The 57,671-nt window shown below is 61.3% G+C and carries 44 protein-coding genes (1 of these 44 cut by a window edge); 20 read left to right on the top strand and 24 right to left on the bottom strand.

Annotated features, from left to right (window positions below):
• Nucleotides 1–603: 603 nt before the first annotated feature.
• Nucleotides 604–1,464 (bottom strand): ankyrin repeat domain-containing protein, encoded by an 861-nt coding sequence (locus NO357_RS20430; RefSeq protein WP_306737610.1) that lies wholly within the window; start codon nucleotides 1,462–1,464, stop codon nucleotides 604–606.
• Between the two features lie 261 nt (nucleotides 1,465–1,725).
• Between NO357_RS20430 and NO357_RS20425 the strand changes: the two genes are divergently transcribed.
• Nucleotides 1,726–3,150 (top strand): M20 family metallopeptidase, encoded by a 1,425-nt coding sequence (locus tag NO357_RS20425; RefSeq protein WP_306737609.1) that lies wholly within the window; start codon nucleotides 1,726–1,728, stop codon nucleotides 3,148–3,150.
• Nucleotides 3,151–3,360: 210 nt separating this feature from the next.
• Here NO357_RS20425 and NO357_RS20420 read toward each other — a convergent pair whose 3' ends face one another.
• The 6 genes from NO357_RS20420 to NO357_RS20395 all read right to left on the bottom strand — a co-directional run bounded on the left by NO357_RS20420 (nucleotide 3,361) and on the right by NO357_RS20395 (nucleotide 9,535).
• Nucleotides 3,361–4,278, bottom strand: a complete 918-nt coding sequence (locus NO357_RS20420; protein ID WP_306737608.1) for an SMP-30/gluconolactonase/LRE family protein — start codon at nucleotides 4,276–4,278, stop codon at nucleotides 3,361–3,363.
• A gap of 15 nt (nucleotides 4,279–4,293) precedes the next feature.
• A complete protein-coding gene (locus NO357_RS20415) occupies nucleotides 4,294–5,235 on the bottom strand; it encodes an ABC transporter permease (protein ID WP_306737607.1) in 942 nt (313 codons plus the stop codon).
• 3 nt (nucleotides 5,236–5,238) lie between these two features.
• Nucleotides 5,239–6,174, bottom strand: a complete 936-nt coding sequence (locus tag NO357_RS20410; RefSeq protein ID WP_306737606.1) for an ABC transporter permease — start codon at nucleotides 6,172–6,174, stop codon at nucleotides 5,239–5,241.
• A gap of 1 nt (nucleotide 6,175) precedes the next feature.
• A complete protein-coding gene (locus tag NO357_RS20405; protein ID WP_306737605.1) occupies nucleotides 6,176–7,651 on the bottom strand; it encodes a sugar ABC transporter ATP-binding protein in 1,476 nt (491 codons plus the stop codon).
• Between the two features lie 34 nt (nucleotides 7,652–7,685).
• The gene (locus NO357_RS20400; protein WP_306737604.1) at nucleotides 7,686–8,693 is read right to left on the bottom strand and encodes an ABC transporter substrate-binding protein; all 1,008 of its coding nucleotides are present in this window, start codon (nucleotides 8,691–8,693) and stop codon (nucleotides 7,686–7,688) included.
• Between the two features lie 86 nt (nucleotides 8,694–8,779).
• Nucleotides 8,780–9,535 carry a FadR/GntR family transcriptional regulator gene (locus tag NO357_RS20395; protein WP_306737603.1) on the bottom strand — a complete coding sequence of 252 codons (756 nt, stop codon included), beginning with the start codon at nucleotides 9,533–9,535 and terminating at the stop codon, nucleotides 8,780–8,782.
• Between the two features lie 166 nt (nucleotides 9,536–9,701).
• Between NO357_RS20395 and NO357_RS20390 the strand changes: the two genes are divergently transcribed.
• From NO357_RS20390 to NO357_RS20380, 3 genes are read left to right on the top strand one after another with little or no spacing between them, the layout of a single operon-like run.
• Complete coding sequence (locus NO357_RS20390; RefSeq protein WP_306737602.1) at nucleotides 9,702–11,216, top strand: aldehyde dehydrogenase (NADP(+)); 1,515 nt, start codon at nucleotides 9,702–9,704, stop codon at nucleotides 11,214–11,216.
• Between the two features lie 10 nt (nucleotides 11,217–11,226).
• Nucleotides 11,227–12,135 (top strand): 2-dehydro-3-deoxygalactonokinase, encoded by a 909-nt coding sequence (locus NO357_RS20385; RefSeq protein WP_306737601.1) that lies wholly within the window; start codon nucleotides 11,227–11,229, stop codon nucleotides 12,133–12,135.
• Nucleotides 12,132–12,743, top strand: a complete 612-nt coding sequence (locus NO357_RS20380) for a 2-dehydro-3-deoxy-6-phosphogalactonate aldolase (RefSeq protein WP_306737600.1) — start codon at nucleotides 12,132–12,134, stop codon at nucleotides 12,741–12,743. Before NO357_RS20385 ends, NO357_RS20380 begins: the two co-directional genes overlap by 4 nt.
• A 618-nt stretch (nucleotides 12,744–13,361) precedes the next feature.
• Here NO357_RS20380 and NO357_RS20375 read toward each other — a convergent pair.
• The 4 genes from NO357_RS20375 to NO357_RS20360 form a co-directional block, all read right to left on the bottom strand.
• Nucleotides 13,362–14,399 carry a 2-dehydropantoate 2-reductase gene (locus NO357_RS20375; protein WP_306737599.1) on the bottom strand — a complete coding sequence of 346 codons (1,038 nt, stop codon included), beginning with the start codon at nucleotides 14,397–14,399 and terminating at the stop codon, nucleotides 13,362–13,364.
• A gap of 3 nt (nucleotides 14,400–14,402) precedes the next feature.
• On the bottom strand, nucleotides 14,403–15,935 hold the full coding sequence (locus NO357_RS20370; protein ID WP_306737598.1) for an acyl--CoA ligase: 1,533 nt from the start codon (nucleotides 15,933–15,935) through the stop codon (nucleotides 14,403–14,405).
• A gap of 12 nt (nucleotides 15,936–15,947) precedes the next feature.
• Nucleotides 15,948–16,667 carry a FadR/GntR family transcriptional regulator gene (locus NO357_RS20365; protein ID WP_306737597.1) on the bottom strand — a complete coding sequence of 240 codons (720 nt, stop codon included), beginning with the start codon at nucleotides 16,665–16,667 and terminating at the stop codon, nucleotides 15,948–15,950.
• 145 nt (nucleotides 16,668–16,812) lie between these two features.
• On the bottom strand, nucleotides 16,813–18,219 hold the full coding sequence (locus NO357_RS20360; RefSeq protein ID WP_306737596.1) for a helix-turn-helix domain-containing protein: 1,407 nt from the start codon (nucleotides 18,217–18,219) through the stop codon (nucleotides 16,813–16,815).
• Nucleotides 18,220–18,385: 166 nt separating this feature from the next.
• On the opposite strand from NO357_RS20360, the gene NO357_RS20355 reads away from it, so the two are divergent.
• The 3 genes from NO357_RS20355 to NO357_RS20345 all read left to right on the top strand — a co-directional run bounded on the left by NO357_RS20355 (nucleotide 18,386) and on the right by NO357_RS20345 (nucleotide 21,492).
• The gene (locus NO357_RS20355) at nucleotides 18,386–19,369 is read left to right on the top strand and encodes a Bug family tripartite tricarboxylate transporter substrate binding protein (protein WP_306737595.1); all 984 of its coding nucleotides are present in this window, start codon (nucleotides 18,386–18,388) and stop codon (nucleotides 19,367–19,369) included.
• A 77-nt stretch (nucleotides 19,370–19,446) separates the two neighbouring features.
• Nucleotides 19,447–19,935, top strand: a complete 489-nt coding sequence (locus tag NO357_RS20350; RefSeq protein WP_306737594.1) for a tripartite tricarboxylate transporter TctB family protein — start codon at nucleotides 19,447–19,449, stop codon at nucleotides 19,933–19,935.
• A gap of 12 nt (nucleotides 19,936–19,947) precedes the next feature.
• On the top strand, nucleotides 19,948–21,492 hold the full coding sequence (locus tag NO357_RS20345) for a tripartite tricarboxylate transporter permease (RefSeq protein WP_306737593.1): 1,545 nt from the start codon (nucleotides 19,948–19,950) through the stop codon (nucleotides 21,490–21,492).
• A gap of 182 nt (nucleotides 21,493–21,674) precedes the next feature.
• On the opposite strand, the gene NO357_RS20340 is transcribed toward NO357_RS20345, so the two are convergent.
• Complete coding sequence (locus NO357_RS20340; protein WP_306737592.1) at nucleotides 21,675–23,807, bottom strand: glycoside hydrolase family 5 protein; 2,133 nt, start codon at nucleotides 23,805–23,807, stop codon at nucleotides 21,675–21,677.
• A 195-nt stretch (nucleotides 23,808–24,002) separates the two neighbouring features.
• Between NO357_RS20340 and NO357_RS20335 the strand changes: the two genes are divergently transcribed.
• Nucleotides 24,003–24,767, top strand: a complete 765-nt coding sequence (locus NO357_RS20335) for a hypothetical protein (RefSeq protein WP_306737591.1) — start codon at nucleotides 24,003–24,005, stop codon at nucleotides 24,765–24,767.
• Nucleotides 24,768–24,793: 26 nt separating this feature from the next.
• Here NO357_RS20335 and NO357_RS20330 read toward each other — a convergent pair whose 3' ends face one another.
• Genes NO357_RS20330 through NO357_RS20320 form a run of 3 tightly spaced genes read right to left on the bottom strand, consistent with a single transcriptional unit; the run spans nucleotide 24,794 to nucleotide 28,592 of the window.
• Nucleotides 24,794–25,777 carry an SUMF1/EgtB/PvdO family nonheme iron enzyme gene (locus NO357_RS20330; protein WP_306737590.1) on the bottom strand — a complete coding sequence of 328 codons (984 nt, stop codon included), beginning with the start codon at nucleotides 25,775–25,777 and terminating at the stop codon, nucleotides 24,794–24,796.
• Nucleotides 25,774–27,525 carry a hypothetical protein gene (locus tag NO357_RS20325; protein ID WP_306737589.1) on the bottom strand — a complete coding sequence of 584 codons (1,752 nt, stop codon included), beginning with the start codon at nucleotides 27,523–27,525 and terminating at the stop codon, nucleotides 25,774–25,776. The genes NO357_RS20330 and NO357_RS20325 overlap by 4 nt, the downstream gene beginning before the upstream one ends.
• A 23-nt stretch (nucleotides 27,526–27,548) precedes the next feature.
• A complete protein-coding gene (locus tag NO357_RS20320; RefSeq protein ID WP_306737588.1) occupies nucleotides 27,549–28,592 on the bottom strand; it encodes an NAD-dependent epimerase/dehydratase family protein in 1,044 nt (347 codons plus the stop codon).
• 209 nt (nucleotides 28,593–28,801) lie between these two features.
• On the opposite strand from NO357_RS20320, the gene NO357_RS20315 reads away from it, so the two are divergent.
• Nucleotides 28,802–30,247, top strand: coding sequence for a UbiA family prenyltransferase (locus NO357_RS20315; RefSeq protein WP_306737587.1), 1,446 nt, complete (start codon nucleotides 28,802–28,804; stop codon nucleotides 30,245–30,247).
• Here NO357_RS20315 and NO357_RS20310 read toward each other — a convergent pair.
• On the bottom strand, nucleotides 30,215–30,664 hold the full coding sequence (locus tag NO357_RS20310) for a GtrA family protein (protein WP_306737586.1): 450 nt from the start codon (nucleotides 30,662–30,664) through the stop codon (nucleotides 30,215–30,217). The genes NO357_RS20315 and NO357_RS20310 overlap by 33 nt on opposite strands.
• 320 nt (nucleotides 30,665–30,984) lie before the next feature.
• Nucleotides 30,985–32,718, bottom strand: coding sequence for an L-arabinonate dehydratase (gene araD, locus NO357_RS20305; protein ID WP_306737585.1), 1,734 nt, complete (start codon nucleotides 32,716–32,718; stop codon nucleotides 30,985–30,987).
• A 374-nt stretch (nucleotides 32,719–33,092) separates the two neighbouring features.
• Here araD and NO357_RS20300 point away from each other — a divergent pair, with 374 nt between their 5' ends.
• The 6 genes from NO357_RS20300 to NO357_RS20275 all read left to right on the top strand — a co-directional run bounded on the left by NO357_RS20300 (nucleotide 33,093) and on the right by NO357_RS20275 (nucleotide 43,453).
• Nucleotides 33,093–34,121: a sulfotransferase family protein gene (locus NO357_RS20300; RefSeq protein WP_306737584.1), complete on the top strand. Its 1,029-nt coding sequence runs from the start codon at nucleotides 33,093–33,095 to the stop codon at nucleotides 34,119–34,121.
• Nucleotides 34,122–34,202: 81 nt separating this feature from the next.
• Nucleotides 34,203–35,231 carry a hypothetical protein gene (locus tag NO357_RS20295; protein ID WP_306737583.1) on the top strand — a complete coding sequence of 343 codons (1,029 nt, stop codon included), beginning with the start codon at nucleotides 34,203–34,205 and terminating at the stop codon, nucleotides 35,229–35,231.
• 99 nt (nucleotides 35,232–35,330) lie between these two features.
• The gene (locus tag NO357_RS20290) at nucleotides 35,331–36,359 is read left to right on the top strand and encodes a hypothetical protein (RefSeq protein WP_306737582.1); all 1,029 of its coding nucleotides are present in this window, start codon (nucleotides 35,331–35,333) and stop codon (nucleotides 36,357–36,359) included.
• A 170-nt stretch (nucleotides 36,360–36,529) separates the two neighbouring features.
• A complete protein-coding gene (locus NO357_RS20285; RefSeq protein ID WP_306737581.1) occupies nucleotides 36,530–40,588 on the top strand; it encodes a rhamnan synthesis F family protein in 4,059 nt (1,352 codons plus the stop codon).
• Nucleotides 40,581–41,795, top strand: coding sequence for a rhamnosyltransferase WsaF family glycosyltransferase (locus NO357_RS20280; RefSeq protein WP_306737580.1), 1,215 nt, complete (start codon nucleotides 40,581–40,583; stop codon nucleotides 41,793–41,795). Before NO357_RS20285 ends, NO357_RS20280 begins: the two co-directional genes overlap by 8 nt.
• A complete protein-coding gene (locus NO357_RS20275) occupies nucleotides 41,792–43,453 on the top strand; it encodes a sulfotransferase family protein (RefSeq protein WP_306737579.1) in 1,662 nt (553 codons plus the stop codon). Before NO357_RS20280 ends, NO357_RS20275 begins: the two co-directional genes overlap by 4 nt.
• Nucleotides 43,454–43,489: 36 nt before the next feature.
• On the opposite strand, the gene NO357_RS20270 is transcribed toward NO357_RS20275, so the two are convergent.
• Together NO357_RS20270 and bhcR are read right to left on the bottom strand one after the other, a co-directional pair.
• Nucleotides 43,490–43,924, bottom strand: coding sequence for a CBS domain-containing protein (locus NO357_RS20270; RefSeq protein ID WP_306737578.1), 435 nt, complete (start codon nucleotides 43,922–43,924; stop codon nucleotides 43,490–43,492).
• A gap of 75 nt (nucleotides 43,925–43,999) precedes the next feature.
• Nucleotides 44,000–44,827 carry an HTH-type transcriptional regulator BhcR gene (gene bhcR, locus NO357_RS20265; protein ID WP_306737577.1) on the bottom strand — a complete coding sequence of 276 codons (828 nt, stop codon included), beginning with the start codon at nucleotides 44,825–44,827 and terminating at the stop codon, nucleotides 44,000–44,002.
• A 170-nt stretch (nucleotides 44,828–44,997) separates the two neighbouring features.
• Here bhcR and bhcA point away from each other — a divergent pair, with 170 nt between their 5' ends.
• The 4 genes from bhcA to bhcD all read left to right on the top strand — a co-directional run bounded on the left by bhcA (nucleotide 44,998) and on the right by bhcD (nucleotide 49,328).
• Nucleotides 44,998–46,158, top strand: coding sequence for an L-aspartate--glyoxylate aminotransferase BhcA (gene bhcA, locus NO357_RS20260; RefSeq protein ID WP_306737576.1), 1,161 nt, complete (start codon nucleotides 44,998–45,000; stop codon nucleotides 46,156–46,158).
• A 5-nt stretch (nucleotides 46,159–46,163) separates the two neighbouring features.
• On the top strand, nucleotides 46,164–47,117 hold the full coding sequence (gene bhcB / locus NO357_RS20255; protein ID WP_306737575.1) for a beta-hydroxyaspartate dehydratase BhcB: 954 nt from the start codon (nucleotides 46,164–46,166) through the stop codon (nucleotides 47,115–47,117).
• Between the two features lie 11 nt (nucleotides 47,118–47,128).
• Nucleotides 47,129–48,283 (top strand): 3-hydroxy-D-aspartate aldolase BhcC, encoded by a 1,155-nt coding sequence (gene bhcC, locus NO357_RS20250; RefSeq protein WP_306737574.1) that lies wholly within the window; start codon nucleotides 47,129–47,131, stop codon nucleotides 48,281–48,283.
• 85 nt (nucleotides 48,284–48,368) lie between these two features.
• Complete coding sequence (gene bhcD, locus NO357_RS20245; RefSeq protein WP_306737573.1) at nucleotides 48,369–49,328, top strand: iminosuccinate reductase BhcD; 960 nt, start codon at nucleotides 48,369–48,371, stop codon at nucleotides 49,326–49,328.
• Between the two features lie 18 nt (nucleotides 49,329–49,346).
• On the opposite strand, the gene NO357_RS20240 is transcribed toward bhcD, so the two are convergent.
• From NO357_RS20240 to NO357_RS20220, 5 genes are all read right to left on the bottom strand, one after another.
• Nucleotides 49,347–50,417, bottom strand: a complete 1,071-nt coding sequence (locus tag NO357_RS20240) for a diguanylate cyclase domain-containing protein (RefSeq protein WP_306737572.1) — start codon at nucleotides 50,415–50,417, stop codon at nucleotides 49,347–49,349.
• Nucleotides 50,418–50,420: 3 nt separating this feature from the next.
• Nucleotides 50,421–51,065, bottom strand: coding sequence for a heme NO-binding domain-containing protein (locus NO357_RS20235; RefSeq protein WP_306737571.1), 645 nt, complete (start codon nucleotides 51,063–51,065; stop codon nucleotides 50,421–50,423).
• Between the two features lie 75 nt (nucleotides 51,066–51,140).
• Nucleotides 51,141–52,934 carry a DUF4153 domain-containing protein gene (locus NO357_RS20230; protein ID WP_306737570.1) on the bottom strand — a complete coding sequence of 598 codons (1,794 nt, stop codon included), beginning with the start codon at nucleotides 52,932–52,934 and terminating at the stop codon, nucleotides 51,141–51,143.
• 198 nt (nucleotides 52,935–53,132) lie between these two features.
• Entirely contained in the window at nucleotides 53,133–54,773 is a 1,641-nt protein-coding gene (locus NO357_RS20225; RefSeq protein WP_306737569.1) for a Na/Pi cotransporter family protein, read from the bottom strand.
• Between the two features lie 253 nt (nucleotides 54,774–55,026).
• Nucleotides 55,027–56,583, bottom strand: a complete 1,557-nt coding sequence (locus NO357_RS20220; protein ID WP_306737568.1) for a trimethylamine methyltransferase family protein — start codon at nucleotides 56,581–56,583, stop codon at nucleotides 55,027–55,029.
• Between the two features lie 563 nt (nucleotides 56,584–57,146).
• On the opposite strand from NO357_RS20220, the gene NO357_RS20215 reads away from it, so the two are divergent.
• Nucleotides 57,147–57,671: the start of a hypothetical protein gene (locus NO357_RS20215; RefSeq protein ID WP_306737567.1), read on the top strand. 705 nt of this gene lie beyond the right edge of the window; the window shows 525 of its 1,230 coding nt (coding positions 1–525); its start codon is at nucleotides 57,147–57,149; the stop codon falls past the right edge of the window.

Raw genomic sequence — 57,671 nt, 5'->3', positions numbered from 1 at the left:
AGGAACAGGGCACTCTTCGCCCCAAGTGTCAATTAGTGGACCCTATGCCACCACTAGAACGCGCGCCGGGCATGGAACGAAATCCAGCGGAAGCCTTGTCTATCCAGGATGGTCAGCAGAGACCGAATTGATGGGTCAATGGATCGGCGTTAGTTATGGAAGTCCGATTGTCCGTCATTTTCGCAAAAGACTTTAGCTTTGGCCTTCACACCAGCTGTCGACGTCCGCCCAACTCTTGTGTTTCCGTAAGTGTTTGCCGACACTGTGTTTAACACCACGTTTCAGGTTACTGTGTTCAACACAGCGTTTTACACAAAATCCGCTTACACTTCGTGCGCACTTTCATACACACCTCCTATTCGTTAACGCAAGCCATTGTATTTAAATGAATATTTGACACGCATTGCATTGCAAATCCGTGTACACCGGTTCGATTCCGGTACTCGCCTCCAAGTCTTCTCTGAAACATGGCGAGCAACGCGAGATTGTGCATCGCGATGTGTAAACCAACGTGTGCACACCATTTTTTCTTTGGCCGCTCCCGGATGGCTCTGGCTTTACGGCGGTACCGTCTCTCCTGCGGTGCAGAGGCCGCACCTTTCCCTATTCAGGAAGCGCTTTGGGCGCATCGGACAACTCCCTTAGGAAACGGATCAATGCAGCGCGCCGCTCCGGGGAAGAAATCCCTTGCACCGTCTGCATTTTGGTTCCCGGAACGAACCCTTTCGGGTTCACGACATAGCTGTTCAGGTCGTCGTAGGTCCAAACCCCACCCGCTGCACGCATCGCATCGGAATACGCGTAATCGACCACCGAGCCTTTTGGCCTGCCAAGAATGTTCCACAGCGTGGGGCCCGCACGCGGTCGGCCGTCATCCCCCCTCTGAAACAGATGGCAAAGCCGACAGGTGTTGGCGACCTCCTTGCCCTCTTCGGGATCGGCCAAAGCGAGACGATTGGCGACCGACGCAGCAGAAACCGGACCCGCGCCATATGATTCAAGCAGGTCGACCGCGGCACGCCGGCGATAAAGCACCGCATAGTGAAGCGGCGGACCCGCGCCCGGGTCGTTCAGGTTTGGATCGATACCGGCTTCCAGCAGCACCTGCAGCGCTTGAATTCGCCCCATTTTGGCGGCGGCATGCAGGGGCGTGCCGGTCGACCCAAACGCGCTTTGGCCGCTGATGTAGGGGTCGGCCCCCGCCTCCAGCAGCAAAGCGACGGCTTCGGCGTGATTGCCCTTCGCCGCTTTATGAAGTGCCGTTTCGTTCTCGCCGTCGGTTTCATCGATTTCCGCTCCTGCCTCGATGAGTGTCGATAACTTTTTGAGATCACCGCTTTTCGCAGCGCGATGCAACTCGCCTGCGTGGCCGATCGGCGCGTTGACCAAATACACCAGCGCGGCGAAGCCTGCCCAAATCGTTCCGGTCACGCAGAAATTCATGAAACGGTTTTTCACATCCATCCTTTCGATATGTAGCGAAGATAGCCTGCCCTTGGGCCTCCTCTTGATCCATTCCCATTAGGAAGCTCATCACATCGTCGGTATGTGCTCAATATCCCGCCCACGCTCCACCGCCTTCTCGAGAAGACGTGCAGCGATTGGACCCGTACGCGTGTCCACCGCCGGTTTCAACTACGTATTGCCTTTCTGCGCGCTATCGACACAAATGCATGTAAAGGCTACACTTTTCCACAACACGATCGAACAAACGAGCCATCTTTCATGAACCAACATCCTGTCTGGCCCTTCGTCGACGAACAACAACCCCGTTTCCGCGCGCTCTCGGATGCGGTCTGGGCTGTGCCCGAAACGTGCTATGCCGAGCGAAAATCGGCCGCACTCCACATCAAGGAACTCGAGCACCAGGGATTTCGCATCACAAGAAATGTTGCCGATATTCCAACGGCTGTCATAGGGGAATGGGGTGACAGCGGCCCGCTTGTTGCCTTCCTGGGCGAATACGATGCCCTTGCGGCTCTCTCGCAAGAGGCCGATGTGGCCGAATTCAAACCTTTGGAAGAGGGTGCCAATGGCCATGGTTGCGGTCATAACTTGCTTGGCTCTGCCGCCATGCTGGCGGCGACCGCCGTGCGCGACTGGTTGCGCGAAACCGGAACAGAAGGCCGCGTGCGCTACTACGGTTGCCCAGCCGAAGAGGGCGGTAGCGCAAAAGCGTTCATGGTCAAGGCGGGCGTTTTCAACGATGTCGACATCGTCATCACCTGGCACCCAGCGTCGATTGCCAGTGTGATGCGCTCGAGCTCGCTTGCCGCCGCCCGCGTCGATTTCACATTCACCGGTAGAGCCAGTCACGCCGCGGCTTCGCCGCAACTCGGGCGTTCAGCGCTTGATGCGGTTGAACTGATGAGTGTCGGTGTCAACTACCTTCGCGAGCACATGTCCGATCAGGCCCGCATCCACTACGCTTATCTCGATGCCGGCGGCATCAGCCCCAATGTCGTTCAGGCTTCCGCCAAGGTGCGCTACGTAATCAGAGAACCCCGCACCCGCGAAATGAAGTCTCTTATCGAGCGCGTGAAAAAGGTGGCCGAAGGCGCCGCATTGATGTCGGAGACCAAAATGGAGGCCAAACTGGTGACCGTGTCCTCCGAATTGGTGCCGAACGGCCCGCTAATAGAAGCGATGCAGAAGAACCTCGACCGGCTCGGACCGCCGCCTTTCAACTCAGACGACCATGCCTACGCCGCGAAGATGCAGGCTACGATGACCGAAGAGGATGTGTCTGCCTGCTATGGCATGACAGGCCTGAAAAAGACCGAAGACAAGTCCTTGGCCGATTTCACCGTGCCGCCCACGGCGCCGATTGTCGATCTGCCCGGCTCAACCGATGTGGGCGACGTCAGCTGGGTTGTCCCGACTGTGCAAATGTGGGGCGCCAATTATGCCATCGGTACGCCCTTTCACACTTGGCAGATGGTGGCTCAAGGTAAATCGGAACCCGCCATCAAAGGCATGACACATGCCGCCCAAGTCATGGCAGCAACAGGCGTCGACGTCATTCTCGACGCCGATTTGCGTGCCCGGGCCAAGTCGGATCTGGAGGCGCGCATCGGACCTCAGGGGTATATCAGCCCCTTGCCCGATGACGCTGTGCCGCCAATCGAAGAAATGGCGGGACAGAGTTGATCAAGTTTTTTACTTCCACTGATACCTACTGGTTGGCACGGTCTTTTAAAAAGCGCCTTTAGGGCCGAAGCTGGCATTGTTGACATGTACTGCAACTGAAAGCTCTTTGGCCCAAACCTGCCATTCGGTACGACCTGGTTAAAGGGCTGCTTTGGCGGCAGTGAAGCTCTCGATGCCGTTCAGCCCCTCGGTTGGTTTTCTTCCAAGTCCTCAGGGTGTCTGAATACCGGTCGTGGCCAGGTAGACCGCAAAAACGGACTTAGTCGCAGTGATGAACAGCCGATTCCGTTTCGGTCCGCCGAAAGTGAGGTTCGCGACCATGGTCGGGATCCTGATCTTCCCCAGCGCCGCGCCGCGACGATCAAAACAGATCACCCCGTCCTGGCATGACGTCCAGACATTTTCGTCGACGTCCAACCGGAAACCATCCGGCACGCCAGGATCAACGTCACAGAAGATACGACTGTTTGCCAGGACGTTAGCGTCTGTCACGTCGAACACCCTGATATGGTGCGGCCCGTCCGGATCGTGGCTGCGCCCGCTGTCAGCAACATAGAGCCGGCTTTCATCCGCATTGAAGCACAATCCGTTCGGCTTCACGAAGTCGTCTGCAACCACCTTCACGTCTCCGGTTTCCGGATCGGCGCAGAATACATAACAGCCCGATTGCTCCATTTCGGCCTTGTAACCTTCATAGTCCGACATGATTCCGTAGTTCGGATCGGTAAACCAAATAGTCCCATCCGATTTCACGACGACGTCGTTGGGCGAATTAAGTCGCTTTCCACCGTAGCTGTCGGCAATCACCGTAAACGAGCCATCTGGCTCGGTCCGCGTCACGCGTCGACCGCCATGTTCGCAACTGATCAGTCGCCCCTGCCGGTCTCGGGTATTGCCGTTGGCGAAGTTAGAACGGCTGCGAAACACGGAAACACCGACACCCTCGGTCCAGCGTAGCAGTCGCTGGTTTGGGATGTCGCTCCAAACCAGCGTGGCATGCTCATTGAACCACACCGGGCCTTCGGCCCAGCGGCATCCGTCATAGAGTTCTTCAACCTCGGCAATCGGCACGGTGAGGTCGTAGAAACGTTTGTCGTAATATTCATAGCTGTCGCCAACCAGCGCCATGTCGATCCCCGTTTTCTATGCTTCTTCGCCGCCTGCGATGGTAATGACGGCCACAATGATGAGCCCGGTCATGATCAGCCTGATGCCTGCACTCGCCCCGAATGTGTTGAGCATGGTGACCAGCAGGAACATGAACATCGCCGCGCCCCAGATGCCGGGTACATTGGACTTGCCACCCGCTACCGAGGTGCCCCCGATGACCACGACCGCAATCGATGCCAACAAGTATTCCTGCCCCATGTTCAGAGAGGCGCCGCCAGAAAAACCCGACAAGAAAAAGCCACACAGCGCAGCCAGAAGCGCGCTCAGCACGTAGGTCATGAACCGGATGCGTTCGACGTTGATTCCGGCCAACCAGGCAGCGCGCGCGTTCTGACCAATGGCAAGAACGGCCCGGCCATAGAACGTGCGGTGCAACACGATGCTCATCACAGCCGCGAACATGATGATCACAATGGCCAGCACTGGCACTCCCAGGATTTGCGCAGTTGTGAACTCGGCCAGAAGCGGAGGCGGCTTGATTTTCAGGCCTCGCCCGTACGCGATCGCCGTGGACAGGATCAGGAAACTGGAACTGAGCGTCGCAATAATCGGCGGGATCCTGAGCACCCGGATCAGTGTGTAGTTGAACAGCCCAACTGCCAATCCACAGGCCATCGAAATCGCGAAGCCAACGACCAGCATTCCGTTTGATCCATCCATGATCTTCATTGCAACGGCTCCCGAGAGTGAGATCGTCGACGGTATCGACAGATCGACGTTGCCTGGCCCCGTGGTGATGACGAACATCTGACCAATGCCCACGATGACGGTGAAAGTCGCGAAGGACAACGCGGCGCTGATCACATCGGCGCTGCCCTTGCCGCCGGTGTAGACGGCAGTGGCGAGCCACACCATGAACATGCCCACAAAAGACCAGATCCATGCCTTCTGCGAGAGTTGCGTGACGAAGGTCATGACTTATGCCTCCCGCCGGTTGATGAGCGCTCTTAACGCCAGGACAATGATCAGGATGCCGCCTTGCGCGCCAATCTGCCAGTCCGGTGAAATGCGCAGAAAGGTTAGGAAAGACCCGGTTAACGCCAATGTGAGCGCGCCGATCACCGCCCCGACCGGCGAAACTCGTCCGCCGGTGAATTCACCACCGCCCAGGATGACGCCGGCAATGGCATAAAGGGTATAGCGGTCGGCAATATGCGCATCGGCAGCTGAAGTCAGGCCGATCAGAGACAAGCCGGACAACACGCCGAAAAAACCCGCGGCAGCGTACATAGTCATTTTGGCTTTCAAAAGCGACCAGCCGGCGCGACCAACGGCTTTAGGGTTGCCGCCAACACCGCGCAGAACCGCGCCGTAGCTTGACCTCATCAGGGCGACATGTACGACAAGCCCGATGACAATGGCGGCAATAATCGGGAAGGGCACGTAAGGCACCTTCAGTCCCATGAGCGCCTTGACCCAGCCCGGCGCCGTGCCGCCGGGAGTCGGCAGGATCAGCACCGCGATCCCGAGCCAAACGAAGGACATGCCTAACGTCACAACGATTGAGGGCAGGTTGCGCCAGTGGATCAGCGCACCCAGTCCGGCATAGGCGGCCACGCAGGCAGCAAGTGCAAGCGTTCCCAGCAGCGGTGTGTCTGCCAGCAGCGTAGCTCCGATACACGCGGTCAGCCCAACAAAGGCACCGATCGAAAGATCAAGGTCGTTCACCGTAATGATGAACATCTGTGCGATGGTCGCCAGCGCGATAGGCACCGTGTATTGCAGCATAAGGTTCATTCCGAAGTAGCTCATTGCCCGCGGCTGGACGTAGAAAATTGCCGCCAACAGGACGGTAAAGCTCGCAGCGGGAAGGGCAGCGCGCAGGAATTTCGGCGAACTCAACTGGGCCAGCATGTCAGGCGCTCTCCTTGAACGATGAATGCAGGATCTTTTCTTCGGAGAGTTGATCACGCGGCAGGTCGGCGACGATCACGCCGTCACGAAACACGTAGGTGTGGTCGCAATTGTAAAGCTCGTCCGTTTCGGTTGTGTACCACAGGAAAGTCCGGCCTTTTTCCGCCTCTTCCCGGATCAGGTCGTACACCTCCAGTTTCGTCCCGACATCAACCCCGCGCATCGGATCGTCCATCAGAATGATTTCTGCGTCCGATGCCAATGCCCTGGCGAACAACGCCTTTTGCTGGTTGCCGCCGGAAAGAGACAGGATGTTGTCATTCATGTCCGGGGTCCTGATCTTGATGCGTGCCTGCCACGCGCGCCCCAGGGCGGCTTCGGCGTCCGGGTCGATCAGGCCGTGGCGGATCATTGATTGCAGGCTGCGGACGCCGACGTTTTGAGAAATCGACCAGAGATGAAATATCCCGTCGGTCTGTCGGTCACCCGCCACCAGAGCAACCGGACCGTCCACCTTCAGGGATTTCCTTTTTCGCATGGCTGCGTCGTATACCTTTAGCAGCATTCGTGTCTGGCCGTGTCCAGCCAGCCCAGCCAGCCCGATAATCTCTCCACGATGAGCCACCAAAGCGGCGCCGTCGCGCTGCGCGTCTGACCGCGCCTCGACTACGATTGGGGTCGTGCCCCGCTGGATTTCTCGTCGCTCGTGTTCTTCGATTTCTTCCTGTTCGACGACATTGCCCATTGCCGCCACGAGCGTGTCGCGGGTGAAATCGGCGCCGGGTCTTGTCTCGACAACTAGACCGTCCTTCATCACGACGATGCGGTCGCAATAACTCAGCACTTCTCCAAGAACATGGGAAATAAGAATGCAGCTGAGCCCCTGATTGACGACTTTTCGCACGAAATCGAGCAACTGCCCGGAGGTGACGGCGTCTAGCGACGAAGTGGGCTCATCTAGAATGACGAGATGCAGAGGCGCGCCGGTCGATGTGAAAGCGCGGGCGATTTCGACCATTTGCCGCTTGCCGATGGAAAGGTCTCCGATCACGTTATCCGGATGAACACCGTGACCGGGGAAAATTTCGTCGAGTTTTTCTCTTATCATGTTGCCTGCGCGGCGTTTCCATCCGAAGCCGGTCAGTGTCGGATGAAATATCCGCGCGTTTTCTGCAACTGTCAGATTTGGGCAAAGGGACAATTCCTGAAACACACAGCGAATGCCGTTTTCCCCGGCGGCTTTCACGTTGTAACGGCCTGAAAGATCGGCCCCGTGAATACCTAGGATACCATGGTCGGGCGAAAGCGTGCCGGCAAGCACATTCATAAGCGTCGACTTACCGGCACCATTATGGCCAACAAGGCCAAGGCACTCTCCCGCATGCACCTTCAGATCGACTCCGCCGAGAGCTCGTACCGCACCGAAGTGTTTGGTCACGTTCTCAAGCGTCACGATATGAGATTGCGACGCGTTCATCTGCCTTGCCCCTGTCGCGTTCTGTCAGACCGCCTTACTCGCCGGTTACAACCGCCATTGCATCTTCCAGAGAGTATTCCACGTTGGCAACGCCGCCGGGCTGTGTATTCGCGAGGCTTTCCTCCAGCGTGTCCTGGGTGATGGTCAGGAAGGGCACAGTCAGATCCTGCGGAACTTGCTTTCCGTCCAGGATCATCTGCGCGACCCAGAAGGCCAAAGTGCCCACGCCTGGCGCGATCGAAACCGACATCGTTGCGTAGCCGTTGGCGTCTTTCTGCTCTTTCCACCACAGCATTTCGTCATAGCGGTTGCCCATAACGATCAGCGGCGTGGGGCGGCCAGCCGCGGCGAAAGCCTGAGCGGCTCCATAGCCGTCACCGCCTTGGGTGACGACTGCGGCGATCTCGGGCAACGACGGCAAAATGCCCGCCACAGCCTTCTGTGCCACGTCCTGGGCCCAATCGCCGTGCACCGAACCGACAATTTCGAACTGCGGATTCTCTTCTACGCCCTCGTGGATCCCGGCGCTGATTTCGTCATCGACAAAAACACCAGCCAGGCCACGGATTTCCAGGAGGTTGCCTCCGTCAAGCCGGGTTGCCAGATATTCCACCTCAACTTTACCCATGGCCTTGAAGTCCACCGCAATCCGATAGGCGCAGGGCTCGGTCACGATGCCGTCAAACGACACCACGACGATGCCCGCGTCACAGGCCTGCTTGACGGCACCGTTCAGCGCGTCCGGCGACGCGGCGTTGATCACGATGGCGTCGTAGCCTTGCAGGATCATGTTCTGGATCTGCGCAGCCTGTTCGGTCACCTGGTTTTCAGCCGTGGTGAACGCGGGGGCTTCTGCCACCACGCCGTCAGCAACCGCCTGGCTGGTCACCTTGTCCCAACTGGCCAGCATCGCCTGCCGCCACGAATTCCCGGCGTAGTTATTCGACAGCGCAATACGTTTTGCCGACGTGTCTGCAAGGGCGAGTCCCCCGTTCAACGTGGCCGCAAGTAGTGTCGCTCCCATAAGTGCTTTCTTCAACATTCTCTCCTCCTTTGATGTTGAATTTGGTTAGCTATGCAAACGTCCGGCGCGTTTCGGGACCAGAGTTCGGCCCCTTGCGCCCGCGTTCAATGTGCTTTCTCCCAGTTTGCCGCTTCCTGATCGGCTCCTTCACGCGCCAGCACGGCATCGAGGTCGGCTCGCGCACTTTTCAGAAGCTCGATCATTGTTTCTCTTGCCTTCCTGCTGTCACCTTTTTCAATCTGAGTCACGACCTCCATGTGAAACGGCACGGACTCTTCTCGCGCACCGGCCCGATGTGACGAGAGTTCGAAACTTTTCAACAGCAATGCCTCTACCACGTGACCCAGAGAGGCGAGCAGTTCGTTCCCGGAGGCCCGCAGAACTCCAGTGTGAAAGGCAAGGTCGGCTTCGAAGTTTTCGCTGGTTGACGCATTCGTCTCCGCCATACGACGCACCGCGGCGCGAATCCGACGGATGTCTTGCGGGCCGGCATTTTCTGCGGCCAGTCGCGCCGCTTCCGGCTCAATGATCTGGCGGAACTCGAACAGCTCCTCGACGAATTGCCGGGTGGTTTCGGTTTCGGATCGCCAGGCGATGATCTCAGGGTCGAGGATATTCCAGCTGGTTCGATCACGCACCCGCGTTCCAACCTTGGGACGCGATACCAGAAGCCCTTTTGCGGTGAGGACTTTAATCGCTTCGCGATAGACTGTGCGGCTGACATCCATTTCGGAGGACGCGACATCTTCATTGGGCAGCAGCTCGCCCGGTGCGACGCGACCAGAAAGAATCCGCATGGCCAGCTCACGCACGATCTGCTGGTGGATGTTCCTCCGGCCAAATGAGCGGCTGATACGCATGTGACCCCCATTTTGCAGTAAATAAATGCAGGACCAACTTTGCATTACTACTACAATATTACTTAAGGTAATGGTATACCAAACCACATTGAGTCAAGCCATTTGTCGATCGCACCAGCCAGGAAGGGCCCAGCGATCACGGGCTGAAAAACTGGAGAACGGGAGCATGATCTTCACGCCTCATGGCAAACACCTAATCGCGGGCGACTGGGTCGCAGGCGAGAACAAATTCACATCAGAACCGGCGCATGGGCCGGCGAATGAGTTTTCGGTCGGTACGCCCGATCTGGTGAACCGCGCCTGCAAATCCGCCGAGGAGGCATTCTGGAGCTTCGGTTATTCGTCGCGCGAGGACCGTGCGGCTTTCCTGAATGCAATTGCCGACGAGATCGAGGCACGGCGTGATGCAATCACTGAAATCGGCACCTCGGAAACCGGACTCCCCGATGCGCGGCTCGAAGGTGAACGCGGGCGCACAACGGGTCAGCTTCGCCTGTTCGCCAGCCACATCCTTACCGGTGACTACCTTGATCGACGCCACGACGAGGCCCAACCGGACCGTCGGCCTTTGCCGCGCCCGGACATCAAGATGGTCCAGCGTCCGATCGGCCCCGTTGCGGTGTTCGGTGCATCAAACTTTCCGCTGGCCTTCTCGACGGCAGGCGGGGACACGGCGGCGGCATTGGCCGCGGGCTGCCCGGTTGTGGTCAAGGGACACAGCGCCCACCCCGGCACCGGCGAAATCGTGGCCGAGGCTATCCATTCGGCAATTGCGACATGCGGTGTTCCTCCAGGTGTTTTCAGCCTGATCCAGGGAGGCAAACGCGATGTCGGTCAGGCGCTGGTGCAGCACCCGCTGATCAACGCCGTTGGCTTCACCGGTAGCCTTGCGGGTGGACGGGCTCTGTTTGACCTATGTGCGCAGCGTGATAACCCGATTCCGTTCTTCGGCGAATTGGGGTCGGTCAATCCGATGTTCCTGCTGCCCGAAGCACTGAAGGTGCGCGGCGGAGCCATCGCCGACGGCTGGGCCGGATCGCTGACCATGGGCGCGGGACAGTTTTGCACCAATCCTGGCATCGCCGTTGTGATCGACGGCGCTGAGGCGGACGCTTTCATAGAGGCGGTAACTAAAGCGCTGGAACCCGTTGGCGCCCAGACCATGCTGACCGACGGAATCGCGGCGGCTTATCGTGGTGGGCGCGACCGTGTGGCGGGCACCACCGGGGTGCGAGAGGTTCTGACCTCGGTCTGCGACCTGCGCAATGCCACGCCCTATCTGTTTGCCACCACCGGCAAGGAATGGTTGGCCAACGAGATACTGGGGGAAGAGGTGTTCGGCCCGCTCGGCCTGATCGTCCGGGTGACCGATGAGGCGGAAATGCTTACGGTGGCCCAAAGCCTTCAAGGCCAGTTGACCTGCACCCTGCATATGGATTCCGCCGATTCTGACATGGCGCAAAGCCTGATGCCGATTCTGGAGCGCAAGGCAGGCCGCGTGTTGGCCAATGGCTATCCTACCGGAGTCGAGGTCTGCGACGCCATGGTCCATGGCGGGCCCTATCCGGCCTCGACAAACTTCGGCGCCACCTCGGTCGGCACCCTTTCAATCCGCCGCTTCCTGCGCCCGGTGTGTTACCAGAACATGCCTGATGACCTGCTGCCCGGCGACCTGCGGTAAACCGTTGGCCATGGACGCGGATTTCTGGATCGCGGCAGATTGGGGCACGACGTATCTACGCGCTTGGATGATGTCGGGCGCAACGGTAGTCGCCGAATTGAAATCCGACCGCGGCATGGGAAAATTGCGGCCCGCCGACTTCGAACCCGCTTTGCTGGAGCTCATCGAACCTTGGCTCGCCGGGCGGGAAAATGTAGAGGTTCTGGTTTGCGGAATGGTCGGCGCCAGGCAGGGCTGGATCGAAACGCCCTACATGGCGACTCCGACGGCGCCAGGGAGTCCGGGGGCTGCCGTGAATGCACCCGTGAGAGACGGCAGGATCGAAGTTCGCATCCTGCCGGGACTGTGCCAGGCTAACCCGCCGGACGTCATGCGTGGGGAAGAAACCCAAATCGCCGGTCTTGTTCTGGAACAACCGGGATACAGCGGTATTGTTTGCCTGCCCGGCACTCATTCGAAATGGGTTCATCTCAACACCGGCATAGTGCAGGGTTTTCAAACATTCATGACTGGGGAGGTGTTCGAGCTGATGTCGAAAGGCTCGGTACTGCGCCATTCGATCACTGACACTGGTTGGGACACCGAGGCTTTCATCTTTGAGTTCCGCGCAACACTGGCTAATCCTGCGTCACTTTGGGCCAACTTTTTTTCAATCCGGGCGCAAGCTCTTTTGGCCGACACGGCGCCCGGGGTTGCGCGAGCCCGGTTGTCTGGCATGCTTGTCGGCGCCGAATTCGCGGCAGCAGGAGTCGCAGCCGCCGATGCGCCCATCACGATCATCGGAGATGAGCCGCTGGCCATCATCTATCGAGACGCGTTCAAGCTCATTGGCATCGAGCCTTCGGTGGTTGAAGCGAAAAAGGCCACGCTACTCGGGTTGTGCGCGGCACGCTCGACAATGAAAGGGGACAGGACATGACTCGTAATCTGATCGCCATACTGCGTGGCATCACCCCAGACGAAGTCGCAGGTGTCGCGGAAGCGCTTGTCAATTCAGGGATCGACCGCATTGAGGTGCCACTAAATTCGCCGAGAGCTTTCGATAGTATCGAGCGCCTCGCGAAAATGCAGACAGGCGCCCTGATCGGCGCGGGAACGGTTTTGGATGCGGCGGCCGTGGCCCGTGTGGCTGATGCAGGCGGGAAGATGATCGTGTCTCCCAACGCCGATGTCGACGTAATCCGTGAAACGATCCGGTTGGGGATGCAGAGCATTCCAGGCGCACTGACACCGAGCGAGTGCGTCACGGCCCTTCGGGCCGGAGCGACCACACTGAAACTGTTCCCTTCGTTCATTCTCGGCACCGAGGGGCTCAAGGCAATTCGGGCCGTGTTGCCCGAGGAAACGGAACTCTTGATGGTTGGCGGGGTCGGACCCGCGAATTTCTCGGCTTACCTGAATGCCGGCGCAGCTGGTTTCGGCATCGGAACCTCGCTGTATCGGCCGGGCCAGACGGCAGACGAGGTCAAGGAGAGGGCCAACGCACTGGTAAAAGCCTATGATGCTGCATCGGCTGGGTTGGAATAGCTCGGCCAGGCGACTAGACCTTGGGCCTCCGCCCGCCCGGACAGATGCCAAACCCCCGGATAGCCAGGCTAGATGAAAGGCTCCGGATCCGATGACTGCCTTGACGGAGGTTGGCTGATCAACGTTTTTCTGACCTACGTGTTGATTCGAATGCGTCCAGCAAAGATCCGGCCATGTCGTACTAGCTTTCACTGTGGTGGCAAAAACCGGCAAGTCACCGTAAATAATCGCGCATGTCGAAAGCTCGCCTTGTCCCGCCAAGCCGCCTCTCACCCCCAATATTGCGGCGGCCAGTTTTCGGCTGTTACCAGACCTGTCCGGATGGCGCGGCGGGCAGCAGCCTCAGGCTCTGTGCGATCATTGGTTGCCATTCGTGAATGGCTCCGGAAGTTTTCCGGGAAGCCAACAATTTGTCTTGGCGTATTCGACAACCGCGGGCCGGGTTTTATTACGAGCGTGGAAGCCGCTTGACTGACTTCATACCCATGCATCAGACGGCATTTTGACAAACGCTTACCGGCTCCATCTCTTGCCCGACAACATATGCGCGGCCGTAACGTCGCAACAAACGCCTCTTGCTTGTGTCGCTGTTCGCGAGATTGCTTTCGCGCCGGTGGATCAGTCGGCCGGCTGATATTCTCCTGCGATGATCGCCTCCAGATCTGGGCGGCGATGGTAGAGCCCCATGACCTGCCCCTGCATCCGCACCAGTGCCGAAACCGTATCCAGCGTGGGGGTCGGGATGTCCAAACGCCGCGCGAGTTCCTGAACCGACGCCACCAGCGCGTCAAGCTCCATCGGCCGCCCGGCCTCGACATCATGCCGCGTCGAAGGCTTGTGCCCGATGATATCGGCACCACCCTGAATGCGCCGTTCGATGCCGACGGTGAAGCGGGCGCCGATCGCCTCGCCGACTTGACGTGCCTCGGTCATCATTTCCCGGATCACCGTGCGACAGGCCGCATCCGCCCCGATCAGGTCAAGGCTCGCGCCAGTCAGCGCCGAGACCGGGTTGAACGAACAATTACCCCACAGCTTGATCCATAGCTCGTCGCGGATCCGCGGCTTGACCGGGGCGCGCAACCCACCCGCGCTCAGAAGGCGCGACAGGGCCATGGCCCGCTCGGTCCGCTCGCCAGATGGCTCGCCGAGGGTGAAACGGTCGCCCGAGCGGTGCAGCACCACGCCGGGTTCAGTCACTTCGCAGGCTGGGTAGACGACGCAGCCAATGGCCCGTTCGGGCCCAAAAGCATACCACTGGGCGCCGCCCGGATCCGTCGTTTCAACCGGCTTCTCGTCCAGATCGGTACCGGAATTGGCCTTGTGGAAGTACCACCACGGCACCCCGTTCACCGCCGAAACGATCGCCGTGTCCGGCCCCAGAAGCGGTGCGAACTGGTCGACGATGGGCGGCACCGAATGCGCTTTCAAGGTGATGATCACATAATCCTGCACACCCAAGTCAGCCGGGTTGTCGCTGGCTTTCACATCGATGGTTTCGCTGACCCCGTCCTTGATGAAGGTCAGGCCTTTTTCCTGAATGGCTGCCAGATGCGGACCTCGTGCGACAAGGCTGACCTCGGCCCCCGCCTTGTGCAGTGCGTGCGCCATCATGCCGCCAATCGCCCCGGCTCCGAAGATACAAATCTTGGTCATTGTTCAGTCCTCCAGCCCCAAGACCTTGGCCAGCCCGATCCGTTGCAGCTTGCCCGTCGCACCCTTGGGAATCTCGTCCAATATCAGAACCTTGCGCGGCACCTTGAAGCCTGCCAGCTTTTCCGCGACAAAGCTGCGAATGTCACCTGCATCGGCGTCTGCGCCGTCATTCAGCACGACCGCCGCTGCGACGTCTTCGCCCAGTTGCGGATGCTTGACGGCAAAGGTGACAGCCTGGTTCACCGCCGGGTGCTCCATCAGCACCTCGTCGACCTCGCGCGGGGAAATCTTCTCGCCGCCGCGGTTGATGATCTCCTTCAGCCGCCCGGTTATATAGAGGTATCCCTCGGTATCGAACCGACCCTGGTCGCCGGTGCGGAACCAGCGTTCGTCGCCGTCCATGAAGAAATTTTCCTCATTGGCCTTGGGGTTGCTTTCATAGCCTGCCGTCACATTGGCCCCCGAGATACAGATCTCGCCAATTGCGTCGGCCTCGGTGGTGAGCCCGTCGCGGGTGTGGATCGACACCTTGGGCCCGGCCGCCTTGCCGACTGAGCCGGGCACCTGTTCGCCGCGCGCAATCGGATTCGATGCCATCTGGTGCGTGGCTTCGGTCATGCCATAGGCCTCGACCACCGGGCAGCCAAAGGTTTCTTCCAGTTCGGCCATCACCGTCGGCGGCAGCGACGACGAAGACGACCGGATGAAACGCAGCTTGGTTTTCGCAACGATTTCGGAATTGCGCGCGGCCCGTCCGAGAATGGCCTGATGCATGGTCGGCACCGCCGTGTACCAACTCGGCTCGCAATCCTCGATCCAGGCAAAGACCTTCAGCGCGTTGAATCCTGGGGTACAATAGATCTGCGCGCCTGCCGCCATAGTCGCCGACACCGCCGCAATCAGACCGTGAATGTGGAAAAGCGGCATGATGTTCATGCAGACATCCGCTTCGGTCAGCGCCAGCGTGCTGGCAATATTCTGCGCGGACGTGGCGACGTTGAGTTGCGACAACGGCACGATCTTGGGCCTCGAGGTGGTCCCCGAGGTGTGGAGCACAAGACAAGGGTCGTCAGGCTGCGCCTCGCTCAGCGGGCAGACGCCATCGCCGTCATCAATGTTCAATGCGAATTTACCCGCCGGATCGTTTTGGCCGGTGGACGCGACGGCAACCCGGATACCCAGATCTTTCGCCGCCTGAGCGGCTGGGCCTTCGGCGTCGTCGCAGATCAGAAGCCCGGCGCTGAGGTCGTCCATGTAGAAGGAAAATTCGTCCTTCTTGTAGTTCGGGTTCAGCGGCGCCGCTACGGCAGCATTGGCGACAGCCAGGAAAGCCGAAGCCATTTCCGGCCCGTTCGGCAACACGATTGCCACCTTGTCGGCGCGGCCAACGCCTGCCGCCCGGAGTTTGCCGCCGGTGGCCTCAACGAAACGCGCCAAGGCCTCGTAGCTCAGGTCGGGACGGTCCGGCGCGGTGAGTGCGGCATTGCCGGCCGGAGCCGAGGCCAATAGCTGGCTGAGGGTCGTTCTTTCGGTCATGGTTCTTCCTTATCAGTCGTCATCCATCACGAACCCGCGGATGCGGGCAATATGCGATTGCATTGCACGCCTGGCGGCCCCGGAATCGCGAGCGGCCAAGGCTTCAAGAATTTCCTGGTGGCCCGCCAGGGAAACACGGTGCCGGGTAGGCCCTTGATAGACCTCGCCACGCACCTGGCCTACGACGGAATTGATCGAGCGGATCACACTCGACACCACGTGGTTGCCAGCGGCTCGGGCAATGCCGAGGTGGAATGCATCGTCCAGCAGACGCAGCGTACGCGGGTTCCTTTCACCCCCCTGCTGGGTTACGATGTCCGTCAAACCGCGCAGCTCTCGATCACTGATCCGCTCCGCAGCCAGTGCCGCGATCTCGGGTTCCATCATCGCGCGGAACTCGAAGATATCCTGGTTTTGATGGGTCGCGTCTGACGGAGTTTCGCGGCGCAGGTGGTCTTCCAGAAGATCGATATCGGTCGATGCGATATAGTTTCCGCTGCCCTGCTGCGGCGCTAAAATTCCCTGTTCCTGCAAGACGCGCAAAGCTTCGCGCAGTGAATGGCGCGACACCACGAAGCGTTCCGCGAGCTGGCGTTCCGTTGGCAGGCTGTCACCGATCTTTAGCCGTTCATCGACAATGAAACTGCGCAGGCGTTGCGCCACAGACAGATAGGCGGGGCCTACGGCAGTCCCCTGCGACTGCGTGTCTTTCGCCTCTGTCTTGGCCATCATTGCAGTGTCCGCCATGAGATTTGATCCAACCAATATCAAAATTGGTCCAACCATCTCTAGATTTACCGCTTCCCCTGGTCAAGCCAGCTTGGGGCGACAATCGGTCTCAGGACAAGCCGCTCCCTGCTCCAACTTCTCCCCAGGCTCAACTTTCGTAACGAGTGCTTCCTCGTCGGTCTGCGTGAATGCGCAACCGGATATTGAGCGGCTGATGCGCACGTTGCGAGCAGGCCTGGCGTGGGCAGACGTGGCAGGAAATCCCGATTTGCGTGAACATTCCCCGGTCCTCTGTATTCAACGGCTCCGCATAACACACACGGTCTGCCTGTTCGCTTTCACACCCCAACGCGATGACAAGGCGCCGATCCTGCGTATTCCTATCGAAGACCGGCCGGTCGGTCGTACGGGACAACGTGAAGAATCGCCCCCCCCCGGGGAGCTCAACAAATTGTGGCACCACGACCCCGGGACGGCCAAAAGCCGCGTGAATATTCCACACCGGGCAGGATCCGCCCTGCTCCGCCAAGGTGAAAGGCGTTGCATTGAATCGCTTGGTCACATTACCTGCGCGGTCAACCCGCAGGAAAAAGAAAGGGACGCCGCGCCGCCCGTCCCGCTGAAGCGTCGTCAGGCGGTGACAAACCTGCTCGAAACTCACGCTGAATGCCGAAGCGAGCCGGTCAATGTCATAACGCGCAAACTCGGCCGTTTCGACCATGCTCTCATAGGGCATCAGCAGTGCCCCGGCAAAATAGTTCATCAATTCGACGCCAAGCCGTGCGCGCCCGTCCTCGTCGGCAAGGCCTGCACTCTCGACGAGCTGGTCCACGATGTCCTGGCAGGTCAGAAGCCCGACCACATGCGCAAGCTGGAACACCCGGTTGGGATGGTCGAGCGCCTCGGACAGCCGCACCTCCCCCTCGGTCCGGTCAAACACGCGCAAAGTGTCTCGCATGTCCACCAATGAAACCAACCGCGCGCTTACCCCGTGTTCGACGCGCAGAAATCTTTTGAGCGAAGCATACATGTCATCGGCGGCACCGCCGATCCTGTTGCGGCAGTCCCCAGCCGCGCGATCGAGCTCGTCGAAATAGTTCTCGTGGTCGCGGAAGAAATCATGGATTGCCGTGCCAGGCGTGGTGGACAGAAGATCGTCGGCATGTCCAGTACCGGCCTGACGGCTCAAACGGTCCGTCAAATTATGGTGACTGTCATAGATCTGCAAAAAGCGTGAAACGAAACGAGGGGCATGCTCGATTGCTGCGCGCAATTCCTGAAGGTCAGGAGCATCCCCGGAAAAAATCGGGTCGCGCATGGCCGCGCGCAATTCGGGAATGCGCTTTTCATCACCGTCTCCGACCAGGTCGCGCCAATCGACGCCATAGGCCTCGGTAATGGCAACCAGAACCTGCACCGAGAGCGACCTCTGATTGCTTTCCAGCAGGTTGACATAGGCCGGACTGATCCCGAGTCGGGCAGCCATCTGAGCCTGTGTTTCGCCCTGCGACTTTCGTAATTGACGTAGCTGCGATCCGACGAGCGTCTTCTTCATGTTTACAACTTTACTTATACACTGTTTGTAAAACTAATATTTCACAAAAATTCCCCGGGATGTAGGAATAATTTGTCGCATATTTAAAAATCTACCCCTATGCCACACAGGTTTCCGGCAGCGAATCGACTTCAAGGGGTTCGCCCGAACTCTGGGAGGAGAATACATGCAATACAAATTTACTAAGCGCAGCTTTGTCGCGATGGCTGCATCTGCGGTACTGACGCTCGGCACGGGCCTGCCGGCGACGGCATCGGACTGGAAGCCGATCAAGCCGATTGAAATGGTCATCATGGCTGGTCAGGGCGGCGGTGCCGACCGTATCGCGCGGCTGTTCCAGTCGATCATCCAAAAGGAAGGCCTGGCATCCATGCCGGTCTTGCCGGTCAACAAAGGCGGCGGATCGGGCGCCGAAGCTCTGCGCTATCTCAAGGACAACGCCGGCGATGCGCACAAGGTCATGGCAACGCTGAACAGCTATTACACCACCCCGTTGCGCACTGAGATCGGCGTGGACATCGCCGAATTCACACCGCTCGCGCGCATGGCGCTCGACACCTTCGTTCTGTGGGTCAACGCCGACAGCGACATCAAAACCCTCGACGACTACGTTGCCGCCGTTAAGGCCGCTGATGGCAAATGGAAGATGGGGGGCACCGGCACCGGTCAGGAGGACAGCCTGGTCACCGCGATGCTTCAGAAAGAATTCGGCCTCGAAATCACCTATGTTCCCTTCAAAGGTGGTGGCACCGTAGCCAAGAACCTGGTTGGCGGTCATATCGACTCGACGGTGAACAACCCCTCCGAACAAATGGGCTTCTACCAGGCCGGCAAGTCGCGTCCTATCGTGGCCTTCACACCCGAACGGCTCGAGGCATTCCCCGATGTTCCCACCGCACGCGAGCTTGGCCATGACATCGTCTACTGGATGCAACGTTCGTTCGTCGGCCCCAAGGACATGCCGCCCGAAGCCGTGGCCTACTACACCGAGATGTTTCGCAAGCTCTCGGAAACAGAAGAGTGGCAGACCTACACGAAGGAGAAATCCCTGATCTCGGATTTCCTGTCCGGCGATGCGCTTCAGGCCTATTTCCTCGAAGAGCGCGGCAAGCACGCCGAGATCCTCGAGGCGATGGGCGAAGGCTCCTGATCGTTTCACAAAATTGAGATGGCGGGCCACCCGTGATGGCCCGCCTCCGCGTGACAGGGCGAACAACAGGAAGAAACATGCTGGCGGCCGACAGGATAATCGCGATCGCGATAATCGCGATGAGTTTATATTTCATGACCCACGCAGCCACCCTGCCCATCGGCTGGTCCGGTGAAACCGGCGGCCCAGGTGCCGGGGCGTTCCCATTCTGGCTTTCGCTCGTTATGGCCCTGTCGGCGCTTGGCATTCTCGCCCGCAGCTTTATGAAAGAGCCGACGCATGGCAGGTTTTTCCATGACAGGGCGGTCCGGCCAGTTGTCGCGGTGACCCTTGCCTTGTTTTGCGCCATTGCTCTGATGCCGCTGGTCGGAGCTTACGTCGCTTTGGTTCTATTCATGCTCTGGTATCTCAGGATTTTTGGCGGGCATGGTTGGGTCCTGACCTCAATCCTGACGATTGCGACCCCGGTCTTTCTGTTCTTCTTCTTCGAGGTAACGCTGAAGATCCTGCTGCCCAAAGGATGGACCGAGCCGTTTTTCATTCCCCTTTACAGCAAGTTTTTCTGAGGGAGCGCAACAATGGAAATTCTTACGCTCCTCGGCGACGGGTTCGCCACTTCGCTTTCTCCCGTCAACCTCATGATTGTCCTGTTGGGCGTGACCGCCGGGTTGTTCATCGGCGCGATGCCCGGGCTGGGCTCGGTCAACGGCGTGGCAATCGTCTTGCCGCTGACCTTCATCGTGCCGCCCTCCTCGGCGATCATCTTGCTGGCGGCTATCTACTACGGCGCCATGTATGGCGGGGCGATCAGCTCTGTTCTGCTGGGAATCCCCGGCGCCTCGACAGCGGTTGCGACAACCTTCGACGGGCGCCCGATGGCCCAGCAAGGCAAGGCTGGCCTGGCGCTGATCGCGGCGGCGGTCGCCTCTTTCGTCGGCGGCACGATATCGGTCATCCTGTTCACCGTGTTTGCCGTGCCTCTGGCCGATCTGGCTCTGGCATTCGGGCCCGCGGAAGAATTCGCACTGGTTCTTCTCGCCTTCACCACCTTCGTCGGGCTCGGCGGTGACGATGTGCTCAAGACAATCATCATGATCTGCCTCGGCCTTGTCCTGTCCTCGGTCGGACTCGATCTCATTTCCGGACAACCGCGGCTGATCTTCTTCGATCAGCCCGGCTTCTATTCCGGCATTTCCTTCCTGGTCCTGGCCATCGGCGTCTACGGTGTCGGAGAAGTGCTGTTCACCATCGAAACCTCGCACAAGAGACAGCAGGTCACGCCTGCCCGGCTGTCGCTTCGTGAGCTGGTCGAGGGGATGAAGGCCATGGCTCGCCTGTGGAAAACGATGTCCGTGGGCTCGTTCCTCGGGTTTTTCGTCGGCATGTTGCCGGCCGCCGGCGCCACCCCGGCTTCGCTGATGGCCTATGGCATTGCCAAAAGCACATCAAAACACCCGGAAACCTTCGGCAAGGGCAATATTGAAGGCGTCGCCGCGCCCGAGACCGCCAACAATGCCGCCTCTACTGGCTCGCTGTTGCCGATGCTCACCCTCGGCATCCCCGGCTCGCCCACGACGGCGCTTCTCCTGGGCGGCATGGTGATGTGGGGGCTGGTACCGGGACCGATGCTGTTCATCGAACAGCCCGATTTCGTCTGGGGTCTGATTTCGTCGCTCTACACCGCGAATTTCGCGGCGGTGGTGATCAACATCGCGCTGATCCCGCTTTTCGTCTGGGCGTTGCGCATGCCGTTCACTGTGCTCTGTACCCTGGTTCTGGTGCTCTGCATTGTCGGCGGCTACGCGCCCAGCCAGAAGATGCACGACGTCTGGCTGATCCTCGGTTTCGGCGTCGTGGGCTACCTGCTGCGCAAGGCGGACTATCCGCTCGCGCCTCTGGTGCTGGCGCTGGTGCTCGGCCCGTTGATGGAAAAAAGCTTCCGCCAGACGCTGATCGCCGAACAGGGCAACATGTTCGCCTTTGTGGAACGCCCGCTTTCCGGCCTGTTCCTTGCCATCGCGGCTTTCTTCTTTGTGTTGCCACTGGTGAATGCACTTCGGCACCGTTTGGCAAATCGCAAACTCGCACCAGATGGGCTGCCCCCGTCGGGTGGGGCGGCTTGAACGCCAGTGCATGACGGGTCTTCAGTTTTACCAGTTGCATAGGACTGGTGGCAGTCAGCTGCCACCTGGCTTGGGATGATCCGGCCGGAGAATTCCGCCGCGTTGGTCTCAATGCGACTGGGCGCTTACTCAACTATTCATCAGCGCAATCGGCATAAGTCAAAGGATTTGGACGAGCGCCTTCAATGCTGGGTCTTGGACAGGTTCTTCTGAAGGATTTCGATCAGTTCCTCATTTGGCTCCGCCGGCTCCGACCCCATTCCGCTGCGGTAAACACCCATCGACGAGCCATGGTAATTCCACAGCGAGAAACTGGTTTCGTATTTGCTGAAAATGCCCAATAGGTCTCTAACCCAATTACCGCCGCCTTTGCCTGCAATTTCGAACGTGCGGCCTATCGTGCCAAATTCCATCACGGACATCGGCACGTCGTTTTCAATTCCGAACCGGTACCGTTTCAAGAACTGCGCCTCGAGGTATTCGTGATTTCGGAAAACAAAGCCTTCGCTGTCTTCTCCCTTCGGGTTTCCGTAGAAACTCAGTTCCAGACCGACAAACTCCTGGGGCTCTCCGTCAGAGACAGGATAGGAGACGTCTTTTCCCTTCATATAACCGGTGATTTTGTAAAGGTTTCCGGGAACTGCCTGGAACCAAAGACTGTCACTGCTCCATCCCAAGTATTCATCATGTGTGGTGATCCCTTCAATTCTCAGACTGTACCGGTCGTTGGCACCGTCCGTCTCCGACCTGGTGAATACTGGCTGGCGCGCGGCCGTATCAACATTGCCCCATCCCCACCATTGCCAGATGCTGCTCTCAGAAAGCGGCGCGCTGAGGAGTTTCCTGGCAATTCCCCTTTTAGTGTCGAATTCGAAAACGTTCAGGTCGTCGAAATCCACGCTTCCTCGCGCACCGAAACGCATGGTCACAACCGGTAGCCCCGCTATTGCCTCAGGGTCACGCAGCTCTGCCCAACCGCTGTCGTATTTCGCCCAGCCCGAACTTCCCTCTGCTACGTTTTGACTGCCGATTCCGCTGTCAGGAAGCAGGACCTCTTTGCCCGTCGGAATAGGTGTTTCGTCGTCAGGATATATCCCGCCATCGGATATTGGTCTTTCAAGCCAAGAGGCCGACTGATGCGTGAATGCGATTGGTTCATAGAAATGGAAATCGTACATCACGTTCGGGTCATCGACCAAAAACTGAGAGTCTGCGTTCATTTCCGAATACCGACGGTTAGTTCCATAGAGCGCCCCTACGATCAGTAGATGGTTCGGATCGACTTCCCGTATCGCTTTGACCAGGTCACTCGCCAATTCGCGCCATTGGTCCCCCGACGCATCCTGCGTAACCGCTTCATTCAGAAGCTCGTAAGCTCCTACCGCTGTTTCGTTTCTGTACCTTTTGGCTATCAGACGCCAAAGTTCGACATTTTGAGCGCGCGTGTACTCGTCGTTCCAGATTCCGAAATCGACCTTGTCGTCGGTTGGGTCGAGCCAGAACCCTCCAATCGGGACATGCAGGTCCAGTGTCAAAAGAAGCCCGTGTTTTTCAGCCCAACCAACATTCTGATCAAGCCACCGCCAAAAGGCGTCCGGATTCGACCTGTACCAGTTTCCATTGAAAGCGAAACGAATACTGTTGAAACCCAGGTCACGCACCCGTTCAAAATCGATCTCTGAGTGGTGCTTCGATTTTTCAAGATCGAAACCCGCCTCACCAAGTCGGTAGGAGTAGTAATTCGAGAAACTCACAGACTTGAATCGAATTGGTTCTCCGTTCCGCACCAGATGGCGACCCTGCGCGCGCACGAACTCAGCCGGGCCAGGACGCCCGAAGTCGTACAGGACCAGCCCGAGAACCAAGAGGAGCGCGGCCGACAGCGTGACAGCCGTCAAAAACTTGCCGGCGAACTTCAAACGAATGCCTCCAATTGTACGAGGGCAAAACCCCACCCCAAATGCCTGTTGATCGAAACGGCCACCAGCTTTTTCTTCTCTATCGTTGAATCGGGTATTTCCATGCGTTTCTGGCATACGCCAAGAACCTGTGTTCATCAAATCTGGGGGCAGCCTGTGGCTTGGGCAAAAGCACGCGGGCATGGCGCGCCCTGCAATGTCGGCTTCTATCCCATCGCGGGGAAAAAACGCTGAAAAGCAAAACTGCAGATTCGTTCCGCCTCGCTGCCGTTGGTGCAAACCGCCGCGTATGGCCATATCCCGTCTGACGGTCCAGTGATGTTCGTCGAACGAAATGGCGGAAAAGCTGACGCTGCGAGACCACGGCGGCCTCTCCCTCGGCAGATAGCCGCGCACCGGCCGATCCGGTCCTTGATTTGCGTTCACGCATTTGCGATCAAGCCGCGCAATATTTCAGATCCGTGGGGATACATGTCGAACAGTCGAAACTCTGTTCGCGCTGTAGGCGCGTTCGTCTCGTTTGCCATCACCGTTTTCGGGGCCTGTGCGGCGCAAGCGGCCGTCAAATGTCCCGGACCTCAGGCGAGCGGCATGCCCGAGCGCGTGTCTCTAGCCCCGTCTGGCAGCGAAGTCATGGTGCACCTGAAAAAAGCGCGCGGCAGCAAGCGGGACGCCGAAGTGATCGACCAGGTGCTGTCCGGGAACGTGCCGACCTTTCTCAGGCAACTGACGCCGGTCGATCTCACCGGCACGCGCGCGAACGGAGAACAGGTGCGCGTGACAGTTTGCGTGACGCCGGAATACTTGGCGGTGGGCAGCGACAGTGATTTCGTCCGCGTACCAATGGGGCTGGCCGCTGCGGCGCGGGTCGCGAATGAACTGGGCTTCCTTCTTCCTACGCCTAAGATGGTAGACGCCATCTACGCTCAGGCGCGAGTCCGTCTGGCCCCCAAGCCGATGAAGCCGACGGCGCAGATGGAATCCACCGACTACCTCGTGGAACATGACAGGACGCTGGACGCCCAGAGAGCGGAAACCGGCGGCAGTCTGACCGATCTGACCGCCGGACAGAAAAAGGACATCGTGCTCACGAAGCGCTTGCTCAGCAAGCCGGGGCGCGTCGCGATCTATGGCTGGCACCGGACAAATGGCAAACCGATTCAACCGCTCAGCACCGTGCACGGCGCAGCCTATGCCGATTACAGCCACGGCGTGCGCCTTGTCAGTCGTCAGGCCTTCGTCAACGGCGTTCAGCGGGATCTGGCCGAGATCATGCAGGATCGCGAACTGGCCCCCATCGTCAGCAACGAAGGTCCGATCGCGGACCCGGAACGGCTTCTGGCCAAACAATACTGATATGACAGGGGCCGCAGCCCCATGTCTTAGTCGATCGTTTTGCAGCAGCGGAAGCCGAGGTGGTAATTCTCGTGGCTCTCCTTGCTCATCACCCGCGAGCCGTGCCAGTACGGCGCGCGCCAGCGGCACCAGTCGGGATGGGCGCGGTACTTGTCCCAGATGAACCAGCTGCCCTTCATTTCGGTCACGCCCAGCTTTCTGCTGCCGCGACTGGCCATCTGGTCCGGTGTCATCGGCAGGTTCATGTGTTCGGCCGCGTTGCCGTGCTGGTCATAGACGCCCAACTCGCTTTTGCAGTCCGGAAATGCCCCGGTCGGATAGGTGTTCGAGCCGCAGCTGCGGTACCCGCCGCCGCCGCAGGTTGCGCTTTTCTCGCTGTTCTGCGCACAAACGCCGCGTTGGAAACTCGGCCCGTAGGCCCAGCGCTTTGTAGGGGCATATTTGCGATTGTGGACCTTGCGCATCGCTTCGACCGATCCATAGCCGAAGAAGTAGTCGGGCGGCTCCAACGCTCCGGCGCAGGCGCCCTCCCATTCATGTGCGTCGCACAACCGCTTGCCCACCGCCGCACAGATCTCCGCCGCCTCCCGGGCCTTGGTCCAGACCACCGGATAGGTGCAGGGAATATTGGGAAACTCGAATATGTCGATACAGGCTTTCGCATCGTCCGGGCTTTCCGAGCGCGGGTCATAAAGCGGCGCCATGAAGCGGTTGCCGCAGATCCGCGTGTTGCGCGGATTGTCATAGCTGCCGACCCCACCCGATATCCGCGCTTTGCATTCCTCGGGGGTCATCGGATGGCGGGTGATCGCCGGATTGCCCTGCCCCATCACCGACGATCCGGCAAAGATCGTTTTCAGCCGCTGCATCTGCGCAGCGCTCAACGCGTGCACCGTTTTCAGCTGTTCGAACAACGTGTTGTTGGTCTGTTGCCGCGTGGTCTGGGCGTCAACGGTGGCGGGCAGGATCAGCGCGCCCCAGACCAGGGCCAGGACGAAGCGGGCGCTCATGGCGTTTTCCCTTTCCGGGTGACGTAGAACAGGTCGCGATTATCGGCAAAGCCGATGAACCGGGGGATGATCGTGCCGCCGCGGGTCTTCTTCTCGATCAGCGCCATGCCCGGTACCATATGGGCGACATGGATCGACCCGCCGCGGGGCACGTAAAGCGCCAGATAGGTGAGTTCGATCGCGTTCATGTCAAGCAGCATGGCATAGCTGCAGCCATAGGCCTGGAAGGTACGGGCCATGGCCGACGGCGTGGCGGTGGAGAAATAGCCGTAGATCAGGTAGTTGCGATCGCCCGACGCGGCCATGCAAGCGCCCGCACGCAGCGTGCGCAATTCCGCCTTGGCCGACCCCGACCAGTTGCCGCCGCCCCATTGGGTGACCCGGTCCCCCGGGACGGGCTGGCCGGTTTCGGGATTGGTGACGACTAGGGGCACGCCGTTCTGACGGGCAAATTCGATCTGCGGCAGAAGAGCGTTGTCGGCTTGCTCCCAGGTTTTCATCACCACCGTGCCGTCGGTCAGGCCAAAGAGCGTCGACAAGCTGGGCTGCAGCTTGCTGAGGATCACGCCCTTTTCGATGAAACCATAGTGATGACCCAGATTGAAGGTTGCCATGTCGCCGAATTTGAAGGCGCCGTGGTGGCGCTTGAAGCCGCCGGCGAAGGTCGCCACCGCCCGGCTGGCGATCACCGGGTTGACCATGCCCAGCGTGACCAGCGGATTGGCGGTGTCAATCCCGTCGGGGCCGGGCAGGCCGCGCGGGCGGATCGACCGGGGCGGGCGGCCCGACCATCCCAGGGCGGGGTGATCGGTGCCGACCGCGTAACCGAAATCGTAGAGTGCCAGATCGAAGGCGATCATGTAGCCGGTCGCGTTCGATTCGATGTTGTCGAGCCGGTTGGCCCCGGGGATCTCGAAAACCTCGGGGCTGATGGCCCGCGGCTGGAACGCACTGGCGAAGACGCCCTCGAGACCGGCCACCGGGTACCATTGCCCGATGGTCATGCGGGTGGGGTCAGTGCCTTCAAGCGCGACGTCGAGCAAGGTGGAGATCACCGGCTGCTCTTGCGGCGGCACGCGGCCCTTCATAGGCGCGGGGCCGGTTTGCGCGCCGCTTTGCCCGCCGGTGCCGACCGTTTCGCTGGTTTCCAGTTCGGAATCCTTGAAAAAGTTCTTCTTGACGAAACGCACGATCGACTCGCCGCCCCAGACATGGTCGCGCAGGAAATCGGTTGTGGCCTCAATATTGGTCTTAGCCCCGGTCACCCGGTTGCGCAGAAACAGCCTGCCGTCGCAGATCGGCGCATAAGCCAACCCGCTTTTGCGCGCCTGGTTCAGCGCTTCGGCACTGTTGGCCCAGGGGGTGCAGGTTGTCTCGCCCGCGGCCGTGGTGATGCTCAGCGCCGGCGGATTGGACGATGTCAGAACCACGTTCTGAGCGGCCGGATCCGGGTTTTCCAGGTGGAAGCTTCTTGCTTCGGCCTCGGCATTGTCCCGAAGCTGCAGCAGAAACCAGGCGTCGGTCGCAGGATTGAGTGAGACCAACGTCACATGCAGGCCGGTTACCGCATCGGTCGCCGACACCGTGTCGCGGAACGGTTGCAGGTCGAGCACCGACTTTGCCTGCACGGCCTCATAGGCCGCGCGCTGCCGCTTCAGCGTTTCGGCGTCCTGCGCTGTGGTGGCACCTGCCAGCAGGACAAACACCGTGGCCAGCCCGGCGATCCCGCGTTTCACTTTGACTGCCATGTCATTCTCCCCGGATTTTTCCGTCACATTACCCAACGCAACAGCGTCAGCGCGCCTTTTTTCCATGGCACGCGGTGAGACACGCCCGGCTGCGCCGAGATGCGGTTGCGGTTCTGCAAATACCATTCGTAGTTTCGGATCAGCGCCGCTTCGTTGGAATAGACAGGCTTGAACCCAAGCCGGTCCCTGGCGCGTTCGATACTGACGAAACTGTCCTTGTTCGCGGTTTCGTAAATCCATTTGTAGAGCGGTGAGAGGTTCATCATCTCCAGTGCCCGTAGCGTCCAGATGGCCGGGGCCGCCGGAACGCTAATGATGCGCTTACCGAAACCAGCGCGGTCCAGCACCGCCTGAAAACTCTGGCGCAGCGATCCGAATGTCTCGGCCCCAATATTGAACGTGTCGTTGACCAGACCTGCCTCTTCATGGGCGCACAACAGCACCGCTTGGGTCAGATCATCGACATCAAGTAACTGGTAGAGGTTGTTGCCCGACCCCAGCACCGGGAAATTGTGCCCTTCGGCGGCAAAACTGTAAAGCAACTCGAAGGCACCCAACCGTTCCGGCCCAACAAAACTCTTTGGGCGCAACACCGGCAGGATCATCCCCTTTTCGCGAAACTCGGCGCAAACAGCCTCGGCCCGAACCTTCGACTCGCCATAGGCCCCAACGCCCATCAACCCGTCGCTTTCAACCAGCGGATGGTGGTCGGGAATGCCATAGACTGCGGTTGAGGAAATGTGGATGAACCGATCGATGTCCCTTTCACGCGCGGCCTCCAGCATCATCCGTGTTCCCTCGACATTGGTGGAACGGATCTCACCCGGGGTAGCCAATGGCAAAGCCGCGGCGCAATGCACCACGATATCGACATCCTGAAAAGCGGCATCAAAAAGGGCCCGGTTTCGGATATCCCCCTGCACTACGGATATCCTGTCTGCCTCGGGATAGGCGAAGGGCGCGGTGTCAATACTCCGCACCTCATGCCCGCGCTCCAATAGGCCACGTATCAGGTTAATGCCCATGAACCCGGCCCCGCCGGTGACCAGAAATCGCTTTTTCGTCATCCCCAACCCTTTTGGCGACGCCTTTCGCAGCGCGCAGCACTCCTCCGACAACGAACCCGATGAAACATCAGAAACTATGAAACACACATCGTTGACGGGACATGATCTAGGTCAAGGGTCCGCGGGCCGATCCTTGGAAAAGTGCCGTCGAGTGACTAAGCTCATACCAACGCCGGGGAAAACCTGCGCCGCAGAAACGGCACGACTTTATGCAGCATCACAAGCTTTCACAGGAGCCAGATCAAGTCGCGGTCACAGGGCCGCTCGTGCTGGATGTGGAAAAAGCCTTGCTACGCACTGACCTGCGCTATGAACGTTTCTGGTCCGCATTCGGCCGCGATCCGTTCGCCGCTTTTTCGGCGGTCGCTGGCAATATTCAGTCGCCAGCACGGCGTGCCCGCGCACTTTCCGAGATCGCGGCGATCACGATCGACCGTCTACCAGTGCGCGAAAGCGTTCTTACGCTTGCGCATGCCGCGCTGGCAAAGGGTCGGCCTGTGCACCTCGTGTCCGGTCTGGACCAGGCCTCGGTCGATGCCTTGGCACTTCGACTGGACCTGCCAGGGCCGCATTTTGGCTCCGGCCCGGATCAAGATCTGACCGGTGCAGGCAAGGCGGCCTTCCTGGTGAAGCGGTTCGGAGCGGGGGGCTTCGATTACGCGGGCCGCGTCACGAACAACGACCATGCGTGGGAACACGCGCGCAATGTGATCGCGATCGCACCCCCCGCGCGCCAACACGGCAAACTGCTGAACCTCGGAAAACCCACTGAAATCATATCAGAAAAATGGCATTTGCTCACACTGGTCCGCGAACTTCGGCCACATCAGTGGGTCAAGAACCTGCTGCTGTTTGTACCGCTTCTGGCCGCGCACCAGTTCACGCCTGCCGCCGTGCTGCAAGTGCTACTGGCCGTAATGGCCTTCAGCCTCGGCGCGTCGTCGACCTATGTCCTCAACGATCTCTTTGATCTCGATGCAGACCGCCACCATCCGGAAAAACGACACCGTCCGATTGCCTCTGGGATGTTGCCGATTCCCGTGGCGGTGATGGCCAGCGCAACACTCGCCGCGCTCGCGCTGACACTGGCCCTGGCGGTCGGCCCGCCGGTCGCGGGGCTGACATTGATCTACATGCTGGGCAGTCTGGGCTATTCCCTGTGGCTGAAGAAACGCCGCTGGCTCGATGTTGTCGCGCTGGCCTGCCTTTTCCTTTTACGTGTGGTGGCCGGAGCCGTCGCCGCAGGCGTGCAAATCCCACCGATCCTGTTGGCACTCGGATTCACCGTGTTTTTCGTATTGGCATGCGTCAAGCGGATAACCGCTCTAAGCCGGCTACAGGTGCACGGCCACTTGCCCGGACGGGGGTATCGGCCGTCCGATCTTCTCAAACTCGAATGGGCGGCCTACGTATCCATCATCGTGACCGCCGCGATTTTTATCGCCTACAGTTTCGGGTTCGAGGCCGGCGATCTATACGAAAAACGAGCCGTTCTCTCGTTTGCCGTCGTGCCATTGGTCGTCTGGCTCTATCGTATCGTTCAGCTCAGCATTCAGGGGCGGGAAGACTATGACCCGGTCAGTTTCGTTCTGCGTGACGGTACCGGGCTGGCGATCGCAGCATCAGGCATCGCCCTGATCGTGCTGGCGATCTGACCCGGCTTGCGCGCATCCGACCAGTTTTCTGAAAACGAACCGGCGGTCCAGATTGAACTTCAACACATAACCGACGGTCAGTCCGATCACGGCACCGACCTCGCGCATCTCATGGGTTTGCCAGATCAGCCAGAAAGCAGTTTCGCTGCCCCAGAAAACCAGCGTCGTGCCGATTCCCGTGATCGTGTAAAGGGTGAACAGTCGGACCTCTTTGCGGGCCGGGCGCAACGCATCGGAGAAAATCCAACGTTTATCGAGCACGTATTTGGTGACAAGCCCCACTGCGGTTCCTGCCAACATGGCAAGGAAGAACCAATCGCTATCGAGCGCAAGAACAACCCGTTGCGCGCCAAGATTGACCAGCGTTGCGATAATGGCAAACGCGGCATAAAGGAAAACCAGAGCCAACGTGTTCACCTATGCGCTCCCATCTTGGGCACGGATATCTGGAGTTTACCGAAGCAACCGAAACGCCTGCAAGACGAACGATCATGCCGTTGAAAAGCTCTTCAACCACACATCCCAACTCGACGGCGCCCAGAATTCCTTCGGCATAAGATTCCCGTTGTCCTGCGCGGCGCCAGCAGACGTAACCGAAATTTTGATGACGGAGATCTGCTCTGCGCCGAACGCACCGTGTCCCTCAAGCGCATGAAGTCCGGATCCCGACCTTCCGCTTTTTCGGGCAACGGTGCGATCATGCCCCTCGGCACACCCGGCCGGCGCAGGATCGTACATCAAAAAATGTCCGGCTCCCGCACCGGGGCGCCGAATTCGCTGCCGAGGAAATCGAAGTCGCAGCCTTTGTCGGCCTGTTCGATATGGCGCGAAAACATCCAGCCATAACCGCGCGCGTAGCGTGGCGCCGGTGGCGTCCAAGCCGCCCGCCGGCGTGCCAGTTCGGCCTCCGGCACCCTAAGGTTCAGAGACCGGTTCGGCACGTCAAGCTCGATGATGTCGCCGGTCTCGACCAGCGCCAGCGGCCCGCCGACGAAGGCCTCGGGCGCCACATGCAGCACACAGGCACCATAGGAGGTGCCCGACATCCGCGCATCCGACAGCCGCACCATGTCGCGATGACCCTGGTTCAGCAGCGCCTGCGGCATCGGGATCATCCCCCACTCCGGCATCCCCGGCCCGCCCTGCGGTCCGGCATTGCGCAGGATCAGAACGTGATCCGGCGTCATCGGGTAATCGGGGTCGGTGATGATCGTCTTCAACTCGGGATAGCTGTCAGCGACGATGGCCGGGCCGGCATGGACCTGGAATCGCGGGTCCATTGCCGCGGGCTTGATCACTGCGCCGTCGGGAGCAAGGTTGCCCTTCAGCACCGCCAGCGACCCTTCGTGATAGACCGGGTTGTCAAGCGTCCGGATCACGTCCGGGTTGTAGTTGACCGCCGACGCGATGTTTTCGCCCAGGGTTCGGCCGCTCACTGTCAGCACCCCAAGGTCCAGCTTGTCGCTCAACTCCTTCATCAACGCGGGCAACCCGCCGGCATAGAAGAAATCCTCCATCAGGTAGTCTTTCCCCGACGGACGGATATTGGCGATGACCGGGGTGGTGCGGCCGATGGCGTCGAGATCGTCGAGTGTCAGCGGTATACCCGCCCGCCGCGCCATCGCGATCAGGTGGATGATGGCGTTGGTGGAACAGCCCGTCGCCATCGCCACCGTCACCGCGTTGCGGGTGCTGGCGCGTGTCATCACTTTGCCTGGGGTCAGATCTTCCCACACCATCTCCACGATGCGGCGGCCGCAGGCCGCGGCCATGCGCTTGTGTCCGGCATCGGGAGCCGGAATCGCCGAGGCCCCGGGCAATGTCAGCCCCCAAGCTTCGGCAATAGACATCATCGTACTAGCAGTGCCCATTGTCATGCAGGTGCCATAGCTGCGCGCGATCCCGCCCTGTACGCCGTCCCATTGCTCCTTCGAAATGGTGCCGGCGCGGCGTTCATCCCAGTATTTCCAGACATCGGTGCCCGAACCCAGCTTTTCGCCCGCATAATTGCCGCGCAGCATCGCGCCTGCCGGCAGGAAGATGAACGGCAACCCCATGCTCACCGCCCCCATCACCAGCGCGGGCGTGGACTTGTCGCAGCCGCCTAACAGCACCGCGCCGTCAATCGGGTGGGCGCGCAGCGTCTCCTCGGCCTCGAGCGCGCCCATGTTGCGATAAAGCATTGAGGTGGGTTTGAGGAACTGTTCCGAGAAGGAATGCACCGGCATTTCGACCGGCATCCCACCAGCCTGCCAGACGCCGCGCTTCACTTGCTCGGCCCGGTCGCGCAGGTGATGGTGACAGGGCGACAAATCGGACCAGGTGTTGATCACGGCGATCACCGGCTTGCCGTCCCAGTCCGCCCTATCGAGCCCCATCTGCATGGCGCGCGAGCGGTGGCCCATTGAACGCAGGTCGTCAGGGGCGAACCATCGCGCCGAGCGCAGGTCTGCGGGCTTCTTTCTGGTCATGGCGCGCTCCTCCGTGCAACATCGGAGAGGATTTGAGCATGGCGGCGGATGTTAGGCCAGCCCGAACCCGCCTTGAGCGCGAGAACCGCCGGCAAAATTGCTGCTGTCGTTCCGGTTTAACCCGCTTGCTCGCCGCCTGTGCTGCCGGACATCAACCGCACACCCGTCCGTCCGACCTCTGCGCGGCACCATTCGGCCCAAGCCGGCAACTGTGCCTTTACCTTCAACGGAGAACCGGCTAGAGATGCGCCGGTTTGCGCCCGGTGTCCGGCCACGGCGCGACAAGACTTCACGCCGTGCCGCGACCGGCGCAAAAACGGGACCGCGGATGAGGCAGTCCGGTCGCACGAAGGCGCGAAACCCCGGAGGAATGCGTGCGGAAGGAAATTTTCATCCATGTCGGCGCCGGCAAGACCGGCACCACTGCCCTCCAGGCGTTCTTCTTCGCGAACGAAAGCAGGTTCACGCAAAAGGGGGTGCACTTCCCCCAGATCGGGCGGGTGGTCTCAAACGCGCAACTCACCCACCATGGGCTCTCCTGGCACGGCGTGCACCGAACCGAGACGCCCGCCGACACCCACGCGATGTGGCGCGATATCGCGGCCACGGACAGTCCTAGGATCGTCATCACCTCGGAATACCTGCACAGCAGCATCGCGGCGTCCAACGGTCCGGCCTTCTTCAAGGAAATCGCGCGCATTCTCGCGCCGCACGATGTCCGCATCGTATTCTATCTGCGCCGACAGAGCCAATGGCTGCAAAGCGCCTATGCGCAATGGGTCAAGGTCAACCTGCTGAGCAAACCGTTCCCGGACTTCGTGCGTGATTTCAACAAGAACCCGGTCGATCAGGTCTTCCTGTTCGCCGGTATCTTCGGGGCTGAAAACATGATCGTTCGGCCCTACGAGCGCGGCCAGTTCGACGGCGGCAATATCCAGCGCGATTTCTGCGCCGCCATCGGGATCGACTGGGACGACGCCTTCGTCCTGCCCGAGGGCAACCCTAACCCACGGCTCACTGGCGACGCGCTCGAACTCAAACGGCAGATGAACAGCCTGGCTGAAAGTCCTGACGAGTTGCGTGCCATCCAGCGCGACCTGCAGGCCTATTCCGACCACGTCAATCAGGACAGCCGCAGCACCTTCGTTGCGCACGCGATGCTCGATCCTGCCGAAGCACAGCGTATCGAGACCGAGAACGCACCGAAATACGCCCGCATCGCCCGCGACTTACTCGGCCGCGTCGATGGCGTGCTGTTCCGCGACCCGTTACCGAAAGCGCTCTCGGGGTCTGCGGCTTCGCAGGCGCCAGTCTCGACCGACCAGGTGCAGCTCTATATGCTGATGCAGATGCACCAGCGCCTAGAAAGACTTCGCCGGCGGATCGGGAAGCTGAACAACTGAGCCTCCAACCCCCGGCCCGCGAAAAGCCAATTGCGCTCGGGCGGGCGGATGGCTATGCGACAGGCAGTCACGGAGGAGTGCGTGCGGAGAAAGTTGTTCATCCATGTCGGCGCCGGAAAAACCGGCACGTCGGCGTTGCAGGATTTCTTCTTCGCCAACGAAGAGCGTCTAGCGCAGAAGGGCGTGGTCTTCCCCAAGCATGGCCGCTCGCCCAACAAGATCTCGATTGCCCACCATCCGCTGGCTTGGCGCGGTCGCTTCCGGCTCGGAGAGGAAGCCGATGTCCTCGCCCTGTGGCGGGAGATCGCCGCGTTGGAGCAGCCACGCCTCGTGGTGTCATCCGAGTTTTTCCATGGCAAGGTCACCGACCCAGATGGCCCCGCGTTCTTCGAAAAGCTGAAAGAGATGTTCCACGATACCGACATCCGGATCGTGTTCTACCTCCGTCGTCAGAGCCAATGGCTACAAAGCGCCTATGCGCAATGGGTCAAGAACAACCTGCAAAGCCGCACCTTCCAGAAATTCGTCCGCAGCTTCGCCCACAACCCCGTTGACCAGGTCTTCGCCTATGCCGAAGTCTTCGGGTCCGAGGCGATGATCGTGCGGCCTTTCGAGCGCGGCCAGTTCGCGGGTGGCAGCATCCAGCGCGATTTCTGCGCCGCCATCGGGATCAACTGGGACGACGCCTTCGTCCTCCCCGAGGGCAACCCCAACCCTCGGTTTGCCGGCGACGCGCTTGAACTTAAAAGGCAGATCAACCGGTTTGCCGGAACCGCCAGGGAACTGCGCGCCATCCAGCGCGACCTGCAGGCCTATTCCGATCTGGTCGGCCGGGACAGCCGCAGTGTCTTCGTCTCACACGCGATGCTGGACCGCACCGAACAGCAGCGCATCGAAAACGAGAACGAACCGAAATACGCCCGTATCGCGCGTGACTTCCTTGGCCGCGCCGACGGCGTTCTGTTTCGCGACCCGCTGCCCCAAGCGCCGGAAACCGCCGAGGCGGATGAGGGGGCGGTCGCCACCGATCAGGTACGGGTCTATCTCCTGATGCAGATTCACCACCGGATCGAACGCTTGCGCCGAAAGCTGAAAACCAAGACGCCCTAGGCGGGGCACTCTGCGAGTGGAGGCCCGGGGCCGACCTCAAAATGCCAATTGCGCTCGGATTGGGGGATAACTATGCGGAATGCGACCACGGAGGTTTGCGTGCGTAAGCAAATGTTCATCCATGTCGGCGCCGGCAAGACCGGCACCTCGGCGCTTCAGGCGTTTCTCTTCGCCAACGAGGCCCGGCTGGCTGAAAAGGGCGTGCACTCCCCACAAGAGGGTCGTGTCCTCACAGGTGACAGTTTTGCCCATCACGGTCTCTCGAACCATGGCCCCCACCAGCAACCCGATCCCGAAGACGTGCTCGACCTGTGGCGTCAGGTCGCCGCTTACGAAGGCCCGCGCGTCGCGCTATCGTCAGAATACTTCCACAACAGGGTGCCCGGTGTGGCGGGGCGGGCATTTTTCAGCGCGGTCGCACAGATACTTTGCGATTGGGACATCCGCATCGTGTTCTATCTCCGCCGCCAGAGCCAGTGGCTGCAAAGCGTCTACGCCCAATGGGTCAAGGGACATCTGTTGTCCGAGACTTTCTCTGACTTCGCCCACCGTTACACCCGCAACCCGGCCGATCAGATTTTTGACTTCGCCGAGATTTTCGGCGCTGACAACGTGATCGTGCGTCCGTTCGAGCGCGGCCAGTTCCAAGGCGGCAACATCCAACGCGATTTCTGCGCCGCCATCGGGATCGACTGGGACGACGCCTTCACCATTCCCGAAGGCAACCCGAACCCACGGCTCGCCGGCGATGCTCTCGAACTCAAGCGTCAGATGAACCGCTACGCCGAGAGCACCAGGGAACTTCGCGCCCTCCAGCGCGACCTGCAGGCCTATTCTGACCTCGTCAGCCAGGACAGTCGCAGCGTCTTCGTCTCTCACGCCATGCTCGATGCCGACGAACAGCGGCGCATCGAGGCTGAAAACGAACCGAAATACGCCCGGATCGCCCGCGACTTCCTCGGCCGCGCTGATGGAGTGCTGTTCCGGGAACCTCTGCCCGACGACTCAAAAAGCGCAACATCGGCGCAGGCGTCGGTCTCAACCGATCAGGTGCAGGCTTACCTTCTGATGCAGATGCACCGCCGAATCGCCGCCTTGCTCAAAAAAGGCGCAACGCCCGACAAGTGAGGTTTTCCGCCGGGCGCGTCCCTTGCTTTACCTGTGATTGTATGAGACATGCTGAATTGCGTCGGAACCCTTCAAAGCCAAGATGAGACGACGCCGGGCGTCATGTTGGACGCGCCTGGTTCAAAGTTCAAATGGGCCCCGGCACCGGTTTGATGTGGCAGGATTTGAACATGACATTGCGGCAGGACGAACGGGACATCTCAGTCAAATCGCAGTTGTTCGATTCCGACTGGTATAGAAACCGCTACCCCGATGTCCGCCTCTCTGGAATCGACCCGGTTCGCCACTACCTGTCAATCGGCGCCCAGCTTGGCCGCGACCCCGGTCCGGATTTTAGCACCGCCGGCTACCTGCGGACCTATCTCGATGTGGCCGCCCGGGGCGAAAACCCGCTGGTCCATTTCGAGCGGCATGGCCGCGGCGAACGGCGCAACCCGCGCCCCAAGCCTCGCCCACCGGCGACGGGCGGACGTGGTGGCCTGGCCCGCGTCGACGTAGTTGTGCCGGTCTATAACGCGCTTGATGATGTCCGCGCCTGCCTCGAGTCTCTGGCCCACTGCCCCACCGGCTTCGACCTGCGCGTTCTGGTTGTAAATGACGGCTCCGACGCCCCGACCACCGACTGGCTGCGCAGCGCCTGCAGTACGCTCGACACTCGAACGGCCCGGTTCGAGCTGATCGAGCACAACCATAACAAAGGTTACACCAAGGCGGTCAATACCGGGCTGCTTGCCTCGGACGCGCCCTACGTGGTGACCCTCAACAGCGATACCATCGTCACACCTCACTGGCTCGACGGGTTGGTGCGCTGTATGAACTCGGCTCCGGACATCGGCATCACTGGCCCACTCTCCAACGCGGCCAGTTGGCAGAATGTTCCCGAGTTGCGCGGTCCGGACGGCGGCTTTGCGATCAACGCGTTGCCCGAAGGCATTCAGCCCGACGACATGGCCGCGGTCATCCTTCAGTCCAGCCAGCGCGTCTATCCACGCAGCACCTTCCTCAACGGCTTCTGTTTCATGATCCGTCGCGAGGTGCTCGATGCAATAGGCTACATGGACGAAGCGGCCTTTCCCACCGGTTATGGTGAGGAAAACGATTTCTGCATCCGGGCACAGGACGCCGGCTTCGCGCTGGCCATCGCCGACGATACCTATGTGTTCCACGCCAAATCCAAGAGCTTCGGCAGCACGCGGCGTGAAGAATTGTCCAAGGCCGGCGGCGAGGCGCTGCGCGCCAAGCACAGCGCTGAAAAATTCCGTGATCTGGTCGAGCAGGTCGCGCGCACCGAGGTCATGGACGCGGTGCGCCGACGCATCCGGCGCTATCTTGGCCACTTCCAGATGACCCAGACGGCTCGCGCGGCCGACCTGACGACATCGCAGAAGGTTCTGTTCCTGATGCCGGTTGGCGGTGGTGGTGGCGGCGCCAATTCGGTGGTTCAGGAGGCTGCGGCGATGCGCCGGATTGGCGTCGATGCCAGGATTGCCGTCTTCGTTCAGGATTTCGACGGCTACCAGCAACAGTACGCCGATGTCGATAGCGTGGCAAACCTGTTCGTCACCATGCAGGATGAAACCCTGGTCGATCTCGCAGCGCCTTTTGATGTCGTGATTGCAACCTTCCACAGTTCGGTGCCCCGGCTCGAACGCATCGTAGCCGCCCACCCCCATATTCTGCCAGCTTACTACGCCCAGGACTACGAACCGCTGTTCTATGACGACGGCAGCACCGAGCGCGAGGCGGCACTGGCCTCCTACACGACCGTGCCGGGCTGCTTGGTTTTCGCCAAGACCGACTGGATCTGCCACCAAATCGAAACCAACCATGACACGCCAGTGCACAAGGTCGCCCCAAGCATAGATGAGGCGCTGTTCCACCCGCCGGGCGGTCGGCCGCTATTCGATCCCGGCTGCATTCGTATCGCCGCAATGATCCGGCCAAGCACCCCGCGCCGCGGTGCCGGGCGTACGATGGAAGTGCTGGCCGGCCTGAAACAGCGTTTCGGCGAAGGTGTCGCGATCACCATTTACGGCTGCGCCGCTGACGACCCCGCCTTCGAAGGCCTGAAAACCGATTTCGCCTTCGAAAACCGCGGCGTGCTGACCCGACCGCAGGTGGCAACAATGCTGCAGGTCACCGATGTTCATGTCGATCTTTCTGATTACCAGGCCTTCGGTCGCACGGGGCTCGAGGCGATGGCCTGCGGCGCAGCGGCGGTGGTGCCGCGGGCTGGTGGCTGCGGCGAGTATGCTGTCGACGGCGTCAATGCTCTGGTGGTGGACAGTCTCGATCCCAACGCCTGCGGCGACGCCATCGCCGCCTTGGTCAAAGACCGTGACCGGCTGGCCCGGATGCGTCTCTCGGCGCTGCACACCGCCGCGGGCTATACCGCCAATCGGGCCGCGCTCAGCGAACTCACCCTCTTCGCACAGGAGTTGGCCGCCCGCCGCGACCGCCGAGACGCCCCCGAGCCGGAGACCGCGGCCGACAACGCGACCACCACCGCGCTGTCAGCGGCCCAGTCGCCCGAGGATCTCAGCCGTTTCCCGCTCCCAGCGTTCGCCGAGAAGGGCTATCAGCTCGAACTCGACCCCTCGAGCCCGGCGCTGGTGCTGCCCTACGAGGCGCACAGCCGCCCGCAACCGTTGCCCTCAATGAACGTGGGTATCCAGCTTCATCTGCACTACGTCGACCTGCTGCCCGAGTTCACCCACTACCTGCGCAACGTGCCGGGGCCGTTCCACCTCTATGTCTCGGTGCCAGCCCCCGAGCATGTAAACCCCACCGCCGCCGCTCTGCGTACCGCCCTGCCAAAGGCCACGGTGAAGGTGAAGAACTTCGAAAACCGCGGCCGCGACATCGGGCCGTTTCTCGCCGGCTTCGGCCGCGACTTGGCGCAGCACGACTATGTCTGCCACATCCACTCCAAACGCAGCCCGCACAACCCGGCGAAGCAGGACTGGCGGGCGCAGTTGATGACCAACCTGATGGGCTCGCGCGCGATCGTATCTGAAATCTTCCGCCTGTTCGAATACAACCCCCATCTCGGCATGGTCTTCCCCGAATACCACTGGTCGCTTGCAGAACAGATCAGCTGGGGCACGAATTTCGACGCCTGTGTGCCGCTGGCCAAGACACTGGGGATTTCGATTTCGCCCGATCATCTCGATCTCTTTCCCGCCGGCTCGATGTTCTGGGCGCGCGGCGCCGCACTCGCAAACCTGTTTGCCCTCGACCTGAGCTTCGAGGACTTCCCCGAAGAAGCCGCGCAGGTCGACGGTACCGTTGCCCACGCGGTCGAGCGGCTGCTTGGCACGATCGTGGTCCAGGCAGGGTACAAGCTGCAACAGGTGCGCAGCTCCAAACCGCACGACCTGCTGAGCTACTACACCGCGCAATGGCCCTTTCATGACAAGTCCGCCGCCGAACTCGCGACGGTCGTCGCCGAATACCGCGCGGCCCATGTCCCCGGCCATGCCCGCATCGGCCTGCTCTGCGCCAATGCCGGCGGCTACGATGCGACCGTGGTGCATGAACACCTCGACCCCGGCATCGACTACCACCTCGTGGTCGACCAGCCGACCGAAGACAAAGGCTTCTGGATCATCCACCCGATGACCGAGACCGGAAGTAACGGCACCGACAAAGCTCGGGCGGTCAAGACCAACCCATTTCCTTTCTTGGGCGACTGCGACATCGGCATCTGGATCGACGCCAACGTGCTGATCCGCAGCCCGCTCGACCGCTACCTCGAAATGGTGCGCGCCAACCCGGACATCCCGATCTTCGGCATCCCCCACCCGCATCGCCGCTGCATTTTCGACGAGGCCAAAACCGTCTCCGACTACAATAAGGCTGACCCGGCCAAGGTGCGCGCGCAGATGGACCTTTACGCCAAAGACGGCTATCCCAAACAGAACGGCCTGATCGAGTCCAACCTGCTGATGTTCAACCTGCGCCATCCGGAAATCGAAAAACTCTTTGCTCTGTGGCGCGAACAGATCACTTCGCAGACCCACCGCGACCAGCTCAGCTTGAACTACGCCCTTTGGAAACTTGGGCTCGACTGGATGCCGCTGATGTCGGAAGGCAAGAATCTTAGGACTGAACCGGAATTTGCCTATTTCGGCCATGGCGGCAATTCCGGCTACACCCCGGTCAGCATTCCCGGATCCCAGCTCGTCGATCCCGCCACGTTGGCCGAGGAAAGGCGCAAGCATGCCTGAACGCGACGGGCTGATGGATCTGGCTCAGGCGACTGCAGCAGATCTGCAAGCCAATTTCGATGCCATCGAACGTGGCGAGGCCGAGAACATCACCACACCTTATACGATGATCTGGTTCCTGCCGCTGGTGCCACACGCGCTCAAGGGCGGGGTGCGCACGGTGTTTGCCTTCTCCGAGCACATGTCGATCCGCCACGGCACGCAAAGTGTTTTCGTCATCTATTCCTTCAATGGCCGCGACTTCGACACCAGCGGTCTGGTCGCGTCACTGCGCGAAAACTTCCCCCGACTTAATTTCGTGGTCCGCGTCTTTCGCCGCAACATCGACCGGGCCGAGGACCTGCCGGCCTCTGACATCGCCTTCTGCACGCTCTGGACCACTGCCTACGTCATGCTGCGCTACAACCAGACTCGGCGTAAATTCTATTTCATGCAGGATTTCGAGCCGATGTTCTATGCCGGCGGCGATCTCTACATGATGATCGAACAGACCTACCGCTTCGGCTATTCCTGTATCGCCAACACCCCCGGCGTGGGGCGGAAATATCTGCAATACAGTGACGACATGGTCAGTTTCCTGCCTGGGATCGACCATTCGGTGTTCTACCCCTCCGACACGCCGCGCCCGACCGGTGGCCCCTTTCGCGCCGTGTTCTACGGCCGGCCCGAAAATGCCCGCAACGGCTTCTTCCTCGGCACCGACATCCTGAAATCTCTGAAAGCAAAGATGGGCGACCGGATCGAAATCCTGTCCGCGGGCGCGGAATGGGAGCCGTCGCAATACGGGCTCGATGGGGTCGTCAACAACCTCGGTCTGCTGAAAACGATCAAGGAAGTCGCCGATCTCTACCGCTCCTGCGATCTTGGCCTCGTCTTTATGGCGACTCCACATCCTTCTTATCAACCCTTGGAATACATGGCTTGCGGCTGCCTCACGGTGACGAATATCAATGAGGCCAACCAGTGGCTTCTGAACCGGGAGAATGCACTTTTGGTCGAACCGATCCCAGATATCGCTGCGAACCGGATGGTTGATATCCTTGGCGATGCGCCCCGCCGGGCTCAGCTCGTGGCCAAGGGGCGCGACACCGTGCTGGGGCTCGACTGGAACAATGCTTTTGCCATTATCGAGCGCCGCATTCTGTCGTCACGGGGCCCCCGCGCCAACCGGCCGGACGCTCCCAACCTGGCGGAGGCCGGGCGATGAACGTTGCCGAGCCGATGCACGAGTCCAAAGACCGGATCGCGCCTGCGGAGAAGACGACCTCGGCAGCCCGCCATGCCCTGATCGTGCTCGGCATGCACCGCTCCGGCACGTCAGCCCTGACCGGCAGCCTCCAGCTCTTGGGCTGCAGCGCGCCCGCCCACGAGATGGCACCGCACGAGCAAAACCCCAAGGGCTTTTTCGAATCCGTCCCGATCGTGGAACTGAACGACCGGATACTGGCGGCGTCAGGGCAGAAATGGCGCGACTGGACCGCGCCGCCCGAGATGCGACTGCCAAACAGTCTCGAAACCGAATTCCTTGAACACGCCAAGACACTTCTCAGCGCCGAATTCGGCTCCGCGCCGGTCTTCGCGCTCAAGGATCCGCGCATGTGCCGGTTGTTGCCGTTCTGGCTGAAGGCGTTCGAGGCCAGCGACATTGCGCCGGTCGTTGTGCATATCCACCGCTCACCGCACGAGGTCGCGCGTTCGCTTGAGACGCGCAACCAGATGACTGTGTCTTACGGTTATCTGCTGTGGATGACCCATGTGCTTCAGGCCGAAGTCGACAGTCGCGGCCTGCCGCGCTGCTTCGTCAGTTTCACCCACCTGTTGCGGGATCCCGTCGGAACGCTCGAACGGATCGAATCCCGTCTGCCACTGCGCTTTGCAAGAACGCCAGCCGACGCCCGCGACGACCTTAAGGCCTTTCTCGACTCCGGCCTCCGCCACTACGCAGCCGACCCGGATGCCGAGCTGCCCCGCCTCATACGTGATGTGCTCGAAACACTTGAACGCTGGGAAAAGAGCGGCGAAGACAAACGCGGTCGAATCGCTCTGGACCTGGCGCGCGCTGCCTATTTCGCGCTGCTCGCCGAAAGCCCGGACGGAGATACTGACAGCCTGTCGCGCGCGCTGGACCATATCGGCACAGTAGAGACGGACGCGACACAAGAGGTCGTCAACATGAAAAAGATGACGAAACCCGAGCTGATCAAGCTGGCCGCCTCGCTGCAGGAGGCGAACCTCGCCCTGCGCAAGAGCACAGAGGAAAACCAGGACAAGATCGCGAAAAAGTCCGCCAAGATTGCCGAGCTCGGGACATGCATCGAACAGCGCGACCGTGAACTCGCCTCGCTCGGGCAGATGGTTACCCAGGCCGAGGACATCGCCGACGATCTGGAAACGCGCCTTGCCGAACAGACCCGGCTAAGCCACAAGCTTTCCGACACGCTGGCCTCCTTGTCCCGGCAGAAAGACGAACTGGCGGCTGAAAAATCCGCGCTGATCAGCGAGCAGGACGACGTTCGGCAGAGAGCCGAGGCGCTGGAGCGGGAAAACGGCGAGTTGCACGCCCTCGTCGCCCGCGTCGAAGGCCAACGCAAGGCGCTGGAGAACGAAAACGGAGAACTGCACGCGCTGGTGGCTCGTGTCGAAGGCCAGCGCCAGACATTGGAAAACGAGAACGGCGAACTGCACGCGCTGGTGGCGAAGGTCGAAGACCAGCGGCAGGTACTTGAGCGGGAAAACGGCGAGCTGCACGCGCTTGTGGCCCGGATCGAAGATCAGCGTCAGAAAATTGCCAACAGCACGATCTGGCGGGCAACCAAGCCGTTGCGCAAGACGATGAACCTGTTCCGAGGCAGCAAATCCGGCTGACGCGGCAGACAAATCCCCGCCCCGATGCGTAGAGGATCAGGCCCCGTCGTCGGCGCGCGACGTGCTCATCTCGCGGAAATGCTCGAACATCATGACATATTGCGCCGGGACATCGCGATAGGACAGTAGGCCCACGACCGGACCCGCCTCCATCACCGGCAGGTGGCGGAAAGCATCGCCCAGCTTGGCGACCAGCACGTCGGAAATCGCGTCGCCGAGGTCCACCGTCACCGGATCCGCCGTCATCACCTCGGCCACCTGCGTGGCGTCTGCATCATGGTCCCGTGCTAAGGCTCGGAATACGATGTCGGGCTCCGACAGGATACCGGCCAACCGCGCACCGTCAATCACCGCCAGCGCCCCGACCTGATGTTCGGCCATCAGTTTTGCCGCCGCGCGCAGTGATGCTGTCGGCGCCAAGCTTAAAACTGGCCGGTTTCCCAATAGATCACGGATCGTCGCCGTCGCCATCGTAGCTCTCCTCCAGCGCGCGCCGATCCGTCTTACGTCGCGCAGACACCATGCACAAGCTCCCGGCAGCCGGGATTATCCGCCCATGGCCCGGGTCGCTTCGCCCGCCATGTCGCGCACGATCCGCCCGACCGTGCCCAGCCGCTCGCGCGTCAGGCGAAAGGCCGGCCCCGACACCGACAGCCCGGCCACAGGTTCGCCCCAGGCGTTCATCACCGGTGCCGCGACGCAACGCATGCCTTCGACCGCCTCTTCGTCATCGACACTGTAGCCCTGCTGCCGGATGCGCTCGAACTCGGCCCGCATCGCGCCCAGATCGGTGATGGTGTGCTCTGTCATCCGGTCCATGCCCTGACGTTTCAGAATGGTCTCGGCCCGGTCGGCTGCGAAATGTGCCAGAAGCGCCTTGCCGATGCCCGAGCCATGCATGTTGCTCAGCGTCCCCGGCGGGAAAAACGCCCGGATCGTCTGTGGCGTCTCGACCTGGCTGATGAACATCACTTTCTCGCCCCGCTCGACGCCCAGGTTGGCCGTCTCGCCGGTCTCACGCATCAGCCGCCGCATGATCGGCCGCGTTGCCGCCAGGATATTCGTCCGGTTCAGGAACACGCTACCGATGCGAAACGCTTGCGGCCCGATCTTCCAGATCTGACCGTCTTCCTCGAACTCGACGATCCCGTGACGCTGAAACGTCGACAATGCCCGATAGGTCGTCGTCGCCGCCTGCTCCGCCCGCTCGGACAGTTCCGTTAGAGTCGCGCCGTCGTCCTCGGCCAGCGCCTTAAGGATCCCCAATGCCCGATCCAGCGACTGAATCGTCTTCGCCTCCTCATCCGCACGAAACGCCCGAGGCCGCCCCCGGGCACGTTTCCTTGGGGCGGATTCGGTGGATTTCTTGTCCATGCTACACCTCTTTTTTCAACAGGCGAAAATCTCCCCTCACATATGAAAAACTCTACTGCTTTGTAAAGACACGTTTTTTCGTTTTTTGCACAAAAATGAAAAACTTTTCCGAAAAAATTGTGACCTCTGGGCCCGCGGGATACAAGCGTTGCAAACAACCCGAGGCAGACATGACCAACCCCGTTTTCATCCCTGGCCCCACCAACATCCCCGAGCGCATCCGCAAGGCCTGCGACATGCCTACGCTCGATCACCGCTCGACAGCCTTCAAGGAAATCCTGCCGCCCGCCCTCGCGGGCGTGAAGCGTATCCTTAAGACCGAGACTGGCGAGGCCGTGATCTTTCCCGGTTCTGGCACCGGCGGCTGGGAAGCGGCCATTTCCAACTGCCTGAGCCCCGGCGACAAGGTGCTGGCTTCCGATTTCGGCATGTTCTCGCGCAAGTGGATCGACATGTGTAACCGCCATGGCCTCGACCTCCAGGTTGTTACCGCACCTTGGGGCCAGGGCCTGCCGGTCGACGACTTCGCCACGATCCTCGCGGCCGACACCACCCACGAGATCAAGGCCGTGCTCGCCACCCACAACGAGACCGCTACCGGCGTCCGCTCCGACATCGCTGCGCTGCGCGCGGCTATGGATGCGGCTGGCCACCCGGCGCTCTTGCTGGTCGACGGCGTAAGTTCGATCGCCTCCATGGATTTCCGCATGGACGAATGGGGCGTCGACGTTGCCGTCACCGGCAGCCAGAAAGGCTTCATGCTGCCCGCCGGTCTCGCCATCGTCGGCATCAGCCAGAAAGCCATCTCTGCAATGGAAACCGCGAAGCTGCCGCGCTTCTATTTCGACTTCCGCGACATGCTGGCAATGAACCCCTCGGCAGGCTACCCATACACACCTTCGGTCGGGCTGCTGAACGGCCTCAAAACCGCCATCGACATGCTCGAGGCCGAGGGCCTGGAAAACGTCTTCGCCCGCCATGCTTATATCGCGGAAGGCGTGCGCGCGGCCGTCCGCGCCTGGCATCTGCCGATCTGCGCGGCCTCGCCCGACCTCTATTCGGACACCGTCACCGCCATCGTGGTGCCCAACGGTATCGACGGTAACGCCCTCGTCGCCCATGCCGAGACCCGCTATGATACCTCATTCGGCGCGGGCCTGGGAGACGTGGCCGGCAAGGTCTTCCGCATCGGCCATCTCGGCGTGCTGACCGAGGTGCAGGCACTGGCCGGCATCGCCACTGCAGAAATGGCTATGGCCGATATGGGTATCGGCGTGACACCCGGCGCGGGTACGGCTGCCGCCCAAACCTATTTTTGCAAGAACGGATGAACCTCATGTATATCCCAACATACGATGACATGCTGGCCGCGCATGAGCGGATCAAACCGCATATCCGCCGCACCCAGATCCGCACCTCGGACTACCTGAACGAACTGACCGGGGCACAGCTATTCTTCAAATGCGAAAACTTCCAGGAACCGGGCGCGTTCAAGGTGCGCGGTGCCACCAACGCGGTGTTCGGGCTGGACGACGAGCAGGCGAAGAAGGGTGTGGCCACGCACTCGTCCGGCAACCACGCCTCGTGTCTCAGCTATGCGGCTATGCTGCGCGGCATCCCGTGCAACGTCGTCATGCCGCGCACCGCGCCGCAGGCCAAAAAGGATACGGTGCGCCGTTACGGCGGAAAGATCACGGAATGTGAGCCCTCGACGTCGTCCCGCGAAGAAACCTTTGCCAAGGTGCAGGCGGAAACCGGCGGCGACTTCGTGCACCCCTACAATGATCCGCGCGTGATTGCTGGTCAGGGCACCTGCTCCAAGGAGTTCATGGAGCAGACCGACGGGCTCGATGCCGTGGTCGCGCCGATCGGAGGCGGCGGCATGGTCTCGGGCACCTGCCTGACGCTGTCGACCCTGGCGCCCGAGACGGAAATCTACGCTGCCGAGCCTGAACAGGCCGACGACGCCTATCGCAGCTTCAAGGCCGGGCATATCATCGCCGACGACGCCCCCAAGACCATCGCCGATGGCCTGCTGGTACCGCTCAAGGACCTGACCTGGCATTTCGTCAAGAACCATGTCACCGACATTCTCACCGTGTCCGACCAAGAGATCGTCGACGCGATGAAACTGACCTGGAAACATCTGCGCGTGGTGATGGAGCCCTCGAGCGCCGTCCCGCTCGCCACCATCCTGAAGAACCCCGACACCTTCGCCGGCAAGCGCGTCGGCGTCATCATCACCGGCGGCAATGTCGATCTCGACCGCCTTCCCTGGATGCCCAGTTAAGGAGTTACCCTATGAAAGACCTGCAAGATTACGAAGTCGGCTACGACATCCCCGCCCTGCCCGGGATGGACGAAGCCGACATCCAGACGCCCGCACTGGTGCTCGATCTCGATGCGCTCGAGCGCAACATCAAGAAGATGGGCGACTATGCCCGCGCTCACGGCATGCGCCACCGCGTCCATGGTAAGATGCACAAATCGGTCGACGTGGCGAAGCTGCAAGAGAAACTGGGCGGCGCGGTCGGCGTCTGCTGCCAGAAAGTCAGCGAGGCCGAGGTCTTCGCCCGCGGCGGCATCAAGGATATCCTCGTGTCCAACCAGGTGCGCGATCCGCTGAAACTCGACCGTCTGGCGCAACTCCCGAAACTCGGCGCCCGCACTATCGTCTGTGTCGACGACATCGCCAACGTCGAAGAGCTTTCGCAGGCCGCGCAGAAACATGGCACCGAGATCGAGATTCTGGTCGAGATCGACTGCGGCGCCGGCCGCTGTGGCGTGACCACGACCGAGGACGTGGTGGCGATCGCCAAGGCAGCTCAAGCTGCGCCGAACCTGAAATTCACCGGCATCCAGGCCTATCAGGGCGCCATGCAACACCTCGACTCCTACGAAGATCGCGAGGCCAAGCTCGACACCGCCATCGCTCAGGTGAAAGACGCTGTTGACGGGCTCAAGGCTGAAGGTATCGACTGCGAGCTGGTCTCCGGCGGCGGCACCGGCTCTTACTACTTCGAGTCGAACTCGGGCGTTTACAACGAGCTGCAATGCGGTTCCTACGCCTTCATGGATGCGGACTACGGGCGGATTCTGGACAAGGACGGCAAACGCATCGACCAGGGCGAATGGGAAAACGCCTTCTTCATCCTGACCTCGGTGATGAGCCACGCCAAGGCGGACAAGGCGATCGTCGATGCCGGTCTCAAGGCGCAGTCGGTCGACAGCGGGTTGCCGGTCGTCTATGGCCGCACTGATGTCAAATACATCAAGTGCTCGGACGAGCACGGCGTGGTCGAAGATCCGGACGGCGTTCTGAAAGTGGGCGACAAGCTGCGCCTCGTGCCCGGCCATTGCGACCCCACCGCCAACGTCCACGACTGGTATGTCGGTGTACGCAACGGCAAGGTCGAAACCCTCTGGCCGGTCTCGGCCCGCGGCAAGGCCTTTTGAGATCGCGCGCGGGGGGTCTGCCCCCTGCGCGCCCACTCCGATCTTTATCCACCACCGACCACAGAACCCAAGGAGCGTGCAGCATATGATCATCGTGCCAGAAAAGGAGATCGCCGGGCTGATGACCCCGCAAGCAGCTTTCGAAGCCGTCGAAAAGGTTTTCGGCGCCATGGCGCGGGGGGATGCCTACAACTTCCCAGTGGTGCGCGAAGCGCTGGGCGAGGGCCGGCAATACGGGTTCAAGTCCGGCCTTGACCGGGTGGGCGCCGTGCTGGGCGTCAAGGCCGGCGGTTATTTCCCCGGCAACGCCGGGCGCGGCATCCCAAACCACCAATCCACGGTCTATCTGTTCGATCCCGACAGCGGCAAACCCACTGCGGTGGTGGGCGGCAACCTGTTGACCGCGCTGCGCACCGCCGCGGCGGCGGCGATTTCGATCGACCGGCTGGCGCGCAAGGACGCCAAGGTGCTGGGCATCGTCGGCGCCGGACATCAATCCGCCTTCCAACTCCGCGCGGCGGCGATGGTGCGCGGCTTCGAGAAGGTGATCGCCTGGAACTACCATCCCGAGATGCTGCCAAAGCTGGGCGAAGTGGCAGCCGAGATCGGGCTGCCCTTCGAAGCGGTCGCGCTTGACCGGATGGTCGAGGCGGCCGTGATTATCACGATCACGTCCTCGCCCGCCGCCTCGCTGATGGACGCACACGTTGCCCCCGGTACCCATCTCGCCTGTATGGGCACGGATACGGTCGGCAAGCAGGAGGTCGAGCCGGCGCTCCTCGCCCGCGCCACGGTTTTCACCGACGAGTTGGCGCAGTCTGTCACCCTCGGCGAAGCACAGCATGCCGTGGCAGCAGGGCTGATCGGCGAAAGCGACATCACCGAGATCGGCAAGGTGATCAATGGCGATCATCCCGGGCGGACCGACGATGACCAGCTCACGCTGTTCGACGGAACCGGGGTGGGTCTGCAGGATCTCGCCGTCGCCGCCAGTGTTGTGGACCTGGCCCGCGCCGCCGGCAGCGCGATCGAGGTCGACTTCTGATCGCCTGCGCTGGCGGGCTCAGCCCGCCGCCGCACCTTCTCCTCCCATGTCCGCCGCCTGGCCCAGGCTTGGGTTTTCAGCCGGAGCCGGATCCCGCATCTCCGGTGAAAAGAAGCTGTGTTGCGCCCGTCCCTTGTGCTTCGAGGCATAGAGCGCGAGATCGGCATCAGCCAGCATCTGCGCCGCCTCGGGCCGAGGATAGTCGAGCGACAGCACCGTGCCGGCACTGGCCGAAATCTGCGCCAGTTGGTCACCGAAGGGGATCGGCCGTTCCAACTCGCCGATAATCCGCGTGGCCACGGACTCGAGCCGCCGCGCATCCACCAGCCCATCGAACAGCAGCACGAACTCGTCGCCGCCGACCCGCGCGATGGTATCACCGCTGCGGGTCTGCTCGACCATGATCTGCGCCACCTGTTGCAGAACATGATCGCCTGCCGCGTGGCCCAGCGTGTCGTTCACTGCCTTGAAGAAATCGAGGTCGACATGCATCAGCGCGAAAGGCCGCCCGCCTGCGATCAGCCGGTCGAGCACATGGTCCATCGCACGGCGATTCTTCAACCCTGTCAGCGTGTCGGTAAACGCCTGTTCCTCGGCGGCGACCTTGGCGCTCTGCAACTGTCGGTTCAGCTTGCGCGAGGCCGCCATCGCCGCCGATTTCGCCTCGACCAGATAGAGCATTTCGATGGTCAGGTCGGTGGCCGGGAAATCGCCGGCTAACAGGTCATAATCGCGCACCGCGTCGAGGATCGAGATGCCGAAGGACAGGTTAACCACCGCGCCAGCCGGCGCCTCCCGGCACTCGGTCGACAATGGCATCAACACGCCCTTGAGCGCAGTCTGGATTCCATCTCGGAACCGCATGTGCAGCTTCACCCGGCTCGAGGCCAGAAGGTCGGCCATGCTGCGCACATTGCGTGGTCGGCGCAACTCGAACAGCTCCAGAAACCGCTGGCCGGCCAGTGGCGACTCGGGGCGCAGCTTTTGAAGGGTGGGCCCGGCATGCCGGATATGGCCCGAGGCATCAATGACCAGATGCATCGGGCAAAGAACGTCGAGGATCGGAACCATCGCGTCGGGATCGGTCATCGCTCAATTTCCGTGTCCTGGAGCAACCAGGGCACCAGATGCGCTTGTCGCCTCCGCCGCCCGATCGGCCGTGGCACCCAGGTCGAAGCTGCGGCCTTGGGCAAAACCCGCCTCGATCAAGGTGATGTCCACCACTTCGAACCCGCGCTGGCCGCCGCGATGCTCGAGCAGCGCTAGCGCGCCATAATCGTCGGCCAGACTGCGCAGCATACCGATCATCACCTGCCCGAACCCGTCGATCCGGGCATTCACCGTCAGACTGAAGCGGTCGGCGGCGTGTTCCCGCAGTTCCAGCTGCGGCAGCTCGAGGTCGGATACGGCCAGCCGTGCCCGGTCGGGCAGGTCGTCCAGCGAATGCAGGAATTCCACGAAATCCTCGCCGCCGAAGCGCAGCAGCCGCCGCACGGCTTCAGCATTGGGGTGGCTGACCAGATAGGTGCCGATATCCTCCAGCACTTCGGCGCGCGGCTTGTCCAACACCGTGCAGACGGCCTCAAGCACACGCCGTGTCAACGCCTCTTCGTATACCAGCATCGCTTCGAACTCGGCGAAGGTCAGATCGGCGGCCAGCGCCACCTCGGACCAGCGCTCCGCGCCATAGGTATCGCTCACGAACTGCTGTATCGTCCTGTTGACCAGCCCGTGCATCTGCCCTTTTCCACCTTTGTCACCTTGCTCCTTAGGCAGGATGACTCGGCGGCTGTTAACAAAGACTCAACAAATTCAATTGTCCGGAATTATTACCCGATCGCCAATTTTCAGCGCCTTGAGCCCGGTCGGCACGATCTCGTAGGCGCCATCGAGCACCGCGGCGAGATTCTCCTCTGTCAGGCCCGGGCTAACCCGCTGGGCGCTGGCAAGGCTGGCAACCGCTCGGGCGGCCCCGAACGATTCCAACCGTCCGTCCCGCAGGGCAACGCCCGCGATGTCGACAAACCGTCCGCCACGGTTGAGAAGCACGTAACCGTTGGGCACCCCAAGCCCGGGGCGAAAATCGCCCAGCACCAACACGCAGCCCGCGCGCCCGTCGCGCAGCCGGGTGCGACAGCTCTTGAGCCAGAGGTCGATGATCGGCGCCGGCAGACCACTAAAGGCATTTTCGGGCAGCGTGGCGCCTTCCGGTCGCAGCGGCATCAGCCGCGCCAGCTCGGCGATATGCGGTGCCAGATCGCCCGCATCGATTTGGCGATCATAGGCATAGCGCGAGCCAGCGGTCCGCGCCCGCCCAATCGCCGCGAGCACTGTATCGGCCCCAACTGCCTTGGCTTCTGCTTCCAGTGACACCAGTGCGTCGGTCCCGGCATGGCCCCAACCCTGCGCCAGTTCCCAAAGCGCCATGGTCTGTGGGCTGTCCATGATCGTCAGCGCCCGCTCAAACTGGCTCCGGGCGGCCACCTTCTCAGCGTTCAGCACCGGCGTCAGCCAAAGCATCGACACCGCCACCAGAGCCATCGCCATCAGCCGGTTGGCTTCGCGAATGCGCGCCATCCAAAACTCACCACCGCGCAGCACCAAGGCGGCATAAAGCAGGCCATAGACCATCAGGAAGGCTCCTGACAGAGCTGCCATCAGCCGCGGCGGCGTCCAGCCATATTGTGCCACCCGCAGCCAAACCGCATAGATCGCCAGCCCCGAAAGAATCGGCAGGGCCAGCGAGAAGATCCGCGCCGCCCACACCATCACCGGGGCTTGCGCCGCATCTGCATCGCTGCGGTCGAGCGCGGTGGAAATCAGCGTGATCCCGGCGATCGCCACCCCCATAAGCGTCGCCGCTGCCGAGAAGCTGCCGAACAGCCCGCCCAGCCCCCGCACCGGCAGCGCCAGGATGAACACGGCCACCACCGGCAGGAACATTGGCAACAGCAACCGCAACAAACGGTGGATGAGAAACGGCGAAACATAGTCGCGCAGTTCGTAGATTACGGCCAGCGCCAATCCCAGCACCAGTCCGCTCAGCGCGTAGGGCACGGGGTCGACGCGGAGAAGCTGCTCGATGACATCCAGACCCACCAGCTGCAGCAGTTGGTCCGACAGCATCACGACTGCCCAGAACAGCGCCACGAACAGCCAGGCCGCGGCATAGCGCACCACGATCGTCCAGGCGTTGTCGAACAGCCGCTCATAGTCACGCCAGCCGCCCGGACTCTGCAGCGCCGCGGCCACGAACGGCGTGCCGAGAAACAGGATCGCCCCCCAGGCCAGCACGCCGTGGCCGGCATCAAGGAACCCTTCCATCCTCGGATAGCGGAACGAGGCCCAGAGCAGCAGCACCGCCGCCGGCGCCGCCACCGCCAGCGCCCCTGAAATGGCCCGGATCAGCCGCACCGGCCCGGTCAGCGCCAGGACCACGATGAATGCCCCCATCACCAGCGCGGCACCGAAAAGCAGCCACCGTAGATCGTCGAGCCGGTCGGGCAAAACATCGACGAAGACATAAAGCGCCAGCCCCGCCGCACCGCCCAAAAGCGCCATCGCGGCCCGATCGAGTGCAACCCTTCTTTCCTCGTCCCCGGTCATCGCGGCATTCCTTCTGACGTCCGGCAAAGCTTAGGCTTGGCACAGGCCGCTCACAAGGGCCGGATGCGCCCGGCGGCCGCGGCGTTGCGCCGCCCGGCCTCCGCCGGCACCCTCTTCAGACCGAAGGGCAGTCGCGGTCTTCACCTTCGAACGGATCAGGGGCGGAGTGCCTTCGCCATCGCCGCCGGAGCCCGCGCCTCAGTCGGCGCGCACATCCTCCAGCGCCTCGCTGCGGGCGCCACTCTCCATCACCTCCTCGCGCGACCGCACGATCCGCTCGAGGTGATGCTCGATCCGCCAGGCGTGATAGGCGACACGGTGCAACCATCGTGCCGCATCCATCATCTGCATCGCCCGCCCCGGCGCCAGACCCTTAACGCCCGCCCCTTCGAGAATAGCTGCACGGAATCGCAGCTGATGGCCGCGCATGATTTCCTGCAGATGGTCGAACCACGCCGCCTGGCCACCCAGCGCCGGCGCCTGCAGGCTTTGGGTCAGCCCGCGCCGCAGCACCCGCGCCAGTCGCTTCAACCGGCGCTCGCTCTGGGTCGTGGCCGCACGTTCCTCCTGGCTGATGCGATAACCAAGCCTCGCTAGATGATCGAGAATGTGCAGGATATCCAGATAGCGTGCCAGTACAGGCCCGGTCAGCGAGGCGGCGTTGATCGCCTCCAGGTAAGCCCGGGTCGCGTCCAGCGCCCGGATCCCCTGACGCAGCTGGCTGCCATCGCCGCCCGCCGATCCGCCGGGCGACAGCCGCGCCGCCAGAAGCCCGTACATGTGCCGGGTGATGGCCTCGACGGTGGCCCCCGAGGCATCGACCGCCGCCCCCGGCTGCGCCAGCAGCGCCTTGTCGAGCCGCGCTACCAGCGGCTCGCGCGTCTCCGGCACCAACCGGCGCACCAGAGCAATGAACGGGTCAAGCAGAAGAAGAATGATCACAACGCCGGCGATGTTGAAGACGGTGTGGAAGATCACCAGCCCGTACCGCGCCGCCTCGACGCCGCCGCCGGCGATCCGCGTTTCGGCATAACCGGCCGCGAAGGTCAACAGGACAAACGCCAGCACGCCGGTCAAGATGTTGAAAAGCAGATGCGCTATGCCGGTCTGCCGCGCCGCCACCGACCCGCCCAGCGTAGCCAGCAGCGCCGTGACCGTGGTGCCGATGTTCATCCCGATCACCATCACCGCCGCCTGGCCAAAGCCGATGGCGCCGGCATCGAGCGCCACCAGCGCCGCCGCCACCCCGGCACTTGACGACTGCGTCACCGCCGTGATCGCCGCGCCGATCGCCACCAGTTTCGCCCGGCCCCAGAAGGTGTCGCCCGGCAATTCCGCCGGCGTCAGCACGCCGCTTAAGCCCGCCATGCCCTCCTGCATCAGCGCAATGCCGAGAAACAGCAGGGCAAATCCAGATATCGCCTGCCCCAGAAGATCCATCTTCCGACCGCCGAACAGCCGCATCAGCCCACCGATGAACACGATCGGCAGCGCCGCGATCTCAAGCTCCAGCTTGAACCCCAGCAGCGCCACCAGCCAGCCGGTGAAGGTGGTGCCGATATTGGCGCCGAAAACGATGCCCAGACCCTGGCTGAAACTCAAAAGCCCGGCGCTAACGAAGCCGATTACCGTCACCGTCGTCGCTGACGAGCTTTGCAGGATCGCCGTGACCAGCGTGCCGGCCCCAACCCCCCGCAGCGGCGTGCTGGTGAACCGTCGCAGGATCCGCCGCAGCGATTGCCCGGCCAGGCCTTGCAGCCCCTCAGTCATCAGCACCATACCGAGAAGGAACAGGCCGACCCCGCCCAGTGCCGTCAGAACTCCGCTTGTCTCTCCCATCTTTTGGTCCTGCCGGTCCTGCCTTTAATGACAGTTTTATGACAGAACGCCTATCTTGACCATGGCCCTCGCAGCGGGCAACGGCCGCAGGCCGCGCCGGACTTTTCGCGTGTTCTTCTTGCCAGAAATATCCCAGGGGTTTGCGGGCAGACCCCCCAAAGGCCTACGTGGCCTGAGCGCAAACCAACCTGCGTGCGCCCGCACTCCGAGGAACCGGTCCGCTCTCCGAATCAGGGCACCCGACGCCGCCAGGTCAGAAATCCGTGGGCGCCCCACCCTCTTCCTTGCGGCGGGCAACGAAAGCCGCCAGTTCCTCGCGGATACCTTCGTCCATCGGCGGCGGCTCGAAGCTTTCGATGATCCGCTTGTAGAGCCCGTGCGCCCGCTCCGCCGTCCAGACCCCGCCGGCCTGGTCCCAGGCCTCGAAATTGCGCCAGTCGCTGACGAAGGGCTGGTAGAAGGCGGTGGTATATCGGTCCTGGGTGTGCTGCAGCCCGAAGAAATGCCCCTGCGCGCCGACCTCGGCTATGGCGTCGAGCGCGATCTCGTCGGGCCCCGTTGCCCACAGCTCGGGCTCCAGATAGCGCTGGATCATCTGCAGCACTTCGCAATCCATCACGAATTTTTCCGGGGATGCGATCAGCCCGCCCTCCAGCCAGCCGGCGGCATGATAGACCATGTTGGTGCCCGACTGCACCGCCGACCAAAGGCTGTTCGAGGTCTCCCACATCGCCTGCCCATCGGGCACGTTGGCGGCACAGACCCCCGAAGCCCGCATCGGCAGACGGTAGAACCGCGCCATCTGCCCGGTCATCTGGGTGGCGCGCATGTATTCCGGCGTACCGAAGGCCGGCGCGCCGCTCTTCATATCCACGTTCGAGGTGAAGGTCCCGATCGCACAGGCGGCCCCGGGCCGGATCACCTGCGCCAGCGCAATCGCGATCAACCCTTCGGCCAGGCTCTGCGCTACCGCGCCGGCCAGCGTCACCGGCGCCATCGCGCCGGCCAGCGTGAACGGCGTCACCACCAGCCCCTGGTTCGCCCGTGCCATCCGCATCCAGCCATCCAGCATCGGCTCGTCATGCTTCAAGGGCGAGGTCGAATTGATGTTGGTATAGAACTTCGGTGAGGCCTCGAACTCCTCGCGGCTATGGCCTCCGGCGATGCGCACCATCTCCATGGCATCCTCGACCCGTTCCTTGCCGAGGCTGTAGGTATGCACCACCTTGTCGGTCAGTGTCAGCTTGTCATAGAGCACGTCGAGATGCCGGATGCTGGCATGGATATCCTGCGGTTCGACCGGGTAACCGCCGCAGAAATGGATGCAGTTGAAATACTGTGACAGCTTGATCAGCTCGGCGCACTGCACCCGGGTTCCCGGCATCTTGCGCCCGGTCTCCAGCGACCAGAAATTCGGTGGCGAACTGACATTGCCGAACAGGATATGGTTCTCACCGATCACCAGCTCGCGCTCGGTGTTGCGCGGCGTCATCCGCCAGCTTGCCGGTGCCTTGGCGACCATCTCCATGATGAAGTCGCGCCCCAGCCGCACGTTTGTGCCGTCGATGATGGCACCCACCCCACGGAAGATCTCCAGCGCCTCGGCATTGAGGATCTCGATCCCGATCTCCTCGAGAATACGCATCGCGCCTTCGTGAATGGCTGCGACGCCCTCTTCGCTCAGCGGCTCGGTCGGCTTGTCGTGGTTGACCGGCAGCCGCCACGGCATCTGTTCGATCACCGCCGACCCGCGCCGCGCACTCTTGCCCGCCCGGCCGCCGCCGCGCCGCCGTGTTGCCCCGTCCGCCATCGGATATCCTCCCTGATCGCCTGCCCCCGATCATTCTTGGCTGCAAGGCGCCGCGCCTGCCCAATGGCGACAGCGACTGTCGGAAACGGGCAAGTCCGTCCCGTTCCCGCCCCGCCACATCCCAGTGCGACGCTGTTTCTCCCGCGACCACGATCTGCCCTCGGTCCAGAACCCTACCGCTCAGATGTTCGCCCTCGACCACTGTCTAATGTTGCGTCCACGGCAAAGGGCCCGCCAATCGATGTCTCCGACAAGCTGGCTCAGGTGCTGAACGAGCTCAAGCATCCGCAAATCTACATCGCCCGGCAGGACGGCAGAACGATCGCCTCCGCGCCCAGACGAAGCTGATCACCAAACAGGACGCGCTCATCGACCGCCTGCAATGGCTGCTCCTGCAACGCGGAGATTGAAGCCGCAGCGGGTTTCACCCCATGGTTGCGCCTGTTGCCTGAAACGACCTGCGTGACTACGCTGAGCACATTGGGGGACGGCGCACCTCCCCGCTCTACGCGGGGCGAGCGCCGTCTTTACTGCTAAGCCATTTGAATACTGGGGGTACCGTCATGGCACAAATGAACCGCTTTTTCCGCATCCCGCCGCTCGCCGCCATCATGGCCACAATGCTCGCTATTCCGGCGGCAAGGGCCGATCAGGTGATTGCCGACGATCTGATCGTACAGGGCGATCTCTGCGTCGGCACGACTTGCACTGACGGAATGGATTTCTTCGGTTTTGACATGATCGTGTCAGCCGAAAACCCGCGCGTCATGATTGCGGATAATTCGAACGTAACAAACCCGGGCGGCGGCGACACCGACCGTGATTATTCATTCCAGGTCAATGACGACACGTTCGAGTTTTTCCTGATCTACGATCATGAAGCCGGTACGTTCCCGTTTATCATGGACGGAGGCGCCCCGACACGCTCGATCAACGTCAGGGCAAACGGCAATATCGGGTTTGGCAGCACCGGGTCCAACACCGCCGCGCTCACCATCACCCGCGGTGACACACCCCGCGTCCGCTTCGAACAGGATGGCTCTGGTGGCAACACGCCTCACACTTGGGACCTGATCGCAAACGAGGTC

This window comes from Marimonas arenosa, assembly GCF_030848945.1.
GTDB classification, from domain to species: Bacteria; Pseudomonadota; Alphaproteobacteria; order Rhodobacterales; family Rhodobacteraceae; genus Marimonas; species Marimonas arenosa.
Note: the sequence above shows the minus strand (reverse complement) of the source record. Positions and strands in the feature narration are given on the sequence as shown.

Bases quoted from the DNA above. Each gene is read 5' to 3' on its own strand.
- NO357_RS20355 (WP_306737595.1), top strand. From the start codon at position 18,386: ATGCAATACAAATTTACTAAGCGCAGCTTTGTCGCGATGGCTGCATCT.
- NO357_RS20350 (WP_306737594.1), top strand. From the start codon at position 19,447: ATGCTGGCGGCCGACAGGATAATCGCGATCGCGATAATCGCGATGAGT.
- NO357_RS20345 (WP_306737593.1), top strand. From the start codon at position 19,948: ATGGAAATTCTTACGCTCCTCGGCGACGGGTTCGCCACTTCGCTTTCT.
- NO357_RS20420 (WP_306737608.1), bottom strand. From the start codon at position 4,278: ATGGCGCTGGTTGGCGACAGCTATGAATATTACGACAAACGTTTCTAC.
- NO357_RS20430 (WP_306737610.1), bottom strand. From the start codon at position 1,464: ATGGATGTGAAAAACCGTTTCATGAATTTCTGCGTGACCGGAACGATT.
- NO357_RS20390 (WP_306737602.1), top strand. From the start codon at position 9,702: ATGATCTTCACGCCTCATGGCAAACACCTAATCGCGGGCGACTGGGTC.
- NO357_RS20365 (WP_306737597.1), bottom strand. From the start codon at position 16,667: ATGATGGCCAAGACAGAGGCGAAAGACACGCAGTCGCAGGGGACTGCC.
- NO357_RS20270 (WP_306737578.1), bottom strand. From the start codon at position 43,924: ATGGCGACGGCGACGATCCGTGATCTATTGGGAAACCGGCCAGTTTTA.
- NO357_RS20240 (WP_306737572.1), bottom strand. From the start codon at position 50,417: ATGACCGATCCCGACGCGATGGTTCCGATCCTCGACGTTCTTTGCCCG.
- bhcD (WP_306737573.1), top strand. From the start codon at position 48,369: ATGATCATCGTGCCAGAAAAGGAGATCGCCGGGCTGATGACCCCGCAA.
- NO357_RS20410 (WP_306737606.1), bottom strand. From the start codon at position 6,174: ATGCTGGCCCAGTTGAGTTCGCCGAAATTCCTGCGCGCTGCCCTTCCC.
- NO357_RS20220 (WP_306737568.1), bottom strand. From the start codon at position 56,583: ATGGCGGACGGGGCAACACGGCGGCGCGGCGGCGGCCGGGCGGGCAAG.
- NO357_RS20370 (WP_306737598.1), bottom strand. From the start codon at position 15,935: ATGACCGAAAGAACGACCCTCAGCCAGCTATTGGCCTCGGCTCCGGCC.
- NO357_RS20385 (WP_306737601.1), top strand. From the start codon at position 11,227: ATGGACGCGGATTTCTGGATCGCGGCAGATTGGGGCACGACGTATCTA.
- bhcA (WP_306737576.1), top strand. From the start codon at position 44,998: ATGACCAACCCCGTTTTCATCCCTGGCCCCACCAACATCCCCGAGCGC.
- NO357_RS20275 (WP_306737579.1), top strand. From the start codon at position 41,792: ATGAACGTTGCCGAGCCGATGCACGAGTCCAAAGACCGGATCGCGCCT.
- NO357_RS20335 (WP_306737591.1), top strand. From the start codon at position 24,003: ATGCCCGAGCGCGTGTCTCTAGCCCCGTCTGGCAGCGAAGTCATGGTG.
- araD (WP_306737585.1), bottom strand. From the start codon at position 32,718: ATGACCAGAAAGAAGCCCGCAGACCTGCGCTCGGCGCGATGGTTCGCC.
- NO357_RS20400 (WP_306737604.1), bottom strand. From the start codon at position 8,693: ATGTTGAAGAAAGCACTTATGGGAGCGACACTACTTGCGGCCACGTTG.
- NO357_RS20380 (WP_306737600.1), top strand. From the start codon at position 12,132: ATGACTCGTAATCTGATCGCCATACTGCGTGGCATCACCCCAGACGAA.
- bhcC (WP_306737574.1), top strand. From the start codon at position 47,129: ATGAAAGACCTGCAAGATTACGAAGTCGGCTACGACATCCCCGCCCTG.
- NO357_RS20415 (WP_306737607.1), bottom strand. From the start codon at position 5,235: ATGACCTTCGTCACGCAACTCTCGCAGAAGGCATGGATCTGGTCTTTT.
- NO357_RS20375 (WP_306737599.1), bottom strand. From the start codon at position 14,399: ATGACCAAGATTTGTATCTTCGGAGCCGGGGCGATTGGCGGCATGATG.
- NO357_RS20285 (WP_306737581.1), top strand. From the start codon at position 36,530: ATGACATTGCGGCAGGACGAACGGGACATCTCAGTCAAATCGCAGTTG.
- NO357_RS20325 (WP_306737589.1), bottom strand. From the start codon at position 27,525: ATGGCAGTCAAAGTGAAACGCGGGATCGCCGGGCTGGCCACGGTGTTT.
- NO357_RS20360 (WP_306737596.1), bottom strand. From the start codon at position 18,219: ATGAAGAAGACGCTCGTCGGATCGCAGCTACGTCAATTACGAAAGTCG.
- NO357_RS20280 (WP_306737580.1), top strand. From the start codon at position 40,581: ATGCCTGAACGCGACGGGCTGATGGATCTGGCTCAGGCGACTGCAGCA.
- NO357_RS20395 (WP_306737603.1), bottom strand. From the start codon at position 9,535: ATGCGTATCAGCCGCTCATTTGGCCGGAGGAACATCCACCAGCAGATC.
- NO357_RS20235 (WP_306737571.1), bottom strand. From the start codon at position 51,065: ATGCACGGGCTGGTCAACAGGACGATACAGCAGTTCGTGAGCGATACC.
- NO357_RS20405 (WP_306737605.1), bottom strand. From the start codon at position 7,651: ATGAACGCGTCGCAATCTCATATCGTGACGCTTGAGAACGTGACCAAA.
- NO357_RS20425 (WP_306737609.1), top strand. From the start codon at position 1,726: ATGAACCAACATCCTGTCTGGCCCTTCGTCGACGAACAACAACCCCGT.
- bhcB (WP_306737575.1), top strand. From the start codon at position 46,164: ATGTATATCCCAACATACGATGACATGCTGGCCGCGCATGAGCGGATC.
- NO357_RS20330 (WP_306737590.1), bottom strand. From the start codon at position 25,777: ATGAGCGCCCGCTTCGTCCTGGCCCTGGTCTGGGGCGCGCTGATCCTG.
- NO357_RS20315 (WP_306737587.1), top strand. From the start codon at position 28,802: ATGCAGCATCACAAGCTTTCACAGGAGCCAGATCAAGTCGCGGTCACA.
- NO357_RS20320 (WP_306737588.1), bottom strand. From the start codon at position 28,592: ATGACGAAAAAGCGATTTCTGGTCACCGGCGGGGCCGGGTTCATGGGC.
- NO357_RS20225 (WP_306737569.1), bottom strand. From the start codon at position 54,773: ATGGGAGAGACAAGCGGAGTTCTGACGGCACTGGGCGGGGTCGGCCTG.
- bhcR (WP_306737577.1), bottom strand. From the start codon at position 44,827: ATGGACAAGAAATCCACCGAATCCGCCCCAAGGAAACGTGCCCGGGGG.
- NO357_RS20230 (WP_306737570.1), bottom strand. From the start codon at position 52,934: ATGACCGGGGACGAGGAAAGAAGGGTTGCACTCGATCGGGCCGCGATG.